A 57,671-nucleotide genomic window follows, 5' to 3' on the forward strand; every position below is an offset into this window, starting at 1 on the left:
GACGCAAAGCTTTAAACAATTAACCATTAACCGATTAAACTCTTTTTAAAATCCGTTTTATCAGTGAAATCCGTGGCAAAAAATTTAACCGCAAGGAGCGCGAAGATTTACGCAAGGGACGCAAAGTTTTAAATAATTAACTCTTTAAAATCTTGGCAATCTGTGAAATTTGTGTCTAAAATTTAATCGATTAAACAGTTAACCAAATTTTACAAACTCAACAACACCGAAACGGCATTACCCCCAAAACCAACAGCGTTGACTAAGACTTTTTTGACAACCCTTTCAGAGTTTAAAACTCTGAAAGGGTGACTATCGCTAAGAAAAGGTACCCCAATAAACTGCTGGTGTTGCAGCATCAAAATAGCCATTTCGACACTTAAAATTCCAGAGGCACCAAACGTGTGGCCTATTTTCCATTTATTGGTAGTGAGTAATGGTAACTGTTTTCCGAAAATTTTTTCTATGGCACGATATTCTGTCAAATCCCCTTTGATGGTACCTGGCGCGTGCATTACGATAGCATCTACTTCGGATAAAGGGGTGTTTTGCAAAGCCATTGCCATCGATTTTTGAAAACAAATAGCTTCTGCCGAAATTGAAATGTTATGCTCCAAAATTTCTGTGGCGTAACCAATGCCTTCTATGAAAGCCAAGGCATTCTCTTTTTGTCCTACTTCTAAACAACATACTGCTGCACCTTCACCCAAAACCAAAGTATTTAGCTTTTTATCCAAATCCAAAGCACGGTTGGGGTACTCCTCTTTATTTTGAGTATAAATCTTCAAAGCGCGCATTTGAGCTATTGTAAAATCAGTCAATGGTGCTTCGCTACCACCAACCAAAAATTGATTTGCCATTCCTGCTCGCAACCAAGCGACTCCATTGAGTAAAGCATGCAAGGCTGTTGAACAAGTAATGGAATGCGAAATTTCGGGACCAGTACTTTGCAAATCATGCGCTACCCAAGACGAAATATTTCCCAAAGTAGTAGTTGGTGAAGCTAAAGTTTGGGCTTTGCCGGTCGTTAAATATTCCTGAAAATGTTTTTCGAACAAATCGGTGGCACCTCGCGAAGAGCCAATGTTGATACCAAAACTCCCTCCTTTTTCCCAACCTGCCTGCGCTATCGCTTTTCTTGCCACCACCATAGCATACAACACCGATTTATCCAATGATTTGTACTTTATATCTGTTTGTTGTAATGCCAAAACTTCTTGTTGTGAAGCAGCATCCAAAGCAGCCACGCACGTATTTTGGTGGTCTAAAAACTGCTCCGAAAAACAAGTTTTAGGATGTTGATAGTTTTCCCAAATGGTCTTCGGGTCATTGCCCAAAGGGGAAATGGAGGACAGGGCGGTTATAGAGATAATTTGTGACAAAATAGACGATTGTAATTTAAGCGCAAAGGTCGCAAAGAATTACAGAAAGTCCACAAAATAATTAAAAATCTATACCAATTGATTTTAGCTATGCGCATAAATGTAACACTGATGACGCGGATTTTTAATATAAAACTCAGATTGCACAAATTTGCACAGATTGAAATTGAAAGACAATCGGTGTGTATTTTATCCATTGGTTTCTGTGGCTCTTAAAAAAATGGAACACGGATGACACAGATAAAGCGGATGGACGCGGATTTTTTTTGGTATTGAAGATGATAAACACATATTGCACAGATTTACCTCAAAACCCAAAACTTTGCTTGCCTTGCGTAATCCTTTACTTGCCTTGCTGTTAAAATTAATAACCTGATGGAAACTCGGATGACGCAGATTTAATTATACCAAAATAAAAATCTGTGAAAATCTGTGGAATCTATGTCTTTTTCACCTCGAAGACTCTACAGTTTTAATTTGTGTCAATTCGCGAAATTCGTGTTTAAAAACTATACTATTTCCAAAGCACTTTCGACCACTTCATACACTTTTTGCAACTGAGCATCGGTAATAACATAAGGCGGCAAAATGTAAACTATATTCCCAACAGGTCGAAGAATTACTCCATTTTCAATAAAAAAATCGTAGAGTTTATTACGCAAAGAACCATAATAACTCGCTGCGCCATCGGTTTTAATTTCCAAAGCGAAAATCACCCCAAAAACTCGGGTAGTAGTCACTTTTGGATGGATTGCTATATGCTTTTGAAAGTCCAAATGGCGTTGATGAATGCGCTGAATCTTGGACTGCATCGTTTCGGTTTGCAACAATTCGATACTCGCTAGAGCAGCAGCGCAACCCGTTGGATTTGCCGTAAACGTATGCCCGTGAAACAAGGCTTTATTGATATCATCATCATAAAAAGCATCGAAAATGGTTGTTGTGAAAGTCGTAATCGCCATAGGAATAGTGCCACCAGTCAAGGCTTTAGACAAACACATCATATCGGGCAAGGTTTTCAAATAATCGCAGGCGAAGTTTTTTCCGGTTTTACCAAAACCAGTCATCACTTCATCGGCTATGGTCAATACTTGGTTTTCTTTACAAATTTGAAGCAAGTTATCCAAAGCTTCGGGTGCATACATAACCATTCCTGCGGCACCTTGTAGTAGAGGTTCAAAAATAAAAGCTGCGCAATTATAATCGACAATTGCTTTTTGAAGCGCTGCTATACTTTCCGCTTCCTTCCCTTTCACTGGAACGGGAATCCGAACCACATCAATCATCATTCCTTGAAAAGCTTCGGTAAAAAACGAAATACCACTCGCCGCCATTGCAGCAAAGGTGTCGCCGTGAAAAGCATCTTCAAAAGCAATAATGGTTGTTTTTGAAATTCCTTGGTTAAAGTGATACTGCAAAGCGACTTTTATCGCTATCTCGACAGCGGTAGAACCATTGTCCGAAAAAAAGAGTTTTTGCTGATTGCTAGGTAAAATCTCAATCAATTTCTCGGATAAAACAACAGCAGGTTCGTGCGTAAAACCTCCAAAAAGCACGTGCTCTAAGGTGGTAAGTTGCTTATAAATGGCATCTGCAATAAACCGATTCGAGTGGCCATAAGGATTGACCCACCACGATGCAATGGCGTCAATATATTCTTTCCCGTTTTCATCCCACAATAAAGCGGCTTCGCCACGCACAATGCCGACTGGTAAAGCTGCTGTTTTATGTTGCGTATACGGATGCCAAAGGTGTTTCTGGTCTCTTGCTGTTAAATTCATAGTGTTAAAGAAGATAGAGTAAAGAATATAGAGTATAGAATATAGAATATAGAAAATAGAAAATAGAGGAAAGACTTTACCTTATATTTTTTGACAAAGATAGAAAGTCTATGCTCTTTATTCTATATGACTGTCCGTAACTCATACCAACAGTCTAAATAATAACAATATACTTTGCGTCTCTGCGCCTTTGCGTGAAATTGGGCTCGCAAAGTCGCGAAGACGCAAAGATCATATTTGTGAAAAACATTCAACAACTAATTTATTCTGTGAAATGGTACTAGTCGCGGATAGTCATATTATTCTATATTCTAATTTCTTATAAACTCAATAATTGCTCTCGAAACAAATCGGCATATTCGGCAATTACATTCGTATCAAAATAGGGCTCTTGGTCGATTCTTCCGATGCATTTTACTCCTGTTTTGCTTAAAATAATCGATTCGGTTGCTTGATTTTCATCTCCAGAAAAAACAATTCCTGCTACAGTAATGTTTCGATTTTGTAAGGCCTCAATAGTCAAGAGTGTATGATTGATACTACCCAAATAATGACGGGAAACCACAATCACTTTGTAATCGGTTTGAATCAAATCGGCAATGGTATCGTTGGCATTCAAGGGAACTAAAATTCCACCAGCGCCTTCAATTACCAAATGGTTTTCGGTAACTGGCTCTTTAATCTGAGTGGTATCAATGGTGATACCGTCTATTTCTGCAGAATAATGCGGGCTTGCAGGTGTATGCAAAGCATAACTATTGGGATGAAAAACAGTCTTTGGATTGGACACATAGGCCTTAACTTTATGACTATCGGAATTATCTAAATCGCCTGCCTGAATGGGTTTCCAATAATCGGCTTCTAAAGCTTGCGTAATGATAGCGGCTGCAACGGTTTTACCTACATCGGTACCTATTCCTGTAATAAATAATTTCATATTTTTTTGTTTCACAAAGATTCGCAGAGCAAAATAAGTAGCGTAAAGACTCACAGATATTTCTCAAGGCAACTAAGTAATTTAGGCGGCGAAACTATGTATTTATTAAGTGATTTAAAAAACAAAAGTACTCAACAATGACAATACTTGTGTCATTTCTTCTTTCGAATTGTAGCTGTGTAAACAAAAACGCAAGCGCTCTTGTCCTGCGGGAACCGTTGGGGAAAGTATAGGTCTTACATCAAATCCTTTGTCTTGAAGTTGTTGGGCTATGGCTTTTACAGTAGCATTTCCTGGAATTATAGCCGATTGAATCGCCGATTTACTTCGAACGAAAAGTGGTTTCAAACTGAGGCGGCTTTTTTCTTGATTGAAAAAAGTAATCCGCTCTTTCAATTCACCAATTGCTGCTGCTTTAGCATCCAAATTTTGATAAGCAGTAAGAATTGTTGCAACAGAATGAGGAGAAAGCCCGGTGGTGTAAATAAAACTTCTAGCAAAATTGACCAGATACGATTGCAATTCCATCGACCCCAAAACCACTGCTCCGTGACAACCTAGACCTTTACCAAAAGTCATGATTCGCGCAAAAACTTGAGTATGCAACCCTAGATGTTGTACCAAACCTTCTCCTTTTTCGCCAAAAACCCCCAACGCATGCGCTTCGTCAATAACCAAATAAGCCTTATGTTTTGTGGCTACTTGTACCAGTTCTTCAACATTTGGACAGTCTCCATCCATTGAAAAAACGGATTCGGTAACAATGTAAATTTCGTTGTGCAAATTACCACGACTGCGCTCGACATGACAACGTTCTAGCAACAACTCCAAATCCTCGAAGTCGTTATGCTTGAATTTATAGGCTTTGGCATGAGATAATTGAATTCCATCCCTTATCGAAGCATGACACAACTCGTCGTACAAAATAAAATCCCCTTTTTGGGGTACCGCACTAAAAAAACCAACATTAGCATCATAACCAGAATTAAAAAGTAAGGCGGATGCTGCGTCATGAAAAGTAGCTATAAAATCCTCCGCAATTGCATAAACAGGATGATTTCCGGATAGTAAACGTGAACCTGTTGCACCATTTTGATTGTAATGATGCTCCACTAAAAAATCGTGGGTTTGCTTAAAAATGACTTCAGACTTTGAGAAACCCAAATAATCATTAGAAGCAAAATCAATCCCATCTGATGGCGAGGGTAATTTGCGTAACGCATTATCTTTCTTGCGTTTGTTTACTTTGTCCAGCAAGTTTTGAGGTATATTCATCCGACAAAAATAGCAAAATTAATGACAGTCAAGAAATGTTACCATTGGCCAGCCAGGGCAAAAGCACCATTAATTTTTTCGCCACGAATTTCAAGAAAATGGAAAAACTTTGACGGCAGCTTGGCTAACTTTTTTTCCGCTGATTCGCTGATTTTCAAAGAATACTAAAAGTGTTAGATAGAATTACAACTTGGTGACTTGGCGAGAAATAAAATGACACCGATTACACAAATTGACACAGATTACGACTTGGCGGCTTGGCGACATTGCGAGAAAAAAAACTGCACGAATTGAAACTTCTATTGGCAGATTTGTGCTATTTATGGCACTATTTATTTTTTATGTCATGAATGGCTAGCCATTCGATAGGAACTTTAAGCTTGCAAAATTGGCAGCAATACCATGAGTAACCCTTTTTAGATTTAGCATAACAAAAAAACCGTTACAAGTGTTTACTTGTAACGGTTTTAAAAAAAACAATAAATAAAAACAAAAAAATGAATAGAATTTTTTTAAATAAATTTTTTAATTTTTGATCTCAGCTGTTTTTTTGGCATGGCTCAAATTAAATGCAACTGAAAAACGCAAGGTATTGTCTAAAGGAGTGGTGCGTCCGGAAACAGAAGACAAATAAGACAAGTCAAATTGTGCTCTTTTAACTTTGATTCCAGCACCAAAGGTTAGGAAGTTAGCCGTACCAATACGGTTAGTATCATTAAAATAACCTCCTCTGAAAGCAAAATGATCTTTGAATGAATACTCTAAACCAAATCCAGTAGTTACATGTTTTGCGTTTTCAACTAATAAACGATTGAACTCAAGAGAAGTAGCTAATTTGTTTTCATCATCAAAAATAAAATCAAAACCTCCTCCAACTTTTAAGTTCATTGGTAATGGGCTTTTGATAGCAGAATCTAAATTATAGTTTAAATTAGGTCCCATATTAGAAACATTAAATCCGGCTCTCCAAACGCCTTCAAACGAAGCGTAAATTTGTCTTTGAGATTGGTAAAAACCAGCAACATCTACGGCAAAAGTTTGTGCTGCATCAGAATCAGAATTATCTTCTTGGATTTTAAGATCAGAACGAACATAACGTCCGGTAACCGACATTGCAAAACTCTCACTTAACTTCAAAGCATAGGAACCGTCTAAGGCCAATTCGGATGGATTTACAGTTACCCCTTGATCAAATTCAGTAGCACGAAATGTTGTTTCACCAAATCCGAAATAACGTAACCCGATGGCATAAGTGCTTCGATCATTGATTTTATTAAAATAATTCAAATTCAATAAAGCAATATCATCAGATAAAGAAGTTAGATAAGGCGAATAGCTAAATGCAAAACCTAACGAGTTTTCTGAAAAAGGGTATTTGGCTGCATTCCATTGTTGAGAATACGTATCAGCTGAAGTAGCTACACCTGTATCACCCATACTTGCTCCTCTTGCATCGGCAGAGATTAACAAGAAAGGAGCTCCGGTGACCACTGGCTTCTTTTGATCTTGAGCGAATACATTCAGCACTCCGAAGAGCATTGAACATAATAGAATTATTTTTTTCATGTAGTAATTATTAATTTATTGTAATAAAATACGTTTTGCGATACAAGCTTACTGCTTATCTAATTTTGAAGTCCATAAGACTTGTATCGCGCTACGTATTGAGATTCTTTTATCGTTGATTAGTCTATTTATCTTTTAACAAATTTCACGATAGAAGAAGTACCTTCTTGACCGCTAACTTTTACAAAATAAACACCTGTAGTTAACGCACTTAAATCAAACTCGCTGTATTTCTTGTGGTGTACATCTTTCACTTCATATCTTCGAACTATAGATCCTCCGAAAGAAACGATTTCTACAACCACATCACCAATCCAACGGTTTTCCCACTTAATGTTAATGGTGTTTACCACAGGATTAGGGAAAATGTTCAATTGGATATCCTTAATTTCACTAACAATTACAGAAATCAGTTGCTCAGCCGTTGCTCCATGAATATCAGTTGCAGTAACTCTCAACACCGATTCTCCATTTTTCAAACTTTCCAGTGTGAAATCAGTCGCAGTTGAAGTAAGCGTTGCTAAAGAAACATCTTCTAAAACAGCACTATAAGTCAATGGATCTCCATCTGCATCAATGAAATAATCTTCAAATGGTAGGGTTTCAAGATCACCAATTCTACTAAATTGAATTGATTTTGCACCTTGAGCCACTGGAGCTCTGTTATTGATAACCGTTACGTTTATGGTTTGAGTTACGCTCAATCCAGCTTCGTCAGTAGCTTTTAAGGTAATCACCGTTTGGCCAACACCTTTAGATTCTACCACAAAAATGCCTAAATCAGCCCCTAAGGTTACAGATGCAATGGCATTATCAGCTACAGTAGCTTCAAAAGTCAACTGATCTTGGTCTAAATCTGCCAAATAATCAGCAAAATTAAGACGGTCAAATTGATTCAATTTAGTATACATTAAAGCATCCGATTTAATAACGATTGGTGCGCGATTCGTATTTTGAACTAGCACTTTCATTGCCATATCTTTAGATGCCCCGTATTCATCAAGAGCTGTAAAACGTAAGGTATACGTTCCTGCATGGTCATAACCTGGAGCCATAGTGATGGCTAAATCTTGGCCAGTAACTTTGAATGATGCCCAAGTAGGTAATGCAGCTGCAGTGATAGTAAACTTATTATTTTCTACATCTACCACTTTAACAGTTTGGGTAGCCGTACTGTTTTCTGCAATGCTTACTTCGTCCGGGATTCCATTGAAACTTGGTGCTTCATTAACATGCATTTTAATAGAAGTTACCCCTACTTCTTGAACAGGATCGTTAGTTCTCACATTTAATTTAGCAAATTGATCTCCACGTGAACCAAATGCCGCTGTAAAATCCAACGTTACTTTTGCACTTTCGCCTGGAGCTAAACTTCCAGATGTAGCACCATTGATGGTTACCCATTTGTTTTCAACAAATTTTTCTTCAACAGCTCTTACCATCCATCCGTATCCTGGGAAGGCATCAGCAGCTTGAATATCATACCAAGTGCCATCCACATCATACATATAGCGTCCGTAGGTATTCTCAATTCCTTTAATAGAACCTTGAGCAAAAGCCAATTCGTATGGATAAGTAATAATCACATAGAAATCTTCGTTTGGTGACAATCCTTTAGGTTCTACTAACGGAAGTGTGATCCACTCACCAGCATTAGTTCCTGCTGTAGTATAATTTACAGAACCTTGAGCAATAACCGCTGCTTTGGTAATATCTGATCCACCGGCACGAATTTCATAATTGATCACCCCTGCTGGTTTTTTACTTGCTCCAATATACGTTTGGAAGTGAGATAATGTAAATCCATCGATACCAGCATTGAAACGAGTTCCAGTAATAAATGGTTGTGAACCATTAAATCCAATAAAATTATCAGGAGCCGTTTTGCTTTCGTAAGCTAGTATTCTGTTAAAGTTATTTACTGATGCAACTGCAATACCATCTTTAGGCGCTGGAATTGATTTCAACAAAGAGGTAGCCGCAGTATTTTTAACCAAATTACCAAGTGCTTCTTTGCGAGCATTCGCTCCTAAAATACCGGTACGTAAATAATCAATGCTTAATTCATAGTCTAATACTCCTTCTCCATTCGCATTATCAAAAATTGCATACTGCGTATCTTTATCGGTTAACAAATTCAAGTTACTAGTTACCGATTCGGTTTGCATCGTTAAAGCTGGTGGTAAGGTTACTACTGCTTTAATCGGTAGTAGTAATTGTGATACTGTAGCATTACTTTCAATAACAAGATTGTCGTTTACAACATTTGCTGTCATTGGAGCATAAGTTACTCTATAGCTTGTACTTTCACCTGGAGCGATTGCTGGCAATCCACCCCATAAATAGTCAATGTTTGTCCAACTCCAAGAACCTGGGAATGGCCCCCATCCTGGCGTATATTGATACACTTCGATAGTGTAATCAAAAGATCCGCTTTGAATAGTCATTGCAGAAGGATACAATGTATCACTTCCATTATTAGAAAGTTCGAATTCTTTGGTATGGCTTACCTCTGGGTTGACCATAATTTTACCATAATCAATTTCAGATACAGAAGCAGCAATAACAGCAGCACCATTAACCATTAAGCTAACCGGTTTTTCTAGTAGCTCTTGATTTGGAACATTGGTACGAATTTTCAAATTCCCTTCATAATATCCAGCATTCAAACTAGTAGCATCGATATCAATTTGTGCAGCCAAAATGGTACCTGCTTTCACTACATGTTTTTTGGCAGGGCTAATGATGTAAGCTAAGCCGTTTCCATGTACTAAGTTGGCATTCGTTGAAATTGCTACAACATCACTTTGATCCTCATTTTGTAAACCAATTGTGGTAATGTTAGAGGTCAAATCATTAGTTCCATTTACTTTATATTGGAATTTCATTGTGCCGTTCGAGTAGAAAATTACTTGAGCAGACATTGGGTCACCAGTACCTCCAAAGAAGTTAGTAAAATACTCCCAAGAAATCACAAACTTATCAGCATCACTATAGTAATACAGTCCAGCACCATCTTCTTTTGAACTGAAAATATCTGGTGCACCAAATGTCCAATAAGGAGCAACAATTGTTTTGAAAGTGGTATTTGGTAAAGTTCTATCATGAATAGCCAACTCGGTTGGTTTGTCAAAAGTTACCATACCTGATTGTCCAATATAAACTTCACTATAGGATTTACCATAATACTCTATTGCCCAAGGCAACTGTACTTTTGTCCAAAATTTATCGATATCTAAAATATCACCCAATTCAATTGAAGTTCCTTTTTTGCGAAGGTCCATCCATTGGTAATCTGTACCATCATTTTTGGTTTCAACAGTATAAGTAAAGTTTGGCATGCTAGCATTTGTAGCTACAGGAACAGACATGGTCATCCAGTTGTTACCTGTTGCCACCAATTCTAAATCGGCAATACCATTATTTTCAAATTGAATTGTATGTTTCGATTTTTCACCATGATTTAATGACTCGTTAATTGCATCTAAATTAGTTACTACAATCCCTGGAGGATCCAGCACCACACCGCTTAACGTAATGGCATAATCTACATTGTTACTATCCTTGAAACGCAATACATCACTCAATGAAGCTACTGTATTGGTTGGCATACTTACTTCTATCATTTGCCCTAAACCTGGAGCCAATACAATCGGACTTGTTGGCATGTTCACCACTTGAAATTGATTAGTGTCTAATGCAAATGAATTCAAGCTAATAGGAGCAGTACCGGTGTTTTTAATTCCAAAAGATTTTTTTGCTATAGCTCCTTGGAATACATCACCAAATGATAATGCAGTATCGGTCAAAACTACTTTAGCAACACCACCACTCGTAATATTCAATTGAATTAATGGCAATACTTGAGTAGTAAATGGGTCAGAAGAAATAATATTCAAATACCTATTAATCATTCCTTCAGTAACTGTAGACGTATTCATGGTTACTTCTAGATCCGCTTTTTCGCCAGGCAATAATAAACCGCCAGCATTTGAAATAGAGGTAATAATGTTTGGTCCAGGATAATCAAAACCAAGTGCTAATCCAGAATAAATTGGTCTAGATTTAGTATTATTATGCACTAAAATACCATCTTGTTGATCAAAATCTTCAATTAAAACATTTGTATAATTCAAAGACCAACTATCATAAGTAATGTTGTCATAGAAGAAACGAATATTACCATCAGCATACAATACCATTTGAGCTGTTAATGCACCAGACCAACCATCTCCAATGTTTGTGAATTGTACAATTACCTTGTCTGATTCCACTTTATAATGAACAGAACCTCCCATACTTAAATCAACATAAGTTCCCAAAGGTGAAATATACCCTTTTGGAGAGTAAGGCGCTTCATTTAATCCAGGATCATTAATTGGATTAATAGAATTATCAAAAGCAGTAAATCCTTTATGACTTACATACAAAGTCTTCATTTTTTTAGTATAATAAGGGAATTCAAATCCCATTTCTACTGGAAAAAATCGATTCTTATCCGCTTTGAAATAATTGGTGATATCAGTACCAGTGCTAGAAATATCGGTGTATTCGTAAGCTACTGGAGTAGTTTCTGTAGGTTCATTAGAACGGAATTTGTACCCATACTTATGGTAATCACCTTTCCAATTCGCTGCAATTCCTGATTGATCATAATTTGGCACAAAATATTTTAATGCCGCTTGTCCTTTATTCTCAACGGTTACAGTAGCTTTTACTTGGTCTCCTAGTACGATATTATCAACTAATTGAGTCATTGGAGTCACTTCTACCTTAGCAGGAGCTGTACTCACACCAAACAATACCACACGTAAAGAAACTGGACTACTAAATGAAGTAAGTGTTAAAACTCCATTGTCATTACCAATAGTAGAAGGTTTGTATTTTACTTTCAATACTACTTCTTCTCCTGCCGCAATACGCCATGGAGCCCATCCCACTAATTCAAAATTTGGATTTGAAATTTGGACGTTTACATTATTAAAATTACCAAAACCAGTATTTTTAACAACCAACTCCATTTCTTTTGTCAATCCTGAAAATACACTTGAAAAATCCAAAGCATCTTCAGCTTTCAATACCGGTTTTTGACCACTTACCTTTAAAGTTACAGGAACTTTAAATTCTTTATTGGCTCCGTCATTGGATCTAAAAATAGCATTAGCATAATAAGTACCATTGATTAAATTGGTACCATCAGCTGAAAGTGTTGTTTTTTGAGACGTATTGCCAGACACTTCACCATTTGAAGGGTTTAATGTTAAGTATTGACCCAAGTAAGCATTTCGGCTTATCGCTGCAGTATTATATGCAAAATATTTACTTTGCAAAGCATTTTCTAGAGATCCCCAAGATTGTCCTAAGTCAAAAGAAATAAAACAATTTTCAGATCCTGAATCTACAGTTTCATATCCTACTCCTAACGGATAAAGATTTCCTGAAGGAACATGAAAAACAACATAAAATGTTTCGCCTTGAACAAAATGTATTTGTTCGTCTAATTGAATAAATGCATAATCTTCACCGGCATTCCAAGGAGAGTATTCTTGTGCATAAATCACATTCTTTTTATTCAGTTCCGTGCCTTTGATGATTTCTACAATTACAGGGCCTTTAGCAGGATCTAACTTTAAGTAGCTTTCTACATGAGTTAAATTGAAACCATTTGGGTTGGTAACCACAAATTTAGTCGCAGATGAATTGGTCAAAGAAATATCAGTATCCCCAATTAAGTTGGTTGGGTAATCCGAATACCTCATTTCCTCCGGTGTAAATGTGGCTGCAGTTGCAGTTGTACTCGTTGGCGCAACAGCGGTTGTGGTAGGTTTGGTAAAAGTTGCATTAACTTTGGCCACTTTACCTAAAGAAGCAGCTTTAGCCGTCGTTAGCTTAGGATAGTTTAAAGTTTTAGAAGAAAAAGAAAGGAAGGTTTCTTTATGACGAGTAGAGAATTCCCATCTTAAAATCCCATCAGCATTATTCAAAACTGTTAAATCATGGGTTCCTTTGAAAGCAGAACCGGCATTAACATCAATATAAATATCTTTACTGTTGTCATCCACATCAATTTTTGGACCTTGATTGGTAGTACCCATAACACTGTTAGAAATGTCTGATTGATTTTTCCAACGGTCTACGGCTACAACCGCAAAGTAATAATTGGTTAGACCTAACAGGTTATTTACTGTAAAGTTTATCGTTTCTCCTTTTAAAGCAGCACTTTTGAAGGTTTCAACTGAAGCTGCTGCCAAATTACTTTTTGAAATTGGCGAAGTATGATAGTATACTTTATATTCTGTTGGTTGAGCATCATCAGCATCTGCTGGTACTGTCCATGACAAATTAGCAAACTCTTGTGAAATTCCTTTCAAACTTAAATCAGAAATTGTTTCAGGTGCTAATCCTTGATTGTTTTGTATGGCTAAGAAAGCATCGATATGCCCCACACCTAATTTACCTTTGTAATTTGGATTGTGACTATCGATATCTACAACTCCAGTTAATAGTTTTGTTTTCAAAACTTCAGGAGTTAATTGTTTGGTTCTATTTTGAATGGCTAAGGCTGCAATACCTGAAACGTGCGGACAAGCCATAGAGGTTCCTTCAAAAAAACCATATTGGTTTTTTGGTAGCGTACTCAAAACTCCATTATTTCCTCCAAGAGTCATTTCTCCTCCTGGAGCAGCAATATCTACCCAAGTACCATAATTAGAATAAGTAGCTCTTTTCCAGTTGGGTCCAATTGCACTTACGGTTACCACATTGTCATAATATCCAGGATACCATAAATCATCAGAATCACTATTACCTGCAGCAAAAATTACAATTCCACCGCGCATTGGGCTATTTACAAAATCCCCAGCTTCAGCAATAAAATAGTCGATTGCATCTTTCATGGAAAGCTCAAATTGACCAGGAGTAGTATACCCCCAGCTGTTTTGAGAAATGATAGCGCCATTATTTGCGGCATAAATAAAAGTTTGGTCAATACTTCCACCACCTAAACTTTGTAAAGACATTACTTTTGCACCATCATTTTTACCACTACCTCCAGCTACACCTGCAACCCCAATTCCATTGTTGTTTACAGCTGCTACCGTACCTGCTACGTGAGTACCGTGTGGTTGTGCATCAATAATTGGGCTTTTCTTGTCAAAATTCCACCCATTCAAATCATCTACATAACCATTGTTGTCATCATCTACACCAACTTTTCCGTTCAATTCAGCGGTATTCACCCAAATGTTCGCTTTCAAATCAGGATGGTTCACATCAACTCCTTGATCGTGGATAGAAACCACAATATCTGGACTACCTTTTACAACATCCCAAGCCTTAAATAAATTCACACTTGATCCATTGGTATATCCCGTTTGACCGGTATTGTTATAATGCCATTGATCCCCTAATTTTGGGTCATCAAAATAAGCTGCAACTGCTGAATTGCGTGTTGTATTCATATTTACCGTTTTAAACTGGTAATTAGACAACACTTTTTGTCTTTCTACTTCAACAGATTGTAGTTCAGCAACTCCTTTAAAGTTTTGAACTACAGCTTTTGGATCCATGCTAGGATCGAATTCAACGACATACCACAAATCGAGTTTGTGTTTCTTTAATTTAGCCTCTAACCTTGGATTGGCATTTTCCGGGAAGAGACGTTGCATTTTCCTTACGCCAACTTTAGTCGCAACTTTATCAAAAGATGCAATTCCAGTGGTCGGCTTTGTTCCTTTGGCCGAGTTGATGTTTTTTAAAGTTTGAGGTGTTAACCCAGAAAACTTAACTTTAATTGCACCTTGTTTCACTCCTTGCTTAAAGGTAGAAACCTGACCAAATGAAAAAACAGTCCAAAGCGTAAAAATCAAAAACCACAAGAAAGGGTTTCGCTTTTTGTAAAAATTTTTCATTTAATTGTTTATTTAATTAGTAATCTTTTTTGTGAATTTCAAAACTCAAACAGCTTTAAATCGGTGGTTATTTAAAAACTGTTTCAATTCCAAAAGTCATTTTGAATTTATTTGTCAAACAATGATAATAAAATAAGTGTTTAACCAAATTTTAACGGCATTACATTTTATATAACACCTCAAAAATCACCATTACAATTACAATACATTATTTTGTAAATAATTTATTTACAGTAATTTAAATGAGTACAAAACCACATAAAAAATGAAAATGAAAAATAAAAAACCAACAAAAAATGAGTATTGTGAAGTAAACAACTGTTAAGTTTTTTAACAATTAAAAGGAAATCCAACTATTCTGGATCAAAAACTTTTGCTTTTAGGAACCACAAGTTAAAAGATAAAAATAAAGGGCAATAAAATGGTTGCGACTAAGAATCAACACAATAGCAAATACAAGCAAATAAAAACACATTGTAGCCCAAAAAATTCAAATAGTAGCGAGAAATAGCATGAAAATACTACAATAGTATTAAACAATAGTGATTCAAACGGTTACGAACCAGCTAAGCAATACAGAATCGGGTGCAAAAGCAGCAGGAAGTTTAAAAATAATGTCGTAGTACAACAGGAAACTAAAAAAGGCTTTACTTTTCAAGTAAAACCTTACATAATAATGCATAAAGAAAACCCTTTTAAGCAGGATTCTAAATAGATTCTAAAAAATTGATCAAACTTACTTCTTCATTTTGAATATTAAGTTTTTTACGCAAACGCGCTCGAGCAACATTTAAACTGTTATAGGATTGTCTGGTTAAAGAACAAATCTCTTTAGAGGTCATATTCAATCTTAAAAAACCACATATCCTTTTTTCATTAGTCGTCAAATCTGGATATTTCTCTTTCAAGCGTTCATAAAAATCATTATATACTAAATTAAAACGAACTTCAAATTCCTTCCAAACATCTTCATCTTGGGCATTTTTAATATCAAATATGATTTTCTTTATAAATTCTTGGTCCTCTTTCTTAACCTGCTTTTTCAAAGCCATTAAGCGATCCGAAATTTCAACAATGAGCTCGTTCTTCTTTAACAAATAAATAATATTCGTGGTAAGCTCCTTGTTTTTGAATTCTAATTCCCTTTTTAAAGTATATTCCCTTAAGGTAAATTCTTTGTTGCTCAACTCAGCTCTCTCTTTGGCTAATTGTTGAATTTTAGCTTTTGAACCCTGCAAACGGTACATAATAATAACTATGATTATACCCAAGAATAAAACGACAGCGATACTAATAAACAAAAGCTCACGCTGGTCTTGAGAGGCTTTAGCAATTTGATTTTTTTTGTCAAATTGATACTGCATCTCAGATTGAATCATTTTTTGGTGATTCTCTTTATTAAAAAGACTGTCACTTAATGCTTTATAAGCAATATGATATTGATAGGCTTGCTGATAATTTTCTTTTCTTGCCATTACTATACTTAACTCTTTCAAGACCTCTTCTCTTGCAGAGGAAGCATTGGCAATACGACAATATTTTAAACTAATTAAAAAATTCTCAAGTGCTTTATCTAATAGCTCTTTGTCTTTATAAAGCAATCCCAAATGATAATACGACTTACATAAACCATAGACGTTGTTTTCCTTTTGACGAATGCGAAGCGCCTCAACAAAGGTTGCCTCGGCTAATTCGAATCTTCTACTTTTTAAATAAATCAAACCCATATTCGAATATACAGAAGATAAATTTTGTACATCATTGACTTTTTTACTGTACGTAGAAGCTTGAGTAAAATACTCCAGGGCAGTATCTAATTGATTTTTATTATCATATATAATTCCAATATTATTGAGCAGTTTGCCTTTAAAAGCATACACTTTTAGTGTGTCTGAGCCAATTTTTTTATCTAGATACCCATTGACTTTATTAAAATGCAACAGTGCTTTATCAAAATTATCTTGATAAAAATACACTAGCCCTATAATATTGTAAACTTTTAAAACATCTAATGATACCGGATATTCTTCATAGATATTTAATGCTTTAAATTGATAATCCAAACAAATATCATGGTTTCCTTTCAATAAATAAACCGCTCCCAAACGAGAGTATACTCTTGCCAAAAGTGTATCAGAAATGTTTTCTTTAAAAAGAAGTGCTTTGTTATAATAAAATAAGGCGGAATCTAGGTTTTTTTTCTCTAATCGCTCCCCTTGTTTTAAGAGTAAACCCACCTTTACACTAGGTTCGGAATTAGACTGATATATTGTAGTAAATTTATTGCTTTTTTGTGCAAAAAGTAACTCACAAAAAAGAAATAGATAAGAAATATGTAAAAAAGGGTGCTTCAATTCAAATAATTTTAGCTAAAATATGGATATTTTTTGAGTAATCAAGGTTTCTTAGTTGGCAAAGCTTAAAATTAAACCGATAAATCATCATAAAAGAGTAGATGATGTCTTTAATCAATCAAAAAATAAGTACCAATCGGTCGACATAAAAGTTAATGCACTACCAACAACTCTTTTTCAAAAAAAATACATAGAATTGAAAATTATACAACTTTGGAGGAAAACTCCAAAAAAAAAGGTACTTTATAAAATAAAAAAGCCCAACAAATGTTGGGCTTAAAATCTAATTTATATTCTCTTAGTCTGCTAAAAGAATCAATTTATTGTCTTTCATTTCAATTGTTCCAGACTCGATATCAAGTGTGTATAATTGATTAGAAACTTTTTTAAATTTAGTTTCTCCTTCGCTTATAAAATCAAAACTATTGGCTGCAATTTTTACAGTTCCTTGTTTTAGTAACGAGACAATTGGCGCGTGATTATTCAAGATTTGAAAACTTCCGTCTACACCTGGAAGAGTAATAGAAGTAATTTCTCCATTAAATAATTTTGCTTCTGCTGATACAATTTCTAAAATCATAACTTTTTTTTAAATTCCAAATTATAAAGTTCCAAATCCCAATTTTGGAATTTGGAATTTTTATTTTTTGATGTTTGTCAAGCTATGCTTGATTAAGCTTCGGCTAACATTTTCTCTCCTGCTTCGATCGCTTGCTCGATAGTACCTTTAAGGTTGAAAGCAGATTCTGGCAAGTGATCCAATTCACCATCAATAATCATGTTAAATCCTTTGATGGTATCTTTAATATCAACCAAAACTCCAGGAATACCTGTAAATTGCTCCGCTACGTGGAAAGGTTGAGACAAGAAACGTTGTACACGACGTGCTCTTGCAACCGCCAATTTATCATCTTCTGATAACTCTTCCATACCAAGAATCGCGATGATATCTTGCAATTGTTTGTATTTTTGAAGAATTTCTTTAACTCTTTGTGCACAGTTATAGTGATCATCACCTAAGATATGAGGAGTCAAAATTCTTGATGTAGAATCCAATGGATCTACCGCAGGATAAATACCTAACTCAGCAATTTTACGAGACAATACTGTTGTAGCATCTAAGTGAGCAAAAGTTGTTGCTGGTGCAGGGTCAGTTAAGTCATCCGCAGGAACGTAAACCGCTTGTACAGATGTAATAGATCCTTTGTTTGTAGAAGTAATACGCTCTTGCATCGCACCCATCTCAGTTGCCAATGTTGGTTGGTAACCTACAGCAGATGGCATACGTCCTAAAAGTGCTGATACCTCAGAACCTGCTTGCGTAAAACGGAAGATGTTATCCACGAAGAACAATACATCTTTTCCTTGATCAGATCCAGCTCCATCACGGAAATATTCAGCGATAGATAATCCAGAAAGTGCCACACGTGCACGAGCTCCTGGAGGCTCATTCATTTGTCCAAAAACGAAAGTAGCTTTAGACTCTCTCATTCCGGGCATATCAACTTTAGATAAATCCCATCCTCCATTTTCCATAGAGTGCATGAAATCTTCACCATATTTAATAATTCCTGACTCTAACATCTCACGAAGCAAGTCATTTCCTTCACGAGTTCTTTCTCCTACTCCTGCGAATACAGAAAGACCTCCGTGACCTTTTGCAATATTGTTAATCAACTCCTGAATCAATACTGTCTTACCAACACCAGCACCACCAAACAATCCAATCTTACCTCCTTTAGCGTAAGGCTCAATCAAATCGATTACTTTGATACCTGTAAATAAAACTTCAGAAGAAGTAGATAAATCTTCGAATTTTGGAGCAGGTCTGTGAATTGGCAATCCGTTTTCACCAGTTTTAGGCAATTCACCTAAACCATCAATCGCATCTCCAACCACATTAAACAAACGTCCGTAAACGTCTGGACCAATTGGCATTTGAATTGGATTTCCTGTACCCACTACTTCATAACCTCTGCTCAAACCATCTGTAGAGTCCATCGAAATGGTACGAACGGTATTTTCACCAATGTGAGATTGCACTTCTAGTACCAATAAAGTACCATCTTTTCTTGTGACTTCTAATGAGTCATAAATTTTTGGAAGTTCAACATCCTTACCGTTGAAAACTACGTCTACTACTGGGCCAATGATTTGGGCAACTTTTCCTATTACTTTAGACATTACTTATGTATTTATTAAATAGCTATTTAGGTTTGTGAAATTCATCTTCAGAAATCAGGTCTTTCAGATGCTTTTTTCCGTGTGCAAAGATATATTTTTTAAAATACATAATCAATACCTTTTTTTTAAAAAAAATGATATTTTTTATCAAACTCACAAAAGCAGTCCTCTACTTTCATCAATTTCATTATTCACCATAAAAAAACCACCTGCATTATACAGGTGGTTCATTAGGTTATTGCTTTTTTATTTGGTTTTTATAGTGATGCTGGATATAAGATACGATACTGACCAACATTTACATCTTTAAAGTTCGAACCATATTTCGCATTAATAGCTTGTGCAAAATAATTAGATATGATTGCATAACCTCTTGGGCTAGGATGCACCCCATCTAATGAAAACATCCCCCCAAATATGAAAGCTGAAGTTGTATTGAAACCATTAAATGTTATTCCAGGTCCTGCGATTTGATCCATAATTGGTCGTAAATCTACAAAAGCTAATCCCTTTGCATCTGCTACCGCCTTGATGGTTGCATTGTAAGCATCGGTTGCAGCTTTGATTTCCAAAAACTCTGAATTAGTTAATGCCGTTCCATCACCCATCGGAAATGTAACTCCTACTGTATTAAAACCAGCAGGCGCTCCTGCTTGAGGTGTACCAATAACACCTCTTGCAGTTAATAAAATAAAGTCTTGTTTACCTGCAGCACTACTTGCGTGTCTTGCTTGACCATAAAGACCACCTAAGGCAGCAGCAGTTCCCGCTCCTAAACTAGGAGTTAAAGCAGCTGTAATTTGTGCAGATATATTAGGCAAAGATTCATCTATTATAAGTAATGGATTGCTTTCTGTAGTTTTCGGGTTTCCATCATCAGCAACTATTGTCGCAAAACGAGCTGGCAATCCTGCTCCACCCAAAGCCGCATTTATACCTCCAAATAATTGATTCAATTGACCCGCTTGTGTTGGGCTTAAACCTGGAATTGGATTAGTTGGCACCGTTGTGAAAAAAGGCAAAGCTGTTACATATGGCAAATTAGCCACAACGCCTTTTGCTCCTTTAGCTGTCATTGCATTAACGATATTAGAAAATACATTAGCAAAAACCGATGGGTCCGTAATATCATTTGCAGCATATGTAGCTGGATTTAAATTCCCTTTTTGATCTTTACCAGTCCCTCCTGAAGTTGCGTAACCCAATACATCATTGCCACCAATCCATAAAGAAAAGAACGTTGGATCTTGAGCAACAGCATCAGCAACTACAGTTGTTGAAGCAGAAGTCGCAAATCTAGCAAAGTAAGGATTAGCTTGACCAGTAGCTACTCCAGCCACATTACCATAACCTGGCGCTACCAAATGGTAACTTTTAGCCCCAGGCACCCCTAAATTATTAAAAGGACCCGTTAGTTTTGTTGTAACTTCTGTAGTAGGTTTTCCTGGAACTGCAACCGGTGCTGAACCATTAAAAAACAATCTAGTACCCGCAATTACATTACCCCCTAACAACAATCCTCCTAAATTGTCCGCCATTAACGGCGTTTTAAATTCTCCTCCACCAGCTAAAGCAAATTGCTGTGCTAATACATTGGCATAGGAACCTTCTTGACCTATTTTAAAAAGAGCATTATCACTATAGCCCGCAGCATAAGAATCTCCTAAAGCAACATATTTAGTTACTACTGCCGTACCTGCCGTTAAAGGTTTTCCATCAGATGAATTCGCATCTATCGTTACTTCATCTTCATTATTACAAGCTACAAATGCTATAGAAGCAAAAAGTAACCATTTGAAATTTTTTATCATTTTTATATAATTTAAATAATGAATATTATGGGTTGATTGTCCAAGAAGCAAAATATTGTTGCCCGATTAATCCAGCTCCTAATACTTGACCGTACTCTCTTCTACCAATATTTGAAGCACCTACCTTAATTGTAGATTTCAAAGATGGGATTAAATAGTTCAATTGAGCATCAATTACAGTAGCAGCTTCAATCATACCGTCAGCAAAAGAAGATTGCCACAAGTACTCACTATTCCATCTACCACTCACATTAAATCCGAAATTTTTGAATACTCTTTCATTACCAATAGAAGCTTTTACACGATGTTTTGGTGTGTTGAAACCTGCTTCAAAACTTGGGTCTTGAGCCTGATCAAAGCTAAATTCTGCATAGTTGTAATTTACACCTACTTCAAAATCTTGGTACACTTTTCTAGTCAATCCAATTCCAAATCCTAACGATTTGATCTCTAAAGCAGTATTGGTGTACAATTGAAATGTTCTAGTATTCCCAGTTCCTAAAGCGTGTACTGACTGCCATCCTGTATCAGCAGGATTTGGTGTGGCATTTGGTGCATCTTGAGCAGTACCATATAATGGTGCCACTACATTTAAATTACCAATAAAATTATTATAGATGTTGTAGTAACCATTAATATCAATAGAGGTCTTGTTAACAAAAGAACGGTATCCTAATTCAAATGCTTTAACTTCTTCTGGCTTTACAAAATCAACATTCGTTTTTCTTAACAAAGCGGTATTGCCTCCAGCAGCCGCAAACGCAAGTACAGATGAAGCAGTATAAGAATTATTATAAGCATTCAATCCGTTTATGGTTGCAGTAGTACCACCAGCAAAAGATTGACCTAGTGCTGTTGCAACTGGTAACGTTTCAGAATATCTAGTTAAGTTATCAGGAGCAGATCCTAATAAAATAGCACTTCCTACATTAAATCCGATATATTGATCTTGAGTGGTTGGGTTTCTAAAACCTGTTTGGAAAGACCCTCTAAAATTATGGTTTTTATTAGCTCCAGCTGAGTATACTAAAGACACTCTTGGAGAAATATTCCCTTTAAAATTTTGAGATTTATCATAACGAATAGATCCTGTAAACTTCAAACGATCCTCCATCATTTTTTTAGTAGCTTGGGTATACATACCGTATTCATTATAATAAATAGGACCATCCGCATCTGTATAAATACGGCCTCCAGAATCCAATTGGTATTGTCTGAATGAACCTCCCACTTGGATTTCAGCAAAAGAAATTAAGTCTTTAAAATTGTAATTGGCATCTGAATGATAAATTCTTGAATTATCAAATAGTTTGGAACCTGATAAAACGTTTGGGTCTGACACAACTTGATTGAAAGCATTTTTGAACGCATCAGTACCTGGAATTAGTCTGCCAGTATCGGCAGTTTTTCTAGCATTAGCATGTGCTTGCTCAGGCGTTAACCCCCCTAGAGTTCCTGAGATGTAGGCCCCAGCATATTGCCCAAACCATGTTCTGTCATCTTTCCATTTTCTATTTACATTGATACCGGTAAACAACATATCATAAGAAGAACCTCCATCTTCGGTTGTGAAATACCCTCTTACAAAGAAATTCTTGCCTTTGAACTCAATTTTATGTTGTTGCATAAAAAAGTTATTCAAGTAGTAACGATTCGCTCCTTGATAAACGGTATTCCCAAAACCAAATTTACTTTGCCAAATCACTTCTAAATTTTCATTTCCGAAAGGACGGTAATGCAATGAAAAATCAATCTTAGTGTTTGCTACTTTATTATCTGTCAAATCTACCTCGTTGTAACCTGTTCTACTCACATTGGTGTTAGGCAATAAATTTACTGCAGAAGCAGGAATCAACCCTTGTGCAGCAAGAGCCGTACCCACATTTTTAATATTAGTAGCTACCTCATCACCATACACGTTAATACCATCATAATTGATCGTATTTCTATCAATTCCAGCTCTAGTCTTGTCATCATAATTTACTGCATGCCACTCAGTTCCTCTCATTACAGAGAAATTAGCTTTGGCTGCAAATTTATCACTAAACACTCCCGCCATTCTAACTCCATAATCATAGTAATCGTTTGTCCCAGCAGCTTGTTGACTTGTTTGTCCAAATTTGGCATAAGCAGTAATTCCAGGTGAAGAAAAAGGGTTTTTACTGTTCATAAACAAAATACCATTGAACGCATTGGCACCATATAAAGCAGAAGAGGCTCCTGGTAACAACTCAACACTTTGAACATCAATCTCTGAAAGACCGATAAGGTTACCTAAGGGAAAATTTAACAATGGAGAGGAGTTATCCATCCCATCTACTAATTGCATGAATCTAGTATTTGCTACAGAAGCAAATCCACGTGTATTGATAGATTTAAACGACATACTCGAAGTATTCATTTGCACTTCTTTCATATTCTCTAATCCATCATAAAAAGAAGGAGAAGCTGTTTTTTTTACCTCAGCAATACCCATTCTTTCAATGGTCACAGGAGATTCTAAAACACGCTCTGGAGTTCTAGAAGCCGAAACTACAATCTCCTCTAATTTGGTTTCTTCATCCAAAAGCTTAATTGTGATTTTTTGGGTGTAAGAAGTAACCGTTATTACTTGCGTTTTAAAACCCAAACTAGAAAACTCAACCTTTACAGGCAAAGATTTAATAGATTTCAAAACAAAATTTCCATCAAAATCAGAAGCTGTGCTTGCGTCTTGACCGATTGCTTTAACATTGACCCCCGGAATTGGCTGTCCCGTACGATCTGAAATGAACCCTGTAATTGAATTTTGAGCGAAGGTTACTCCACAAAAAAACAAAGACAAAAAAAGTAAATAAATCCTCATTTGGTTAGAATTAATTGGTTTAGGTCGTAAATGTAAAAATATTTTTGACATTATTAAAAATGGCCCCTAAAATCTGCCAAAATAGCATTAAAAAGGGCCAAAAAAACGCTTATTCTTAATGCAAAATTTACATTATACTGTATCATTTAGAGAAAACAATTGAAAAATAAATTATGCGCGCATAATAAATTGTCAATTCCCTATTTTTTGTGGTAATTTTTTGTGTTTTTAATAAAAATGAATTTGCTAACGAAATCGATTGAAAAAAATCACAAAAACGCATAAAAAAACCCCAAATGAAGCACATTTGGGGTTTTAAAATTTGAAAATCGTAGTTATTCTACAGTAACCGATTTGGCTAAATTTCTTGGTTGATCCACATTACAACCACGAAGAACAGCTATATGATAGGATAATAATTGCAATGGAATTGTTGTAATTAAAGGAGAAAGTGCATCAGAAGTTTCAGGGATTTCAATTACAAAATCAGCCAATTCACGCACTTGTGTATCCCCTTTGGTTACCACAGCGATGATACGCCCACTTCTTGATTTTATTTCTTGAATATTACTTACAATTTTATCATAATGTCCTTGCTTTGGAGCAATAACTATCACTGGCATATGCTCATCGATGAGTGCAATCGGTCCATGCTTCATCTCAGCGGCAGGATAACCTTCAGCATGGATATATGAAATTTCTTTTAGTTTTAAAGCGCCTTCCAAAGCTACTGGAAAATTATAACCACGCCCTAAATACAAACAATTTGGAGCATCCTTAAAGGTAGCTGCAATTAATTTGGATTGTTCATTTGTTTCTAAGGCTTCTAAAACTTTAGCAGGAATAAATTCCAATTCCTGTAAGTAAGTACGATAATCTGACTGGGTTAAAGTTCCTTTTGCTTTTGCTAATCGCAACGCCATCATAGTTAAAACGGTGATTTGAGTGGTAAATGCTTTAGTAGAAGCCACCCCAATTTCTGGTCCTGCATGGGTATACGCTCCAGCATGCGTTTCTCTAGAAATAGATGAACCTACTACGTTACATACACCAAAAACAAAAGCACCATGCTCTTTTGCTAATTTAATAGCAGCCATTGTATCAGCAGTTTCTCCTGACTGAGAAATAGCAATCACAACATCTTTGCTTGTGATAATTGGATTACGGTATCTAAATTCAGAGGCATACTCCACTTCAACAGGAATTCTTGTAAATTCCTCAAAAACATATTCGGCCACTAAACCTGCATGCCATGATGTACCACAGGCTACAATAATAATTCGTTCTGCGTTTAAAAATTTTTCCAGATTATCCTCTACACCAGCCATCTGAATAATACCTTCATTGGCATGAAGTCTTCCTCTATAGGTATCTTTAATTACATTGGGTTGCTCATAAATTTCTTTCAGCATAAAATGCTCATAACCTCCTTTTTCAATTTGCTCCAAATTCATTTGTAACTCTTGAATATATGGATCAACCAAAGAATCATCTTTAATTTTACGAACCTTCATGGGTTTGTGCAAACGAATGTTGGCCATCTCACCATCTTCTAAATATACAGCATTTGAAGTATATTCGATAAAAGGAGAGGCATCAGAAGCTACAAAAAATTCTCCTTCTCCAACTCCAATTGCCAATGGACTTCCTAAACGAGCGGCTACAATTTCTTCTGGATTTTTTTTATCAAAAACAGCAATAGCATAAGCACCAATAACCTGATTTAAGGCTAATTGCACAGCTTTTCCAAGCTTTAATTTTTCCTTTTTCTGTACTTCTTCAATCAAATTAACCAAAACTTCTGTATCGGTATCAGAGTGAAAAACATAACCTCTATTAATTAACTCTTGTTTTAAAGGAGCATAATTCTCAATAATCCCATTATGAATAATGGTTAAATCCCCAGAATTAGAAACGTGTGGATGCGAATTCACATCATTTGGAACACCATGAGTAGCCCAACGAGTGTGCCCCATTCCAATAGATCCATTACTGCTTATTTCTTCAAGAGTTTTAGTTTCTAAATCAGATACCTTTCCTTTTGTTTTACAAAGTTTAATGTCTTTACCATCGTATATCATGATTCCAGCACTATCATAGCCTCTGTATTCTAAACGCTTTAACCCTTTAATCACTATCGGGTAAGCTTCTCTATAGCCTATATATCCAACAATTCCACACATACTATAATTTTTTAATTCGGTTTGGTATAAATAATTTGTAATCGTAATCTTTTCTCTTCTGGTACGCTTGGATGTCCTCCAAAAAGTATCGTTCCTAAGGGGTTCAAAACTGAGGCAGTAGGAACATATGAGAACATTGTATTTGGAGTTTTAAGTTTATTAAATGACCCAATACCTATACTCTCAGTCACCACAACTCCTAATTTTACATTGGTAGAATCAGCATTTTTTATTAGGTTTTTGATGTGGTTCGTGATTCTTACTTTGTAGGTTAAACCTCTTCCATCCGTAACTGCTTCTTTAATTAGAGTTCCTCCAAAAATAAATTTGTCAAATTTTTCAGAACCCACGGCTCTTGGTGCTGTAGTATTATCCGTCAAATAATCTAAAACAGGGGTTTTATTCGTTAAGTTATAAAGGTAAATTCTGTTAGGTTCCAGATTGTTTTTCATTGAAGCAGCATCAATATTAAAAATCAAGTTGGCCTCATTGATTAACCATCCTTTACTTCTTATCAATTCCAATTGATCTGCAACACCATTATTATCTGCATCAGGCCCAAACAATTCCAACACCGCCAAGGAACCTGTCCCACCTTTTAAATAAAGTTTAGCATCACCTTCTGTTAAATTAGGAGTAGAAACGGCATTAATATAATCAACATTTGCATTGGTTTGTTCTAAGAAATTAACGGTATTACCTTTTAAATAAAGATCCAAAGTTTTGTTCACTCTTTTTACAGTAGTTACTCCATTACTGGTTGTTGACAAATCTTCTTTGTAATACATTCTAATGGTTCCTTTTGTAAAATCAATCAAAGCCATATTTTCATTGGCTCCTGTTTTTTCAATAGAAAAATACAATCCTCTAAAATAATCTTTAAAGGCATCATTGGAAGCCAATTTACCCGAGGGAGCATTTAAAATCTTAGATGTAAAAAAGGAATTGCTCAATTTTAAGCGCATGGCAGGCGCAGATCGCTTTGTAGTTTCTTTTTTAGTTTCTTCATCTATAGTTTTTTCTGCAATTTCAGTTGGATCAAAATAAAATGCGTCATTTTCAGCAACATTGGATGCATCATTGATACGATTTCCTTTCTTCAAAGCATCAAAATCATTTTTTTGATCATTATAAAATGCTTGTTTTTCTTTAAAGTTGGTAGTGGGATCCAAATCACGCATAAAATAACCGGATTCATAGATACTTAACTTGAATGGCGCTTTGGAAGTTCCGAAAATAGAATCTAATTCGTAGGTTTTGATTCCAGTTTTAGAATCCGTATCCTTCAGTTTGTTAAAATAAGGTATGGTTATCACCACACTATCCATAACAGCATTTGCACCAATTTCAGGATTGGCTTTTTCTAAAGTTAATTGAGTAGCAAAACTCGCAGAAGTAGTTCCAAATGTTGCATTAGTATAAAATCCTAATGCATTGATAGGCAAATTATCGGTTTGAACCACTCCTGTTTTTTGATTGTACGCTTTTACTGAATAATACTCTTTTACTAAATCAAAGTTATTATTCCCAATTAAATCTTCCCCAACTACATTGAAGTCTTTATCACAAGAAAACAAAATAAAAAAACTACAAAGAAGGAATAACTTCTTTAAGAATGCCGTATTGTACATAAAATAGTGTAAGTTAAATATTAAAGCACCTGCTCTTTATAAAAATTGGTATACGCCTCTGCGAATCCCTCTTTTGGAGTGAAAGGTAAAAAAGGTTTGGTGGAAGATTCTATAAATTTTGTTAAACTTGGAGTCAAATTAGTTGAAGCAACGATGACTGCATCAGAGTTTAAAATTGCGGTTTTCAAAATGTTTTCGTAATTAGGCACTTCTAAATCCGCTATTGCTTCATGAGGAACCCCATCAAATTTCACTTTATTAATCATATCAGCATCTAAAGATTCGGAAAAAGATTCGGAATAAACAGAAGTAACGATTTTAGTTTCGGAAAACAAGGCCTCGTTTTTGTAGTAATGTTTCATATAAACAGGCAACATTGAAGCCATCCATCCATGAACATGAATAATATCGGGAACCCAGTTCAGTTTCTTAACCGTTTCCACAACTCCCTTTGCAAAAAAGATCGCTCGCTCATCGTTATCGGGATACATCACCCCATCTTCATCAGCAAAAGTAGCTTTGCGTTTGAAATATTCATCATTATCAATAAAATAAACCTGAATGCGTTCTTTTGGGATAGATGCTACCTTAATAATTAAAGGCATGTCTAAATCATTTACCACTAAATTCATCCCAGAAAGACGAATTACCTCATGCAATTGATGTCTTCTTTCATTAATATTCCCATATCGTGGCATGAATATTCGTATCTGCCCTCCTTGATCGTTGATCATTTTTGGCACATCATAGGACATCAAAGAGACCTCATTCTCAGCAAGATAAGGAACAACTTCAGATGACACATATAATATCCTCTTATCTTTCATAGTATTTTTTACTTTATGTATTGGCAATAAAAACGTGGCAAAATTACAAAATTTTATGCAGTTATGGACTAAAATATTATGTTTGCACCTAATTATAATAAAATGTGCATGCAAATCTTCAATAAAAACATCGAATTAAGAGCTTTTTTGGATTCCCAAACGGTTCACAATTCTACCATCGGTTTTGTTCCCACCATGGGCGCTTTGCATGAAGGTCATTTGGCATTAATGCAGCGATCCTTACTTGAAAACGAAGTAACAGTGGTCAGTATTTTTGTCAACCCTACCCAATTCAACAATCCTGAAGACCTTGCCAAATATCCTAGAACTCTTGAGGCTGATGTTGCAAAAATGAAGGCATTAAACAAAAATATAATCGTTTATGCACCTAGCGTTGAGGATATTTATGAAGGAAAAACTACTGCTGCATCTTTTGATTTTGATGGCCTAGAACATCAAATGGAAGGAAAATTCAGGCCAGGTCATTTTGACGGTGTTGGTACTATCGTTAAACGACTTTTCGAAATCGTATGCCCAACAAATGCTTATTTTGGTGAAAAAGATTTCCAGCAATTACAAATCGTAAAAAAATTAGTAGCCAAAAACCAACTTCCTGTAACGATTGTTGCATGCCCAATTCACAGAGAATCAAATGGTTTAGCTATGAGTTCCCGTAATTCAAGACTAACTGCATCCGAAAGAAACGAAGCCGCTATTATTTACAAAATACTAAACCAGGCCAAAGAAAAATTCCAAACTCAAGAGGTTGATTTGGTGGAAGAATGGGTCAAAAAAGAATTCGAAAAACACCCTTTATTTGAATTAGAATATTTCGTTATTGCTGAAGAATCCACACTTTTACCTATCACTTTTAAAGAAAAAGCTAGAAATTGTCGTGCATTTATTGCTGTTTTTGTTAACAACATCCGTTTGATTGACACGATACCATTTAATTAATTACCTTTGTCGCATGCAAATTCAAGTAGTAAAATCTAAGATTCATCGTGTAAAAGTAACTGGTGCCGATTTAAATTATATCGGAAGCATTACTATTGACGAAGCCCTATTAGATGCCTCCAATATCATCGAAGGAGAAAAAGTTTCCATCGTAAACATCAACAACGGCGAGCGTTTTGAAACGTATGCCATCAAAGGAGAAAAAAACTCAGGCACCATTACCCTGAATGGCCCAGCAGCTAGAAAAGTTCAAAAGGATGACATTATTATTATCATCTCTTACGCTACTTTAGAATTTGAAGAAGCCAAAACCTTCAAACCTTGGATTGTTTTTCCTAATGAAAATGACAATTCTCTTACCTAATTTCATTTTTCTTTATCAAAGTTGAAATAATAACGGATTTTCTTTACTTCATTTGTGTGAAGTAACCGCAACAATGGCAAACGCACCATTTATTTTTTCGCCTCGAATGAAACTAATATGCACTAATTTGTGATACTAAAATTTGAATGACACGATATTATCTTCATGGGCAAATTTGTGCTATTTAAGATATTATAATTTGTTTTAGTTTTTTTAATTCTATCTAACACTTTTTTTAATCTTTGAAAATCAGCGAATCAGCGGTAAACAAAGTTCGCCAAACTGCTGTCAAAGTTTTTTTCACTTTCTTGAAATTAGTGGCTATTTTTCATTTTTTTAAACTCATGCGTTTGACCAGGAACGGCAACAAATTTTTGCGAAATATCCATAAAATAAATTAAAATGGTATCTTGCTCTGTTTTTAATTCAACCCTAATTTAGAATTCCAAAATCATGAAAAAGGTCTTATTTCTTCTATTGTTTTCGATTCCATTTTTTGCTCAAAACAAAACCGAAACCTTTGATTCACAAAAGCTAGCCGAAAAACGAAAAATAACCATAAGTTTACCGCTATCCTACGAAAAAAACACTACCAAAAAATACCCATTACTTTTATTATTGGATGGTGACATTTTGTTGGATCCTTTTTATGGGGCTATTGTTTATGGAAGCTATTGGGATGACTTTCCAGAAACTCTAATTGTTGGCATACATCAAAATCAAAACAACGAGAGGGCTGAAGACAGTGAATATGAAGCAACACAAGGTCTTCCGTCAGAAAAGGGCGCTGCTTTTTACGAATTTATTGGCCAAGAATTACTACCCTATATTGAAAATAAATACCGTGTAGCCCCATTCCGAATGATTGCAGGTTTGGATACTACGGCTGGATTTTTAAACTTTTTTCTATACAAAGAAAACCCCATTTTTAACGCGTATATCTCACTAAATCCAGAGTTGCCACCATTAATGGAGACAAGAGTTGCCGAACAACTAAGCGCCAGTAAAAACCCCATTTTCTATTATCTATCAACTAGTAATGATGAGATCCAACAAATCGCTGAACCCATAAAAATGCTTGATGATAATATAAAAAAAGACCTGAATCCACTAGTCAATTACAAATTTGAGTCTTTTAAAAGCGCGGGGCATTACTCTCAAACTTTATTTGCCATTCCGAGTGCCTTACATCAAATTTTTGAAACCTACAAGCCGATAAGCTCCTCTGAGTTCACTAATACAATAGCGGTATTACCATCAGGTTATGTTGACTATTTAGAAAAAAAATATGCGAAGATTCAAGAAACCTTACACCTGAATTTACCCATAAGAATCAATGACTTCACTGCCATCGAGGCTGCCATTTTAAAAAATAAAGCATATAATGAATTGGATCAGTTGGCCATATTAGCCGATAAATATTATCCAAAATCAATGCTAGCCGAATACGAGTTAGGCTTAATGTATGAAAAACAAGAAGATTACAAAAAAGCCATGAAACGTTATCAAAATGCTTCTCAAATGCAGGAGATTGGTGCTTTAACCAAAACATTTGTGCTAGAGAAATATGATTTAATGCAAAGTAAAATTGCTCCAAAAAAATAATGGCTAAAGTAAAAACTACCTTTTTTTGTCAAAATTGTGGCGCTCAATATGCCAAATGGCAAGGACAATGCAATTCCTGCAAAGAATGGAACACCATTGCAGAAGAAATTATTCAAAAACAAGAGAAGGTAGCTTGGAAAAGCGAACCTGTTGCTTTGAGTAAAGCGCCACGCCCGTTGCGCATCAACGAAATTGATTCGACAGCTGAAATAAGACTAGACACCACCGATACTGAACTAAATCGTGTATTAGGAGGCGGAATCGTTCCTGGTTCCTTAATTTTATTGGGTGGAGAACCAGGCATAGGAAAAAGCACATTGTTACTCCAAATTTCCTTAAAACTGCCTTACAAAACCTTATATGTTTCTGGTGAAGAAAGTCAAAAGCAAATCAAGATGCGTGCAGAACGCATTACTCCCAATGGAGACAATTGCTATATTTTGACCGAAACCAAAACGCAAAACATCTTTAAGCAAATCGAGGCGATGCAGCCTGAGATTGTTATCATTGATTCGATTCAAACGCTGCATACGGATTATATTGAATCGACTGCAGGAAGTATTTCTCAAATTAGAGAAACCACTGCAGAGTTGATAAAATTTGCCAAAGAAACCAATGTACCAGTGATTCTTATTGGCCACATCACCAAAGATGGCACGATTGCCGGGCCAAAGATTCTGGAACACATGGTCGATACGGTTTTGCAATTTGAAGGCGACCGAAACCACGTGTACCGCATCCTTCGTTCACTAAAAAACCGTTTTGGATCGACTGCTGAAATAGGAATTTATGAAATGCTAGGCAGTGGCTTACGCGAAGTTTCCAATCCGTCTGAAATTTTGATTTCGCACAAAGACGAACAACTCTCTGGAACCGCAATTGCGACAACGCTAGAAGGTATGCGTCCTTTAATGATAGAAATACAAGCGCTTGTAAGCACCGCTGTTTACGGAACACCTCAACGAAGCACAACAGGTTACAATGCCAAACGATTGAATATGATTTTGGCTGTTTTAGAAAAAAGAGCTGGTTTCCGATTAGGCGCTAAAGATGTCTTTTTGAACGTAACAGGAGGCCTTTCGGTTGATGACCCAGCGATTGATTTGGCTGTGGTTGCCGCCATCTTATCTTCAAACGAAGACATTCCTATCCATAAAGATTTTTGTTTTGCTGGAGAAGTTGGACTTTCTGGTGAAATTCGTCCCGTGAATCGAGTGGACCAACGCATACAAGAAGCCGAAAAACTGGGTTTCTCAACTATATTTGTTTCTAAATACAACAAGATTGCGCTTAAAAATACCGGGATTCAAATTCGGTTAGTCACAAAAATTGAAGATGTAGCAGCCGAACTGTTTGGGTAACGTAAACCCATAGCCCTGATGGAAGTGGCATCCTTTTAAACCTGTCAGGTTTAAAAGTGGACAACAGGATAAAGCTCCTAAAAATTAGGCGTCTCCTTTATGAAAAGCTTTTTTATTGAAAACAATTAAGATGCCTACACCCGTTGAAATGGCCACATCGGCTACGTTGAAAATAGCATTGAAAAACGTAAAAGGTCTCCCTCCAAGGAACGGTACCCATTCTGGCATGGGATAGTCTTTGATAATCGGAAAATAAAACATATCGACCACTTGCCCGTGAAACCAAGTCCCGTAGGGTTCTTCAGAAAACAGAACTGCCAATTGCTGATAACTGTCGTTAAAAATAACGCCGTAAAAAACAGAATCAATAATATTTCCTAAGGCTCCGGCAAAAATCAAGGCAATAGCCACGATAAGATAATTAGAGCTTTTGTGGTTGCGCACGGCATCCCATAACCAATAACTAATTCCAGCCACAGCAAAAATGCGGAAAACCGTCAAAAACAACTTGCCATATTCGCCAGGAATTTTGGTTCCCCATGCCATTCCTTCATTTTCTATAAAATGAATTTTGAACCAATTAAAAACGGTCACTTCTTCGCCTAATATGAAATTGGTTTTGATATAGATTTTAGAAACTTGGTCTACTAATAACAGTAGAAATATAAGTAAATAGGCTTGACGTAATGACATTTTATACATTTTAGTGGGGCAAAAATAGGTAAATTCGAAATATAAATTTCAAAAAAAGAATTCCAAAAAAGAAATTCCAAATTCCAATGATAATTTTTGGAATTTGGAATTTATGCTTTGGAATTTATGTTTTTATCGTTGCAAATTCTTAGCTTCGATACTCATGGTTGCATGAGGAACGATTCTAAGCCTTTCTTTTCCAATTAACTTTCCGGTGACTCTACATACACCATACGTTTTGTTTTCTACACGGAAAAGTGCGTTTTTTAAATCTCTCAAGAATTTTTCTTGACGAATGGCCAATTGTGAATTGGCTTCTTTAGACATCGTTTCGCTACCTTCTTCAAAAGCTTTGAAAGTAGGTGAAGTGTCATCAGTGCCATTATTTAAATCATTCATATAGGCACTTTTTATCAAGTCAAGATCGGCTTGTGCTTTTTCTATCTTTTCTTTGATTATCTGTTTGAACTCTGCTAAATCAGCATCTGAGTAACGTGTCATTTCCTCGATCATAGCCTAAATAATTTAATGGGTTGGTTAATTTTTTTTTTTTGGGTTGGTTTATTTTGTTATCGCTATTTTTGTTTGGATGTCGTCAAATTCAATTGCTGTACCATTTTCTAAAGAATCTACAAATAGCAATTCTTCAGTCAATGTTTCCGACTTGATGTAACTTTCATTACTTTTTACTGCTTCTTGAAGCACAGCATGATTTTGAACGTAAACTTTCACTTTATCAGTCACTTCGAATCCAGAATCTTTACGTATATTCTGAATACGATTTACTAACTCCCTAGCAATTCCTTCTTTTCTTAACTCATCTGAAATGGTAATATCAAGTGCAACTGTAATTCCGTTAGCATTGGCCACTAACCATCCTTCGATGTCTTGTGAAGAAATTTCTACATCCTCTAAAGATAAAATTACATCTTTTCCAGCAATTTCCATATTTAGACTTCCCTCTTTGTCCAACAGATTGATCTGTTCTTGAGTAAAAGCCTGTATTTCCTTGGCTATCAAGCCCATTTCCTTGCCAAAACGTGGACCTAAGGCCTTAAAATTAGGCTTAATTTGTTTCACTAAAATACCCGATGCATCGTCTAAAAGTTCGATTTCTTTGACGTTCACTTCCGCTTTTATAAGGTCAGCAACCGCTTCGATTTCAGCCTTCTGAACCTCGTCAAGTACCGGAATCATTACCTTTTGCAGAGGTTGACGCACTTTGATCATTTCCTTTTTACGTAGTGACAACACTAGTGAAGAAATGGTTTGAGCTTTTTGCATTTTACTCTCTAACGATTTATCAACAAACTTTTCAACCGAAATAGGGAATTGTGCTAAGTGCACCGATTCAAATTTTTCGGATTTGGTAGCTTGTATAAGGTCTCTATACAGCCTGTCCATAAAGAATGGCGCAATCGGTGCGCTTAATTTAGCCACACTAATTAAACAAGTATACAGCGTTTGATAAGCCGCAATTTTATCTTGTGCATAGTCACCTTTCCAGAAACGTCGTCTACACAAACGCACGTACCAGTTGCTCAAGTTTTCTTGCACAAAGTCAGAAATAGCGCGAGCGGCTCGGGTTGGTTCATATTCAGCATAAAACACATCCACTTCTTTGATCAACGTATTCAATTCTGAAATGATCCATTGATCAATTTCTGGACGTTCTTCTAGAGGCACCTCAGCTTCTGCGTAGCTAAAGCCATCGATATTGGCATATAAAGCAAAGAAAGAATAGGTATTGTACAACGTTCCAAAGAACTTACGACGCACCTCAGCAATTCCTTCAATGTCAAACTTCAAGTTGTCCCAAGGGTTAGCATTTGAAATCATGTACCAACGTGTAGCATCAGGACCATATTCTGATAGTGTTTCAAATGGATCGACTGCATTTCCTAAACGCTTGGACATTTTTTGTCCATTTTTATCCAAAACTAAACCGTTGGATACTACGTTTTTATAAGCGATACGATCAAAAACCAAAGCACCAATGGCGTGTAAGGTGTAAAACCATCCACGAGTTTGATCGACACCTTCTGCAATAAAATCAGCTGGGAAATCGGTATTTTGATCAATTTTTTCTTTATTTTCAAACGGATAATGCCATTGCGCATAAGGCATAGCACCAGAGTCAAACCAAACGTCAATCAAATCGGATTCGCGTTTCATAGGTTTACCTGAAGCTGAAACAAGTGTAATTTCATCCACTACATTTTTGTGTAAATCAATCAAATCGTAATTAGTTTCAGACATGTTTCCAATTTCAAAACCAGCAAACGGATTGTTGGTTTGAACGCCTGCTGCAATAGCTTTCTCTATCTCGTTGTATAATTCTTCAACCGAACCAATTACAATTTCTTCTTGTTTGTCTTCGGTTCTCCAAATTGGCAAAGGAATTCCCCAATATCTAGAACGCGATAGGTTCCAGTCATTAGCATTTTTCAACCAATTTCCAAAACGACCTTCACCAGTAGCTTTTGGCTTCCAGTTGATGCTGTCGTTCAGATCGAACATACGGTCTCTCACCTCGGTAATTTTGATAAACCAAGAGTCTAAAGGATAATACAAAATAGGCTTATCAGTTCTCCAACAATGTGGGTAACTGTGTACGTATTTCTCTACTTTAAAGGCTTTGTTTTCTTCTTTTAAACGAATGGCAATTTCTACATCTACCGAACGCTCTGGTGCTTCTCCTTCGTTGTAATATTCGTTTTTAACGTATTTACCCGAAAAATCACCTAGACCTTGAATAAATCTTCCTTGTAAATCTACCAAAGGAACTGGCGTACCATTTTCATCTAAAACTAACATTGGCGGCACTTCTGGCGTAGCTTCTTTGGCTACTTTCGCGTCATCCGCACCAAATGTAGGCGCTGTATGCACGATACCCGTACCGTCTTCGGTAGTCACAAAATCACCCGCAATTACTCTAAACGCATTTTCTGGATTTTGATAGGGTAATACAAAAGGCAATAATTGTTCATAACGAATATCCACTAAATCTTGACCTTTACATTCGGCTACGATTTGATACGGTATTTTTTTATCGCCAGCTTTGAAATTTTCGAAATCAGTGGCGTCTTCAGAAGCGAAAAATCCCTTTGCAAATTGTTTTCCAACTAAGTTTTTGGCCAAAATCACATGAACTGGCTCAAAAGTATATTGATTGAAGGTTTTTACTAAAACATAGTCGATTCTTGGTCCAACCGTCAAAGCCGTGTTGGAAGGCAAAGTCCAAGGTGTTGTCGTCCAAGCCAAAATGTGAATAGGACCAAAACCTTGTAGAAATGAAGGTAATGTTTCTGGTAGTGTTTTGAACTGAGCTACAATGGTCGTATCCGTTACATCACGGTAACTTCCTGGTTGATTTACTTCGTGAGAAGACAAACCCGTACCCGCTTTTGGGGAATACGGTTGAATGGTGTAGCCTTTGTACATCAAATCCTTGTCATAGATTTGTTTGAGCAACCACCAAACCGATTCCATATACTTGGGTTTATAGGTTACATACGGATCTTCCATATCTACCCAATAGCCCATTTTTTCGGTCAAATCGTTCCAAACATCGGTATAACGCATAACGGTTTTTTTACACGCCTCGTTATACTCTTCGATAGAAATGGTTTTACCAATATCTTCTTTCGTAATTCCTAATTCTTTTTCGGTACCTAATTCTACAGGCAAACCGTGCGTATCCCAACCGGCTTTACGTTTTACTTGGAATCCTTTTTGGGTTTTGTATCGGCAAAAAATATCTTTAATGGCACGCGCCATTACATGGTGAATTCCAGGTAATCCGTTGGCAGAAGGTGGCCCTTCAAAAAACACAAAAGGCGTGTTGCCTTCGCGTGTAGTTACACTCTTTTCAAAAATATTTTCGTTCTTCCAAAAATCAAGGACTTCAGCTGCTGCTTTGGGTAAGTCAAGTCCTTTGTATTCAGTAAATTTTGTACTCATGGTATCCGTTTCTTAATCGTGGCGCGAAAGTAAGAAATTGTTATGAATTATGAGTAAATAGGAGGGAGTTTTTGAAATATCAAGAAAAAATTTCTTTCAAAATTTCTAAAGATTTTGGCTTTTTAAAACCTTCTAAATGAAAACTATAGTAATCAATTAGAATTTTGAGTAAAATCTGACGTTCTGTAACATGAAACACTTTTTGCTCTGAATCTAATCTCAAGTCAATCAATTTTTTCAGCAAATTAGATTGATGCTCGGACAAGGAACTAATCGCTTGGAACAAGGAAAAAACCCCTTCATTCATTTCAAAAAAAGGCAAATCTTGGTCGGAAGTATCTGGATAGAAACCTAAGAACTTGGTGATTTCTAACATTAAAATCAAATGAAAATTACTCGTTTCGTTGTGCGTATCGAGCCATTGTAAAGCTGCTTCGAGATACTGAAACAAATCGTCGTTTTTTTCTTCTTCATGAATCGCATGGTGCAAAATTTCAGACAGGAACAACACCATAGTACTTTTCACAATATCCAAAGGAATGGTTTGAAACGGTATGGCCGTTTTGATTTCTTTAAAATGCTCCAACGTCCCTTTATTCTTATGTACTGCTTCAATCTCAAGAATTGATAACGGCTGAAAATAGGCCATTTTTTGATGGTTCTTTTTTCCCGAAAAAGCATCGCGTACAAAATAGGATTTTAGGCCATGTGACTCTGTAAAGCACTTGACAATCAAGCTTTTTTCTTGAAATTTTAAAGTAGAAATTACGATGGCTTTGGTTTTTACCAACATAAGAATTGGGATTTGAAATTTGGAGATTGAAATTTTTATCTAATAATCATCACTTTTTTCACCTTGGTTTCGATACCATCTTCGGCGGAGATGAAAATCATATACACACCTGAAGCCACTTTATACTTACCAAAAGCGGTGGTATCCCATTCAATTGTTCCTCCTTGCGAAATCGCTTCGTGCACTAAATTACCTTCTATGTCGGTTATTTTTACATTAGCACGATCCAAAAGACCTGCTATTTTAACCGTTCCACTAAACTCTGGGCGAACTGGATTGGGATAAACATAAACATTATTCAAAGAATCACTAGCCGCTGTGGCTACTCCCTTAAACGAAATCATCCCTTTGGTCGTAGCAATATAGACCTCGCCTGTAACTGAATTGATTCCAATATCATTTATAGTATTACTTGGTAATGGCGAATTATTGGTAGTGAAATGATACATCGTTTTTTGCCCATTGGATGACAATAAAAAAACACCAGAATCTGCCGTTCCTACCCATTTATTGTTGGCGCCATCCACTACAATTGTATTTATAAATTGCTCAAAGAGCAACTCCTGAGCCACCTCATCCTCTAGAATGATAATTGGTTTGGTAGTAAGTGTTGCGGTATTTTGAAAATTATTCACATTCGACAACACTCGAAGCCCTTTGGTGGTGCCAATCCAAAGTTGGTTATTAGTATCTATAGCCAAAGCTCTAACATCTGTTGTAGGCAGGTTTCCTTTATCAGCTCCAAAAGTAATTTTCTTAAAAGTGGGCGTACCCGATTCGTTAAAAGCGATTACTCCATCGGTATTAGAGGCAATCCATTTGGTGCTGTTTTTATCAATGACCATTCTTCCCATACTCACATCAATGCTTTTTTCGGCGATGGAATTCAAGGAATAGCTTTGCCATTGTCCATTACTTCTCAAGACTTTTAAGCCATTTTCGATTCGCGAATTGGTTACCCAAAGATTCCCTGATTTGTCAAACGCTGTTCCGTTGATACGAATGTCTATATACGTTGGCCCTAGAAAAGCAATCGATTCCAAACCCGAATTGGTTTGATTGTACAAAAAATTGGGCACTTCATTTTCTATGCGTAATAATCCCGAAAAGAAAGAACTGGCGTAGACTTTCGTCTCGTCATTTGGATCAATAGTTATTCTTGAAATAGATTTAGCTCCCAAAACCTCATTTGCAGGAATAGATAACCAACCCTGAGTGTTGAGTCGGCTTATGCCATATAAATTAGGACCACTGTTGTCATAAGAATAAGGATTATAGTCACCTGTATAACCTCCATACACTGCCCAAAGTGCATTTGGAGTAACTTGAAAAGAAAAAATGGCGTTTCTGAGGGGTCCTGGAGGTGTACTATCTACGATTGGTGCGCCTACAGACAAAGTCGTTTCTAATAAACCATTTTCTTTCGTACCCAAAAACAAAGTAGTATTGACAATAGTCGCACAAGTAAAAACAGGATTTTTATCCAAAATCTGATTGCTATTTATTTGTTTTATTAAAAGCATGCCCGACCCGAAGACCGAAATTTGACTGGGAGTAGTTACTAATAAATTGGTTGCATCAGCACGTAAATCGACTATAGGGGCACCAAAACTTTGCACAACAGAGAATGAATTGAGTCCATATTTATAAATCGCACCAGCAACAGTTGAAGCGTACAATTCTGTTCCAAAAGCAGTAATTCCAGACCAATTATCCGAAAAAAGTAATGTCCATTGCTGATAATCAATTAGGTTTGGATTTGTAATAGCTGCTCTTCGAATTCCATTTTCTGTGGCAGCATAAATATTTCCTTCAAAAATAGCGGTTTGCTTCACTGAAATCTCCTTTCCTAAGTCGCCAATAAAGTAGGTATCTCCAAAAAGTTGCGTATTCAAATTGAATTGCACGATACCAAAATCACAAGAAACATAAAGAATTCCTTGATATTCCATAAAGTGATTGATTTTTTTGATAGTAGCAGGCAATTGTTTGTTGATAATATCGACCACTTTCAGCAGGGAACCATCCGTTTCATTAATGACAATTAAAAGACCGTTTTCATAGCCTACAATCGTTTTGTTAAAAGTGGCACTATGATACAAAGCGGATATCGTCAAACCTGAAAGACCATCGATAGTCGTGGTAGTTTTTAAGGTATTTGAGAGCGTATTTTTTGAGAACAACGCATTCTCAGCGGCAACAAAAAGATTGGAATTGGATTGTGCTACATCTTTGATTTCGTTATAAGAAAAATATCCTTGCCAAGACATTTGGCTTTGTGAAAAACCAATGTTTATAGCTAATAAACAACAAAAAAACACAACTATTCTTCTCATAAGTTTTTCAAATGAATTACAAATATAGTACAAACGAAAGTTTTTGATTTTTGTTCTAGTGACTAAAAAAAATGCCTTCAACCGAAACCGGAAGAAGGCATTATATAAGTAACTTAAAGTAACTAAACTACTCCTTGTGCTAACATAGCATCGGCTACTTTCACAAATCCAGCAATATTAGCTCCTTTTACATAATCTACAAATCCAGTAGCGTCGGTTCCGTATTTTACGCAAGAAGCATGAATATTCAACATGATGTTGTATAATTTTTCATCTACTTCTTCAGTAGTCCAGCTCAAACGCAAAGAGTTTTGAGACATTTCCAAACCTGAAGTAGCTACACCTCCAGCATTAGAAGCTTTTCCAGGAGCAAATAAAATTTTAGCCTCTAAGAAAGCCGTTACAGCTTCTGGAGTTGAAGGCATGTTAGCACCTTCAGCCACAGCTATACAACCATTAGCTAATAATGCTTTTGCTTCATCGCCATTCAATTCATTTTGTGTTGCACAAGGCAAAGCGATATCACATTTTACTTCCCATGGACGTTTTCCAGCCACATATTTTGCATTTGGATACTTAGAAACATACTCGCTAATTCTACCACGTAATTCATTTTTCAATTCCATTACGAAAGCTAATTTTTCAGCGTCAATTCCGTCAGCATCATAAATATAACCCGCAGAATCAGATAAAGTAACTACTTTACCACCTAATTGAGTCGCTTTTTGAGCGGCATATTGCGCAACGTTTCCAGATCCAGAAATAACCACCGTTTTTCCTTCAAAAGAATCGCCTTTTGTTTTCAACATACTTTGTGCGAAGTATACTGTTCCATAACCTGTTGCTTCTGGACGGATCAATGAACCACCAAAAGAAATTCCTTTACCAGTTAAAACTCCGGTGAATTCGTTTCTTAATCTTTTGTATTGACCAAATAAATAACCTACTTCTCTTCCTCCAACACCGATATCACCAGCAGGTACATCAGTATCAGCACCAATATGTTTGGACAATTCGGTCATAAAACTTTGACAGAATTTCATAATTTCGTTATCTGATTTTCCTTTAGGATCAAAATCAGAACCTCCTTTACCACCACCCATTGGCAAAGTAGTTAAGCTATTTTTGAAGGTTTGCTCAAAAGCTAAGAATTTTAAAATACTCAAGTTTACAGAAGGATGAAAACGCAATCCACCTTTGTATGGTCCGATAGCTGAATTCATTTGTATACGGTATCCTCTGTTTACTTGTGTTTGACCTTGATCATCAATCCAAGTCACTCTAAACATAATTACACGCTCTGGCTCAACCATGCGCTCCAAAAGCATTTTGTTTTGGTATTTTTTATTTTCTTCTATAAAAGGAATTACCGTTTCGGCAACTTCTAATACTGCTTGCAAAAACTCTGTTTCGTTCGGATTTTTTTTAGTAACCGAATCGATGAAATTAGTAATACTTTGTGACATGATTCTAATGATTATAAAAACGTCAAAAAACGTTTAGTTAATGGGGGCAAATATACATCAATTAGAGCAATTTGACCTATTTTTTTGAATAAAAAAGAAAATTTATCATTTTTATAACCATTTGTAAATAAATTCAATATATCTCTAATTCAAAAACGAAAACGATATAGTTCTGCTAACAAATCGCTAATTTAGATAACAATATCTTACAGTTCTGATTGAAGTTTAATATGATTTTAAGTGAGCGATGGAATAGCGGTTGATTTCATTTGTTATAAAAGAACTTTTTATATATTTGTTTCGCCTTAAAGTACCCTAAAATGTCACCAAAAAAGTCTACAGTTTTACTGATCTTTTTATTGTTTTCCAATCTAATTGCAGCTCAAAGCTGGTTGTCTCATGAAATTGGGTTTATAGCTGGACCGATCGCTTTTCAATCGGATTTTGGTCAAAGAAATCACTTCAGATCAAATGCTGAAAACAGAGGTTTTGCTTTGGGTATCGTTCATTATGCCAACTTTTCTTCTGGAGAGGATTATACCCATTATTTTAATGATCATTTCAAAGTTCGTACGGAACTATCTTACAGTTCAGCCGATTTAGAACATTTTGGTAAATGGATAGAAGGCACACAAAGTTTAGGCAAACAACAACTTAAGGCCATGTCAAGCACTACAAAAGTAGCTAATGTTGGGCTACAAGCCGAATATCATTTTACATCCATTCATGATTTTGAAAACACTATTGGCAAATTTGGCCCTTATTTAAGCATTGGTGTCTTGTATAGTTATTATAATGCAAAAGTCAGTTCAACAATGGGAACTTTAGGAGATCCAGCAATTACTTTTCCAAAATACTTAACGCCAACCGAGGGAAGACCCTATGGGTTTTCATCTGAAAAAAAAGGCATTTTATCTTTGGAGATTAGCTTAGGCACCCGCTATCGATTAAACAAAAAAACAGACTTATTGGTTGATGTTCGTCACCAATACTTCACAAATGATTGGGTGGATGGTTTGAATCCCAACCCAGCTATTTATAAAGAAAACCGAGCGACAGACCGGCTTGCCTGGTTAAGTTTTGGTTATATTTATTACTTAGAATATTAATTTGCCATTTATATAACTCAAAAAAGCTCCGTTTTTCAACGGAGCTTTTTTATGTTTAAGACAAGGCTTGTTCTAAATCTTCAATTAGATCTGAGGCATCTTCAATACCAACGCTCAAACGCACTAAATCATCCGTAATTCCTACTTCTTTTCGTTTGTCTTCGGGAATAGAAGCATGGGTCATCAAAGCAGGATGATTAGCCAAAGATTCTACTCCTCCTAAAGATTCAGCTAAAGTAAACACCTTTAACTTTTCTAAAAAAGCAATCGCATCTTCTTTTTTACCAGAAGTAAACGTGAAAGAAACCATGCCACCAAAACCACTCATTTGCTTTTTGGCTATCTCATGAAACGGATGCTCTGGTAATCCAGGATAATATACTTTTTTAATTTTGGGATGTGCATTTAAATAAGCTACTACTTTTTCACCATTTTCACAATGTCTTTGCACGCGTAAATGCAATGTTTTTATCCCACGTAACACCAAAAAACTATCCATGGGGCCAAGTGTTGCTCCCGTTGCAAATTGCTGAAAATGCAATTGATCGCCCAAGGCTTCATCTTTTACAATCAAAGCGCCAGCAATCACGTCAGAGTGCCCACCTAAATACTTGGTTGCCGAGTGCATTACGATATCGGCGCCTAAATCTAAAGGTTTTTGCAAGTAGGGAGTTGCAAAAGTATTGTCTACGGCAAATAGGATATTGTTTGCTTTTGTAATTTGTGCAATAGCGGCAATGTCAGCTAGTTTCATTAATGGATTCGTAGGCGTTTCCACCCAAACCAACTTTGTCTTTTCGTTTATTAACGATTGGAATTTCTCCAAGTCATTCATGTCGACAAAATGAAACTTTATTCCAGAATCCTTATATATTCTGGTAAACATTCGGTAGGTCCCACCATACAAATCATCCATAGCAATAATTTCGTCTCCTGCTTTGAAGGATCGCAAAACACAATCTGTAGCTGCTAGTCCAGAGGAAAATGCCAATCCTCTGGTTCCGTTTTCAATACTAGCTAAAGCGTTTTCTAGCGCAGTGCGAGTTGGATTTGCCGCTCGGCTGTATTCATAATCAGGATGTAAAGGTTGTCCTGGACTGGTTTGTACAAATGTGGACGTTTGATAAACTGGCGGCATTACCGCTCCGGTACTAGCGTCATGGTGCTGCCCACCGTGAATTACTTTCGTATTGAATTTCATGGATTTAAAATTTTAAAATGACTGTCATTGACAAATGCAAATTTACCGTTAAATATTGATAAAGCAACGTTTGTCTAAGTTACCTTTGTACACAATTAACATATTTGAGTTATGAAACAATACATTTTATGTCTTTTATTACTCTTTATATTAAGTAGTTGTTCAAATGAATTAAGCTTTGAAAATAAAGAGTTTGCCCAAAAAAGCACCTTGCTTTGTAAAGAAAATTGCCCCGAAATAAAAGTGGTTATTCCTTATGCCAAAAACAAAAGTATCGTAGCGGATAGCCTCAACCAAAAAGTATTTTCTGTCATAAAAGATTTGGTTTATCTTGAAGACCAACCCGTGAAAAAGGCGACCTATGAAACACTAGTTTCCTCCTTTATCAATTCCTATGAGAGCGCCAAAGAAGAAGCCCCAGATGCTACTTTCGGATGGGAAGCCAATATTGAGGGAACCATAAAATACCAGTCCGAAAACATTATTAATATCGAAATTGATCACTATACCTTTACGGGTGGCGCTCATGGATATGAAGGCCTACAATCGTTGCTCTTTGATCCAAAAACGGGAAAAACAATTCCAAACGAGGCTTTATTTCAGAACCTGTCTGAACTAAAGAAAATGGTTGAAAAGAAATTTCGCATCAAATATCAAATTCCATTACAAGGCAACATCAATCAAACGGGCTATTTATTTGAAGACGATGAATTTCAATTGCCTAAAAATATATTTTTCACCAATGATGGCCTTTTGTTTCATTACAATCAATACGAAGCAGCAGCCTATGTAGAAGGTCCTAAAACCCTTTTTATTCCATACGCATCTTTGAAAAAACACCTTATATTAAAATAAAAAACGCTTCAAAATCTATGCGATTTCAAAGCATTTTTTATTCATTTGCTTTCTAAATTTTAAACAAACTTTTTAAGGCTCATCATTATTCCAATATGCAATCCTTCGTGAAATGCATTAAATTGAATGGCTTCTGCTGCGGTATGAAGAGTAAATCCAGTTGAAGTTGGATATTCCGTAAAATTTTGAAATAAATTATTTTCATAATCAGACTTCATTTTTTCAACAGAAGAAAAAAACAAATCTTTTATATAATCTACCTCTTCTTGTGTAACTTGATGGACAGGCTTACTTCCTTTTTTATACTTTTCAACGATTTCATCAGACACAAGCATTGGCAATCCTGACAATTTATAGACTAATAATTGTTGGGTCACTAAAATATGGGCTAAATTCCAAATTAAATTGTTAGAAAATCCTTCAGGAATCTTGTTTAATTGCTCCAATGTATAATTTTCAAAAAAAGAATTGGCCATTTTTCGGCTTGTTGCTGTGAGTTCAAATAGTGCGTTCATAGTTATATTTTTGATAAAATTAATGAAATTGATTGGGAAAAGAATTTTCTTTGTGTCTATTTTAAGAAAAAAACCATGAACAAAATTTACTATTTAGCCTCGTGTGATACTTGTAGAAAAATCATAAAATCCTTGCCAGAGAACCATAATTTGGCCTTTCACGACATCAAGCAAAACCCAATTACTGCCGAAGAACTAGAAGAAATGAGAAGCTTATCAGGAAGTTACGAAGCTTTGTTTAGCAAAAAAGCCCAGTTGTACAAATCGATGGATTTAAAAAATCAATCCCTTACAGAAGCTGATTTCAAAAAATACATTTTGGAACATTACACCTTTTTGAGCCGACCGGTTTTTATCATTAATGACAAAATCTATATTGGTAATAGCCAACAAAACATGCATCAAGTTCATTTAGCATTAACTCATGTCTAAAAGAAATCTCGCCTTACTAGGTGCAACCATCGTTTCGATTATTTACGGCGTAACTTTTACCATTGCCAAAGACGTCATGCCTGCATACATTGATGCTTTCGGGTTTATCTTACTTCGAGTGGGCGGTTCAGTACTGCTTTTTTGGCTAACGTGGCTTTTTATGCCCAAAGAAAAAATAGCCTTGGGGGATTTTCCTAGAATTATTGCTGCTGCTTTTTTTGGAGTAGCCTTCAATATGCTCACTTTTTTTAAAGGATTAAGCCTAACTTCACCTATTTCTGCTGCAGTAATTATGGTTTCAACACCAATGATTGTGCTGGTTTTATCAGCAATACTAATGAAAGAGCGCCTGAAAAAAAGAAAGGTTTTTGGAATTATTTTGGGTCTATTCGGTACTGCTTTATTGATTCTTTACGGCAAATCGATTGGTAGTGCTACCAATGCTGGATTGGGTAATTTCTTAGTATTGGTCAATGCCATTTCTTATAGTTTTTATCTCATCATTGTAAAAAAATTAATGCATACCTATAATGCCTTTACTTTTGTAAAGTGGATTTATCTTTTTGGTTTCTTTATGGTGCTACCATTTGGATGGAGTGAGTTTAATGATGTCAATTGGTCTTTAGTGCCTACTTCAATCTACTGGAAAATAAGTTTTGTTGTAGTTGTTTCGACTTTCTTAACTTATTTATTAAATTTACTTTCAATGAAAGAATTAAAACCTACTACTGTGGCGGTTTTTATTTATTTACAACCTCTTTTTGCGACGATTTTTGCTATTAGTTTAGGAAAAGACGAACTGAATTGGGTCAAAATAGGAGCGGCTATTTTAATTTTTTCGGGCGTTTATTTGGTAACACAAAAGCCCCCTAACCCCCAAAGGGGGAATTGAGAAGCCTTTATTTCCTAACTTTGAGCTTAGGCTTCTTTTTACTTATCTTTACAGCTTTTTATACAAACATATGATACAATCCATGACCGGTTTTGGTAAAGCAACACTTCAATTGCCAACCAAAAAAATAACAATAGAAGTAAAATCCTTAAACAGTAAGGGATTAGATTTGAATGTAAGAATGCCCTCTTTATACCGCGAAATGGAATTGGGACTGCGCAATCTTATTGCTTCAAAATTGGAAAGAGGAAAAATTGATTTCTCTATTTACATTGAAAGTACCGCTGAGCAAACCTCTACTCGAGTGAATGTTCCAATTGTAAAAGCTTATATCAATCAATTACGTGAAGTTTATGCAGATGCTGATGAAACCGAATTGATGAAAATGGCTGTTCGTATGCCGGATACTATGAAAGTGGAGCGCGAAGAAATTGACGAAAGTGAATGGGCTACTATCCAAAATGTAATCGAAGAAGCGCTTCAAAACATTTTGAATTTCCGCAAAGACGAAGGCGAGTCTCTCGAAAAAGAATTCCAATTGCGCATCGGAAATATTCGTCAATTTATGAACGAGGCTTTGGCCTTAGACCCTGAGCGTGTTCAAGCAATTAAAGAACGCTTACAAACCGCTATTGCAGAATTACAAGTAAATGTAGATGAAAATCGTTTTGAACAAGAGCTTATTTATTATCTAGAAAAGCTAGATATCACCGAAGAAAAAGTACGTTTAACCAACCATTTGGATTATTTCCTAGACACCATCAAAGGAACGGAAGCTAATGGTAGAAAACTAGGTTTTATAACTCAAGAAATGGGTAGAGAAATCAACACTATGGGTTCTAAATCCAATCATGCTCAAATGCAAAAATTAGTCGTTCAAATGAAAGATGAATTGGAGAAAATTAAAGAGCAAGTGTTGAATGTTTTATAAGTAACTAGTGAATAGTGATTAGTAATTAGCTAATGACTATTCACTAATCACTAATTACCAAAAATATGAAAAAAGGAAAATTAATAGTTTTTTCAGCTCCTTCTGGTTCGGGAAAAACAACAATCGTTAGGCATTTATTAGGAAAAGAAGATTTGAATTTAGAGTTTTCTATTTCGGCAGCTACACGTTTACCTCGTGGCGAAGAAGTAGATGGTAAAGACTATTATTTTATGTCTTTAGAACAATTCAAAAAGCACATCAAAGCAGAAGAATTTGTAGAATGGGAAGAAGTCTATAGAGATAATTTTTATGGCACACTAAAAAGTGAAGTGGAACGCATTTGGGCTATGGGCAAAAATGTGATTTTTGATATTGATGTGGCTGGCGGATTGCGAATTAAACATAAATTTCCAGAAGAAACCTTGGCTGTTTTTGTGAAACCTCCAAGCGTTGATGAATTGAAAAGAAGACTCAAAGAGCGCTCAACCGAAAGCGATGATAAAATCAACATGCGCATTGCCAAAGCCTCAGTAGAATTGGCTACCGCTCCACAATTTGATGTGATTATCAAAAATTACGATTTGCCTGTTGCACTCGAAGAAGCGTATCAATTGGTGAAGGATTTTGTTTCTAAATAGTGATTAGTAAAAACAAATGAAACTTTGTACACAGAAATTCTAAGCCAAATAGAGGAAGAATCTAAAATGATTAATGCTTTTTCGAAAACCCTCAAAAACTAATTACTTTTTACTAATCACTAGTTACTAAGTTAAATGAAAATCGGACTATACTTCGGTACTTTTAATCCCATTCATGTGGGGCACTTAATTATTGCCAATCATATGGCAGAACATACCGATTTGGACCAAATCTGGATGGTCGTAACGCCACACAACCCTTTAAAAAAGAAAAGTACGTTGCTAGATGATTATCATCGGTTACATATGGTGCATTTGGCTACAGACACCTATACAAAAATAAAGCCTTCGGATATCGAATTTAAATTACCTCAACCCAATTATACGATTACTACACTGGTACATTTACAAGAAAAGTATCCAGAAAACGAGTTTGCTTTGATAATGGGCGAAGACAACTTAAAATCCTTGCACAAATGGAAAAACTACGAAGCCATTTTAGAGCATTATTCCATTTATGTCTATCCGAGAATCGAAGCCATAGAAAACAATCAAAAATCAATTGATACTGGAGCAGAAAACACTTCTTTTGCCAACCATCCCAAAATCAAAATCATTGATGCACCAGTAGTTGAAATATCCGCTACTTTTATTCGCAATTGCATCAAAAAAGGCAAAAACATTCGCCCTTTATTACCACATAATGTTTGGGAATATTTGGATCATAATAATTTATATAAATAAAGAATTAACGTTCCGTTTTTAATTATCATCATTTTAAAAAAAATACTATGTTAAACTTCGAATTATACAATCCTACGAATTACATCTTCGGAAAAGGACAAATAGAAAAAATAGCGAGCTTGATTCCAGCAGAAGCCAAAATTTTGATCGCTTATGGAGGTGGCAGTATCTTCAAAAACGGCATTTATGACCAAGTAAAAGCAGCACTTCCTGATAGAAATATCGTTGAATTTGGCGGTATTGAACCCAATCCTCATTACGAGACGTTGATGAAAGCAGTAGCGGTAATCAAAGAACAAAACATTGATTTCATCTTGGCTGTGGGTGGTGGAAGCGTTATTGATGGTGTAAAATTTATCTCGGCAGCTGTACATTTTGATGGCAACCCAATGGATATTCTACAGAAACGTTTACTCATCAAAGACCTTAGCAAAGTAGTTCCTTTTGGTACTGTCCTAACAATTCCTGCTACAGGATCAGAAATGAATTCAGGATCTGTTGTAACTATTGAAGCCACACAAGAAAAATTGGCTTTTGGCGGAAGTGCACTATTTCCAAAATTTTCTGTTTGCGACCCAACTGTTATTCATTCATTACCAAAAAGACAGTTACAGAACGGCGTTGTAGATGCCTACACCCACGTATTAGAGCAGTACTTGACTTATCCTCATGAAGGGTATTTACAAGACCGAATTGCTGAAAGTATTTTGCAAACCCTAATCGAAATTGGCCCAAAAGTAGTAGAGGATCCTACAAATTATGCTTTGGCTTCCAACTTTATGTGGAGCTGCACTATGGCGCTCAACGGACTGATCCAAAAAGGCGTTCCTAGCGATTGGGCTACCCATATGATTGGACATGAACTTACGGCTTTGTATGGAATTGACCACGCTAGAACATTAGCGATTATTGGTCCTAATTTATACAAAGTAATGTTTGAAACGAAAAAAGCCAAATTGTCCCAATACGGACAACGTATTTTTAATTTAACCGGAACTGAAGAAGAAATTGCTAAAGAAGCGATCAACAAAACTATTGCCTTCTTTCATACAATGGGAATGCAAACCCAATTGTCTGATTACACTAAAGATTTCGAAAAAACAGCCGATTTTATTGCAAAAAGATTTGAACAAAGAGGCTGGAAGGTCTTAGGAGAAAAACAAAATATTACTCCTGAGAAAGTTAGAGAAATAGTTGCTGCTAGTTATTAATTGATAAAAAGCATTCATAAAAAAAGGCGTTTTACCAAGAGTAGAACGCCTTTTTCAAATTCTAAAAACAAAACTAACTAAACCAAACATAATATTAAATCAATAAAAATCTAATTATTAATACCTTACAACGTATAGCCCAACCAATTATTGTGTGAAAAATATTTTTTTTTGTAATAATTTAAAAATGCCTTTAAAATCAATACTCGAAGCGCTACTACAAACTTGAGAATCGAAATTAATTTGTGCAATTACTAGTATTTTGAGTACTTTTGATGAAATTTAATAAAAAAATGGCCGATAAATTAAAATTTGCAGTAATTGGTGGAGGTAGCTGGGCAACTGCGATTGCTAAAATGTTATGTGTGAACCAAAAAGAAATTTGCTGGTACATGCGCAACGAAGTAGCAATTGATCACATTAAAACGTACAAACACAACCCGAACTACTTGAGTTCGGTTGAATTTGACACTAACAAGCTTATCCTTACTTCGGATATTAATGAAGCAGTAGCATATGCCGATTACTTAATCTTTGCCATTCCTTCGGCATTTTTAGAAGGAGAATTGTCCAAAATAACCGTTCCGCTAAAAGACAAAATCATCTTTTCTGCCATCAAAGGTATTGTTCCAGAAACCAGCCTGATTGTTGGAGAACATTTTCATATTCAATACGATATTCCTTATTACAACATAGGCGTAATTACAGGTCCTTGCCATGCAGAAGAAGTAGCTTTAGAACGTTTATCCTATCTTACAATTGCTTGCGGTGACCCAGATAAAGCAAAAAAAATAGCCGAAAATTTATCCGGAAATTATATAAAAGCCAAAATATCAGATGATATTGTTGGTACAGAATATGCGGCCATGCTCAAGAACATTTACTCCATAGCAGCTGGAATTGCTCACGGTTTGGGTTATGGCGACAACTTCCAATCGGTAATTATGAGTAATGCGATTCGTGAGATGAAAAAATTCATCAAAAAAGTTCACAAAATGAAACGTAACATCAATGATTCTGCTTATTTAGGCGATTTATTGGTAACAGGATACTCCATTTTCTCTAGAAATAGAATGTTTGGTAACATGATTGGAAAAGGCTACACAGTAAAATCAGCTATGATGGAAATGAGTATGGTAGCTGAAGGATATTATGCCGTAAAAAGTGCTTACAAACTCAATCAAGGCTATGGTGCCAAAACACCAATTATAGATGCCGTATATCAAATTTTATATGAAGGAAAAGACGCTAAATCGGTTTTCAAAAAATTAACCGACGAATTGGACTAAGTCACCTTGTATCGTTTACAACAATTAAAAAAGGCATTCTCTTCTTAGAAAATGCCTTTTTTTGATACTTTATCAGAAGCTGCTATCGAACGATTACCCCATCTACAAAAAGAATAGGCACTTCCTCCATTTCTGTTTCATTGATGCTATTGGCTTTGAAAATGAATTTTTTGTCGTACAACCTGCCATCTATAAAATAAGTCACCATAAACTCGTTATGGAGCGCAAGTACACTTTTCTCTATCATTTCTATTTTAACGACAGAAACAGCGGGTATTTCAACGAAAGCGTGACGCAAAAGCGACGTTTTCTTCATTTCGCCATCAATGGTTCCAAAAGCTTTAGAAACAACCATAACACCTTCTATATTAAAATCGCTATCGTTTACCAAATAGGCGTACCACACTTTTTCCATAAAGTCGTCGCTCCATTCTTGAACGGCAGCAATAAATACATTTTCTACAACCGGTATGATGATGTCTTTTTTCATTTTTAACAGAACCCTTTCAGAGTTTTAAACTCTGAAAGGGTTATTTTAAATTATAGATTTAAATTGCTCTAAGAAACGTACGTCGTTTTCATAAAACATACGGATATCACCAATTTGATACAACAACATTGCGATACGCTCTACTCCCATTCCGAAAGCAAAACCATTATACTCCTCTGGATTGATACCACAATTGGTCAAAACATTAGGGTCTACCATTCCGCAACCACCAATTTCTAACCAACCCGTACCTTTGGTGATACGATAATCCGTTTCGGTTTTTAAACCCCAGTAAATATCTATTTCGGCACTTGGTTCTGTAAAGGGGAAATAAGACGGTCTAAGACGAATTTTTGATTTACCGAACATTTCCTTAGTAAAATACAAAAGCGTTTGTTTTAAGTCGGCAAAAGACACGTCTTTGTCAATATACAACCCTTCTACCTGATGAAAAATACAGTGCGAACGAGACGAAATGGCTTCGTTACGAAATACGCGACCTGGAGAAATCGTACGAATAGGTGGTTTGTTGTTTTCCATATAGCGCACCTGCACTGACGACGTATGCGTACGCAACAACACATCAGGATTGGTTTGAATGAAAAAAGTATCTTGCATATCACGAGCCGGATGGTATTCTGGCAAGTTCAAAGCCGTAAAATTATGCCAATCGTCCTCGATTTCTGGTCCTTCGGAAACATTGAATCCTATGGTCGAGAAAATATCAATAATTTGATTTTTTACTAAGGATATTGGGTGACGTGAACCTATAGTGATTGGTTCGCCTGTTCTTGTTAAATCGCCATAAATACCATTGCTTTCTTGCTGATTTTCTAGACCTTCCTGAATCGATTTTACTTTATCTTCAGCAGTAGTTTTCAATAAATTAATCACTTGACCAAATTCTTTTTTCTGCTCATTGGGAACATTTTTGAACTCGGCAAACAACTCTTTCAAAAGTCCCTTACTGCCTAAAAATTTAATTCTGAAAGCTTCCAATTCAGCACCATTTTGAGTAGAAAATGCTTGTGCTTCTGCAATGTATTCTTTTATCTTGTCTATCATTTTCATTCCATAATTGAGGTGCAAATTTAAGCAAAAGTTAGAAGTAGGAAGTTAGAAGTGGGAAGTTTTTTTGAGAATCCTATAACTAGGAGCAGAAACAATGGGTTTTTTAGTGAGCATAATTCCCGCTGTACGCTATATCTGTAGCGCTGAACCCCAGCGCTACAGGATGCCGCTTCCATCAGGGCTATAGAGCAGCCAATTGCTTTTTTGTGTACATTTATTCAATGACCTCGCGTTCTACGAAATAATTCACAATGGCTTCTTTCATCAAAACGGTTTGTTCACCAGCTTTCAAAGGCGGTAATTCTTCTTTTACTTTATAATGTGGCCAACCTTCATCATCAAAAAAGTCAAACTCATAAAACCCATAAGGTTCCAGCAATCTACAAATAGCAATGTGCATCAGGTTTACCTTTTCATCTTTCTTAAACTCACGGTGCACCTGACCCAACTCTTGAACCCCAATCAGGTAAATAATAGCATCTAAATCCAAATCTTCACCTTGCGAAAATCGATCCGACAATAGGGTAACTAAGCGTTCCCAACGTTCTTTTAACTGTATATCTCTAGACATTGTTTTAAAATTTAGGAATTAGGATTTAAAATTTAGGATTGGGGTACCAATACTTTTCAATACTAACTATTTTTGGCAAAGATAAGCACTTGAAAATTGAGTTACGGTATCGCCTATTTCTTTTATATTTGCCGTTTTAATTTTTTACCCTTAAAATATGACTTTTTTTGATCTTTTAATCGGTGGTTTACTAGCTTATGCTTTATTCAAAGGCATTCAAAACGGACTTTTTGCCGAATTGGCTTCTTTAGTTTCTTTGTTGATTGGAATTTACGTAGCGGTAAAATTCTCGGCTATTATGAGTTCCATAATTTCAAGCATTGTAAAATGGAATCCGTATACAATACAAATAGTGGCTTTTATACTGACCTTCATTGTGGTGGTCGTGGCTATTTATATGCTAAGTAAATTCTTTACGGGTCTAGCCGATTTTGCTTATTTGGGTTGGATCAACAAAGTTGGCGGCGGAGTGTTTAGAGTGTTGAAATTTGTTTTAATTATCAGTGTATTTTTGACTATTTTCGAAAAAATCAATTACCATAATTTCTTAGCTAAAAAGGAAACCTTGGATAAATCACTATTCTTTAATCCGATACAAAAAACATCTGCTTTTATTTTTCCTTCACTAGAAAAGCTATACGATAAAGCTAAAAAATAAGGTTCTTTCTTTACTGTAAACAAAAGCGCCCTTGAAATCCTAAATATTCAAGGGCGCTTTTGTATATAAATCGATAGTCTATTTTACTTCTTTTATCGCACTAGCATTCAACCAACCCTCAGTACCATCGGTAAGTTGCACTTTTCGCCATTGCTCTAAATTTTCCAATACATAAACTTTGGCGCCTTCGTGAAGCATGATTGCAGTAGGTTAATTTTATAAAAACAAAGACATGAAAAGGGCTTGAAAGCACTTATGGTGCAATTCTATTATCCTATGATTTTTTTTAAATATCTTCAAATAACTAATTCAATTTTTGAGTTTCTAAAAAAAATAGACCGATATCGATTTGATATCGGTCTATTACCACTTAAAAGAAAGTATAATTTATAATTCTTACTAAGTCAAGATTTAAAGCAATGACTTATGGTCTTTTATCCCAAAATACTCTTACACTCATATCTTTCTTTTGATTAGCATTTTCAGGATTTAAATCAATCTCTGATTGAGGATAAAACAAAGATCTTGGAAAATATGGTACAATTGCATTTGACGGTAAAGTTAAAGTAGGATAACCAGTTCTTCTAAAATCAGTCCAAGGCTCCATAACAACCCCATAATTAGCAACAAATTTCTCGTTAATAATCTGCTCTAATTGTTGTGCAGTAGTACCTGTTAATGTTCCATTTGCTGCTAAGTAAGTTGTAATATCAGCTGCTGCTACTCCAGCGCTTTCCATAGAAGCTCTTATACCTGCTTGGAAAAATGTTTGTGCGCTACCCGGAGAAGAGAACCTCAAAGCTGCTTCTGCTCTAATAAAGTTATACTCAGCAAACGTCAACATTCTAATAGGAGCCGCTCCAGTATATACTGAACCAGTAGCAGCACCTCTTAAATAAGTATGCAATTTAGAATAGTTATTAGGACCAGCTGGGGCACCAGCAACGGCACCAACATATAAACCTGAACCTGCTGGTAATTGTGTAAAATAAAATTGTCTTCTAGGATCTGTTTTAGAATTCATCATAGTAACTAATTTAGCATTTGCTACTAAGTTATTAATTCTAGTTGTCTCAAATTGATCAATTGGATTTCTTGCATTAGCAGCATCAATAAAATTCATTTGGAAACTATCGGCATTACTAGTCATTAAAGCAGCCCCAGAATTTACTAATGCATCAATTTTACTCTTAGCAAAACTAGCGTCTTTTTCACTATAATGTAAAAATATACGCAACTTTAAAGTGTTTGCAAATTTTATCCAATTGTTTTTGGTAGTAGAAAATGTCCCAGGAAAAATTGTACTATTTGTACCCGGAGAAATTGAAGAAATTGGAGCATTAACCTCAGCTATCCCTTGATCTAATAAATTAATTAAATCAGCATAAATAGCTTCATCGGAATCATACTTTGGCTTAACATTGGCTGCTAACTTTTGGGTATCAGAGTAAGGAATACTACCCCAAGTATCTACTGCAAGTTGATAAGTATAAGCCTTCAATATTTTGGCAACCCCTGAATAGTGTGGGCTATTAGAAGCCGTTGCACCTACAATTACATTCTCTGCATCATTTAATATTGTAGCATAAATACTAGACCAAACATTGTTTAAATCCGAACCCACAATTTGAAACTGTTCGAAAAATTGAGTCTGTGTAGTAGCTCCAACAGTTTGTCCTGAATATTGCTGCATTATCAAGGATGAATATCTATTTAAATCACTACCCGCTAAAAAACCAACATTAACGGTCAATGAAGTTAATTGCTGATTAATTGGAGCAGCAATAACACTGCTTGGATCTTCATTGGTATCACCAAATTCACAGCCGCTAACTACGAGAGCAACTAAGAATAGAGCAGCTACTATTTTATTTTTTATGTTTTTCATATGTAAAATTATTACTAAAGTACTACTTTAAGATTAAAACCAATTGTTCTAGTATTTGGTAAAGAATTAAATTCTAAACCTTGGGCATTACTAATACCTAAAGCATTTTGTTCTGGGTCAAAATGTGGGTAATTAGGTGCGCTTAAGAATAAATTTCTTCCAAAAGCTCCAATTTCAAATTGTTTAAAAGGAGTGTTCTTTAATAAACTAGGATTTAGTCTATATGACAAAGACACTTCTCTAATTCTAAACCAAGAAGTATCATATATAAATCCTTCAGCAGCTATATATTTTCCTTGATTACCATAATACGATTGCGCATTAACCTTAGTGGTATTTGGCTGACCAGCTAGTGGTCCAGAAGCATAAACCCCTTCAAACAGATATGGTGTATTTGGTGTTATATTATCAGCTGCAAATCTAGGAAACTCTGCAGTCTCTGCAGCAACTCCATTTCTTTGAACATCCGCAATATTTCTTGAATACTGATCACCACCTTCACGAATATCTAGTAAAACATACAAACTAATTCCTTTATAAGTAAACGTATTAGTAATACCCATAGTAAAATCTGGGTTTGGATTTCCAATTTTCTCAACACCTGTTGTCTGTAATGGCAAACCTGTTGCTGGATTAATTAACATATTTCCATTAGCATCACGTTGGTATTTAGAACCATAAATTTGACCATATTCATCACCAGCAACCAAACGAATATTTGGAGTAGTAAAACCTCCTAAAAATATATTAGAAACCCCTGGAGCTAATTCATCAACAATAGATTCAAATTGCGTATAATTAGCACCTAGTTCCCATGAAAAATCTTGAGTTCTGATTGGCATTCCTGATAAAGCTATTTCAAGTCCTTTTGTCGAAAGCTTTCCAGCATTTTTCAAGACATTTGTAACTCCAGATGCAGCAGAAACTGGAACACTTAAAATTACATTACGTG

43 protein-coding genes (1 of these 43 running past the window's edge) are annotated in these 57,671 nt (G+C 35.8%); 15 read left to right on the forward strand and 28 right to left on the reverse strand.

From position 1 onward, the window contains the following. Positions 1–59 precede the first annotated feature (59 nt). The gene (locus tag ACSVH5_RS12590) at positions 60–140 is read left to right on the forward strand and encodes a DUF3945 domain-containing protein (protein WP_438061891.1); all 81 of its coding nucleotides are present in this window, start codon (positions 60–62) and stop codon (positions 138–140) included. Positions 141–209: 69 nt separating this feature from the next. On the opposite strand, the gene ACSVH5_RS12595 is transcribed toward ACSVH5_RS12590, so the two are convergent. The 14 genes from ACSVH5_RS12595 to ACSVH5_RS12660 all read right to left on the reverse strand — a co-directional run bounded on the left by ACSVH5_RS12595 (position 210) and on the right by ACSVH5_RS12660 (position 28,686). Next, complete coding sequence (locus ACSVH5_RS12595) at positions 210–1,382, reverse strand: beta-ketoacyl synthase N-terminal-like domain-containing protein (protein ID WP_438061765.1); 1,173 nt, start codon at positions 1,380–1,382, stop codon at positions 210–212. A 509-nt stretch (positions 1,383–1,891) separates the two neighbouring features. Continuing rightward, positions 1,892–3,163: an adenosylmethionine--8-amino-7-oxononanoate transaminase gene (gene bioA, locus ACSVH5_RS12600; protein WP_438061766.1), complete on the reverse strand. Its 1,272-nt coding sequence runs from the start codon at positions 3,161–3,163 to the stop codon at positions 1,892–1,894. Positions 3,164–3,482: 319 nt separating this feature from the next. Then, on the reverse strand, positions 3,483–4,100 hold the full coding sequence (bioD, locus tag ACSVH5_RS12605) for a dethiobiotin synthase (RefSeq protein WP_438061767.1): 618 nt from the start codon (positions 4,098–4,100) through the stop codon (positions 3,483–3,485). A 114-nt stretch (positions 4,101–4,214) separates the two neighbouring features. Next, a complete protein-coding gene (locus tag ACSVH5_RS12610) occupies positions 4,215–5,375 on the reverse strand; it encodes an aminotransferase class I/II-fold pyridoxal phosphate-dependent enzyme (protein WP_438061768.1) in 1,161 nt (386 codons plus the stop codon). A 525-nt stretch (positions 5,376–5,900) separates the two neighbouring features. Next, positions 5,901–6,941: a type IX secretion system outer membrane channel protein PorV gene (gene porV, locus ACSVH5_RS12615; RefSeq protein ID WP_438061769.1), complete on the reverse strand. Its 1,041-nt coding sequence runs from the start codon at positions 6,939–6,941 to the stop codon at positions 5,901–5,903. 128 nt (positions 6,942–7,069) lie between these two features. Then, a complete protein-coding gene (locus tag ACSVH5_RS12620) occupies positions 7,070–14,851 on the reverse strand; it encodes a S8 family serine peptidase (protein ID WP_438061770.1) in 7,782 nt (2,593 codons plus the stop codon). 707 nt (positions 14,852–15,558) lie between these two features. After that, positions 15,559–17,088: a tetratricopeptide repeat protein gene (locus tag ACSVH5_RS12625; RefSeq protein ID WP_438061771.1), complete on the reverse strand. Its 1,530-nt coding sequence runs from the start codon at positions 17,086–17,088 to the stop codon at positions 15,559–15,561. 415 nt (positions 17,089–17,503) lie between these two features. Further along, a complete protein-coding gene (locus tag ACSVH5_RS12630; protein WP_024979835.1) occupies positions 17,504–17,785 on the reverse strand; it encodes a F0F1 ATP synthase subunit epsilon in 282 nt (93 codons plus the stop codon). A 92-nt stretch (positions 17,786–17,877) separates the two neighbouring features. Beyond that, positions 17,878–19,389 carry a F0F1 ATP synthase subunit beta gene (gene atpD, locus ACSVH5_RS12635; RefSeq protein ID WP_438061772.1) on the reverse strand — a complete coding sequence of 504 codons (1,512 nt, stop codon included), beginning with the start codon at positions 19,387–19,389 and terminating at the stop codon, positions 17,878–17,880. 257 nt (positions 19,390–19,646) lie between these two features. Then, positions 19,647–21,200: a G-D-S-L family lipolytic protein gene (locus tag ACSVH5_RS12640; protein ID WP_438061773.1), complete on the reverse strand. Its 1,554-nt coding sequence runs from the start codon at positions 21,198–21,200 to the stop codon at positions 19,647–19,649. 25 nt (positions 21,201–21,225) lie between these two features. After that, complete coding sequence (locus ACSVH5_RS12645) at positions 21,226–24,045, reverse strand: TonB-dependent receptor domain-containing protein (protein ID WP_438061774.1); 2,820 nt, start codon at positions 24,043–24,045, stop codon at positions 21,226–21,228. 335 nt (positions 24,046–24,380) lie between these two features. Further along, complete coding sequence (gene glmS / locus ACSVH5_RS12650; RefSeq protein WP_438061775.1) at positions 24,381–26,228, reverse strand: glutamine--fructose-6-phosphate transaminase (isomerizing); 1,848 nt, start codon at positions 26,226–26,228, stop codon at positions 24,381–24,383. An 11-nt stretch (positions 26,229–26,239) separates the two neighbouring features. After that, entirely contained in the window at positions 26,240–27,859 is a 1,620-nt protein-coding gene (locus ACSVH5_RS12655; protein WP_438061776.1) for a DUF4270 domain-containing protein, read from the reverse strand. Between the two features lie 20 nt (positions 27,860–27,879). Then, positions 27,880–28,686: a glycogen/starch synthase gene (locus ACSVH5_RS12660; RefSeq protein WP_438061777.1), complete on the reverse strand. Its 807-nt coding sequence runs from the start codon at positions 28,684–28,686 to the stop codon at positions 27,880–27,882. Between the two features lie 78 nt (positions 28,687–28,764). On the opposite strand from ACSVH5_RS12660, the gene panC reads away from it, so the two are divergent. The 4 genes from panC to radA all read left to right on the forward strand — a co-directional run bounded on the left by panC (position 28,765) and on the right by radA (position 32,973). Then, entirely contained in the window at positions 28,765–29,643 is an 879-nt protein-coding gene (gene panC, locus ACSVH5_RS12665) for a pantoate--beta-alanine ligase (RefSeq protein WP_438061778.1), read from the forward strand. 13 nt (positions 29,644–29,656) lie between these two features. Continuing rightward, the gene (gene panD / locus ACSVH5_RS12670; RefSeq protein WP_438061779.1) at positions 29,657–30,007 is read left to right on the forward strand and encodes an aspartate 1-decarboxylase; all 351 of its coding nucleotides are present in this window, start codon (positions 29,657–29,659) and stop codon (positions 30,005–30,007) included. 453 nt (positions 30,008–30,460) lie between these two features. Then, positions 30,461–31,612 (forward strand): alpha/beta hydrolase, encoded by a 1,152-nt coding sequence (locus ACSVH5_RS12675; protein ID WP_438061780.1) that lies wholly within the window; start codon positions 30,461–30,463, stop codon positions 31,610–31,612. Continuing rightward, positions 31,612–32,973 (forward strand): DNA repair protein RadA, encoded by a 1,362-nt coding sequence (gene radA / locus ACSVH5_RS12680; RefSeq protein ID WP_438061781.1) that lies wholly within the window; start codon positions 31,612–31,614, stop codon positions 32,971–32,973. Before ACSVH5_RS12675 ends, radA begins: the two co-directional genes overlap by 1 nt. 84 nt (positions 32,974–33,057) lie before the next feature. On the opposite strand, the gene ACSVH5_RS12685 is transcribed toward radA, so the two are convergent. The 6 genes from ACSVH5_RS12685 to gdhA all read right to left on the reverse strand — a co-directional run bounded on the left by ACSVH5_RS12685 (position 33,058) and on the right by gdhA (position 42,224). Then, positions 33,058–33,666, reverse strand: a complete 609-nt coding sequence (locus ACSVH5_RS12685; protein ID WP_438061782.1) for a lipoprotein signal peptidase — start codon at positions 33,664–33,666, stop codon at positions 33,058–33,060. A gap of 132 nt (positions 33,667–33,798) precedes the next feature. Further along, the gene (locus ACSVH5_RS12690) at positions 33,799–34,179 is read right to left on the reverse strand and encodes a TraR/DksA family transcriptional regulator (RefSeq protein ID WP_438061783.1); all 381 of its coding nucleotides are present in this window, start codon (positions 34,177–34,179) and stop codon (positions 33,799–33,801) included. Positions 34,180–34,227: 48 nt separating this feature from the next. Next, a complete protein-coding gene (gene ileS, locus ACSVH5_RS12695; RefSeq protein WP_438061784.1) occupies positions 34,228–37,629 on the reverse strand; it encodes an isoleucine--tRNA ligase in 3,402 nt (1,133 codons plus the stop codon). A 79-nt stretch (positions 37,630–37,708) separates the two neighbouring features. After that, on the reverse strand, positions 37,709–38,422 hold the full coding sequence (recO, locus tag ACSVH5_RS12700) for a DNA repair protein RecO (protein ID WP_438061785.1): 714 nt from the start codon (positions 38,420–38,422) through the stop codon (positions 37,709–37,711). A 35-nt stretch (positions 38,423–38,457) separates the two neighbouring features. Beyond that, positions 38,458–40,758 (reverse strand): two-component regulator propeller domain-containing protein, encoded by a 2,301-nt coding sequence (locus tag ACSVH5_RS12705; RefSeq protein ID WP_438061786.1) that lies wholly within the window; start codon positions 40,756–40,758, stop codon positions 38,458–38,460. A 122-nt stretch (positions 40,759–40,880) separates the two neighbouring features. Further along, complete coding sequence (gdhA, locus tag ACSVH5_RS12710) at positions 40,881–42,224, reverse strand: NADP-specific glutamate dehydrogenase (protein WP_438061787.1); 1,344 nt, start codon at positions 42,222–42,224, stop codon at positions 40,881–40,883. 320 nt (positions 42,225–42,544) lie between these two features. Here gdhA and ACSVH5_RS12715 point away from each other — a divergent pair, with 320 nt between their 5' ends. After that, on the forward strand, positions 42,545–43,333 hold the full coding sequence (locus ACSVH5_RS12715; protein WP_438061788.1) for a THC0290_0291 family protein: 789 nt from the start codon (positions 42,545–42,547) through the stop codon (positions 43,331–43,333). Positions 43,334–43,388: 55 nt separating this feature from the next. Here the strand turns inward: ACSVH5_RS12715 and ACSVH5_RS12720 are convergent, their stop codons facing one another. Continuing rightward, complete coding sequence (locus tag ACSVH5_RS12720) at positions 43,389–44,534, reverse strand: cystathionine gamma-synthase (RefSeq protein ID WP_438061789.1); 1,146 nt, start codon at positions 44,532–44,534, stop codon at positions 43,389–43,391. 111 nt (positions 44,535–44,645) lie between these two features. On the opposite strand from ACSVH5_RS12720, the gene ACSVH5_RS12725 reads away from it, so the two are divergent. Beyond that, on the forward strand, positions 44,646–45,389 hold the full coding sequence (locus ACSVH5_RS12725; RefSeq protein ID WP_438061790.1) for a DUF3298 domain-containing protein: 744 nt from the start codon (positions 44,646–44,648) through the stop codon (positions 45,387–45,389). Between the two features lie 59 nt (positions 45,390–45,448). Here the strand turns inward: ACSVH5_RS12725 and ACSVH5_RS12730 are convergent, their stop codons facing one another. Then, positions 45,449–45,904 carry a DinB family protein gene (locus ACSVH5_RS12730; RefSeq protein ID WP_438061791.1) on the reverse strand — a complete coding sequence of 152 codons (456 nt, stop codon included), beginning with the start codon at positions 45,902–45,904 and terminating at the stop codon, positions 45,449–45,451. Positions 45,905–45,979: 75 nt separating this feature from the next. On the opposite strand from ACSVH5_RS12730, the gene ACSVH5_RS12735 reads away from it, so the two are divergent. From ACSVH5_RS12735 to ACSVH5_RS12765, 7 genes are all read left to right on the forward strand, one after another. After that, positions 45,980–46,336, forward strand: coding sequence for an arsenate reductase family protein (locus ACSVH5_RS12735; RefSeq protein WP_438061792.1), 357 nt, complete (start codon positions 45,980–45,982; stop codon positions 46,334–46,336). Next, positions 46,329–47,228: a DMT family transporter gene (locus tag ACSVH5_RS12740; RefSeq protein ID WP_438061793.1), complete on the forward strand. Its 900-nt coding sequence runs from the start codon at positions 46,329–46,331 to the stop codon at positions 47,226–47,228. Before ACSVH5_RS12735 ends, ACSVH5_RS12740 begins: the two co-directional genes overlap by 8 nt. A gap of 70 nt (positions 47,229–47,298) precedes the next feature. Beyond that, positions 47,299–48,159 (forward strand): YicC/YloC family endoribonuclease, encoded by an 861-nt coding sequence (locus tag ACSVH5_RS12745; RefSeq protein WP_438061794.1) that lies wholly within the window; start codon positions 47,299–47,301, stop codon positions 48,157–48,159. A gap of 65 nt (positions 48,160–48,224) precedes the next feature. Continuing rightward, on the forward strand, positions 48,225–48,797 hold the full coding sequence (gene gmk / locus ACSVH5_RS12750) for a guanylate kinase (protein WP_438061795.1): 573 nt from the start codon (positions 48,225–48,227) through the stop codon (positions 48,795–48,797). Between the two features lie 135 nt (positions 48,798–48,932). Then, positions 48,933–49,541, forward strand: coding sequence for a nicotinate (nicotinamide) nucleotide adenylyltransferase (nadD, locus tag ACSVH5_RS12755; protein WP_438061796.1), 609 nt, complete (start codon positions 48,933–48,935; stop codon positions 49,539–49,541). Between the two features lie 47 nt (positions 49,542–49,588). Continuing rightward, on the forward strand, positions 49,589–50,752 hold the full coding sequence (locus tag ACSVH5_RS12760; protein ID WP_438061797.1) for an iron-containing alcohol dehydrogenase: 1,164 nt from the start codon (positions 49,589–49,591) through the stop codon (positions 50,750–50,752). Between the two features lie 293 nt (positions 50,753–51,045). Continuing rightward, positions 51,046–52,041: an NAD(P)H-dependent glycerol-3-phosphate dehydrogenase gene (locus ACSVH5_RS12765; protein WP_438061798.1), complete on the forward strand. Its 996-nt coding sequence runs from the start codon at positions 51,046–51,048 to the stop codon at positions 52,039–52,041. 82 nt (positions 52,042–52,123) lie between these two features. On the opposite strand, the gene ACSVH5_RS12770 is transcribed toward ACSVH5_RS12765, so the two are convergent. The 3 genes from ACSVH5_RS12770 to ACSVH5_RS12780 form a co-directional block, all read right to left on the reverse strand. Continuing rightward, positions 52,124–52,531 (reverse strand): hypothetical protein, encoded by a 408-nt coding sequence (locus ACSVH5_RS12770; RefSeq protein ID WP_438061799.1) that lies wholly within the window; start codon positions 52,529–52,531, stop codon positions 52,124–52,126. A gap of 45 nt (positions 52,532–52,576) precedes the next feature. Next, entirely contained in the window at positions 52,577–53,596 is a 1,020-nt protein-coding gene (gene pheS / locus ACSVH5_RS12775) for a phenylalanine--tRNA ligase subunit alpha (RefSeq protein ID WP_438061800.1), read from the reverse strand. A gap of 220 nt (positions 53,597–53,816) precedes the next feature. Then, complete coding sequence (locus ACSVH5_RS12780) at positions 53,817–54,173, reverse strand: hypothetical protein (protein WP_438061801.1); 357 nt, start codon at positions 54,171–54,173, stop codon at positions 53,817–53,819. Positions 54,174–54,330: 157 nt separating this feature from the next. On the opposite strand from ACSVH5_RS12780, the gene ACSVH5_RS12785 reads away from it, so the two are divergent. Beyond that, entirely contained in the window at positions 54,331–54,831 is a 501-nt protein-coding gene (locus ACSVH5_RS12785; RefSeq protein ID WP_438061802.1) for a CvpA family protein, read from the forward strand. A 78-nt stretch (positions 54,832–54,909) separates the two neighbouring features. On the opposite strand, the gene ACSVH5_RS12790 is transcribed toward ACSVH5_RS12785, so the two are convergent. From ACSVH5_RS12790 to ACSVH5_RS12800, 3 genes are all read right to left on the reverse strand, one after another. Further along, positions 54,910–55,029 carry an SH3 domain-containing protein gene (locus ACSVH5_RS12790; RefSeq protein WP_438061803.1) on the reverse strand — a complete coding sequence of 40 codons (120 nt, stop codon included), beginning with the start codon at positions 55,027–55,029 and terminating at the stop codon, positions 54,910–54,912. 226 nt (positions 55,030–55,255) lie between these two features. Beyond that, entirely contained in the window at positions 55,256–56,719 is a 1,464-nt protein-coding gene (locus ACSVH5_RS12795) for a SusD/RagB family nutrient-binding outer membrane lipoprotein (protein WP_438061804.1), read from the reverse strand. Between the two features lie 14 nt (positions 56,720–56,733). Beyond that, on the reverse strand, positions 56,734–57,671 hold the 3' end of the coding sequence (locus tag ACSVH5_RS12800) for a SusC/RagA family TonB-linked outer membrane protein (protein ID WP_438061805.1). Its footprint extends 2,224 nt past the window's final position; the window shows 938 of its 3,162 coding nt (coding positions 2,225–3,162); the start codon falls outside the window, past its right edge; it ends in the stop codon at positions 56,734–56,736.

Source organism: Flavobacterium sp. RSSA_27 (assembly GCF_051547125.1).
Classification (GTDB): domain Bacteria; phylum Bacteroidota; class Bacteroidia; order Flavobacteriales; family Flavobacteriaceae; genus Flavobacterium.

Bases quoted from the DNA above. Each gene is read 5' to 3' on its own strand.
- bioA (WP_438061766.1), bottom strand. From the start codon at position 3,163: ATGAATTTAACAGCAAGAGACCAGAAACACCTTTGGCATCCGTATACG.
- bioD (WP_438061767.1), bottom strand. From the start codon at position 4,100: ATGAAATTATTTATTACAGGAATAGGTACCGATGTAGGTAAAACCGTT.
- ACSVH5_RS12610 (WP_438061768.1), bottom strand. From the start codon at position 5,375: ATGAATATACCTCAAAACTTGCTGGACAAAGTAAACAAACGCAAGAAA.
- porV (WP_438061769.1), bottom strand. From the start codon at position 6,941: ATGAAAAAAATAATTCTATTATGTTCAATGCTCTTCGGAGTGCTGAAT.
- ACSVH5_RS12620 (WP_438061770.1), bottom strand. From the start codon at position 14,851: ATGAAAAATTTTTACAAAAAGCGAAACCCTTTCTTGTGGTTTTTGATT.
- ACSVH5_RS12630 (WP_024979835.1), bottom strand. From the start codon at position 17,785: ATGATTTTAGAAATTGTATCAGCAGAAGCAAAATTATTTAATGGAGAA.
- atpD (WP_438061772.1), bottom strand. From the start codon at position 19,389: ATGTCTAAAGTAATAGGAAAAGTTGCCCAAATCATTGGCCCAGTAGTA.
- ACSVH5_RS12640 (WP_438061773.1), bottom strand. From the start codon at position 21,200: ATGATAAAAAATTTCAAATGGTTACTTTTTGCTTCTATAGCATTTGTA.
- ACSVH5_RS12645 (WP_438061774.1), bottom strand. From the start codon at position 24,045: ATGAGGATTTATTTACTTTTTTTGTCTTTGTTTTTTTGTGGAGTAACC.
- glmS (WP_438061775.1), bottom strand. From the start codon at position 26,228: ATGTGTGGAATTGTTGGATATATAGGCTATAGAGAAGCTTACCCGATA.
- ACSVH5_RS12655 (WP_438061776.1), bottom strand. From the start codon at position 27,859: ATGTACAATACGGCATTCTTAAAGAAGTTATTCCTTCTTTGTAGTTTT.
- ACSVH5_RS12660 (WP_438061777.1), bottom strand. From the start codon at position 28,686: ATGAAAGATAAGAGGATATTATATGTGTCATCTGAAGTTGTTCCTTAT.
- panC (WP_438061778.1), top strand. From the start codon at position 28,765: ATGTTTGCACCTAATTATAATAAAATGTGCATGCAAATCTTCAATAAA.
- panD (WP_438061779.1), top strand. From the start codon at position 29,657: ATGCAAATTCAAGTAGTAAAATCTAAGATTCATCGTGTAAAAGTAACT.
- ACSVH5_RS12675 (WP_438061780.1), top strand. From the start codon at position 30,461: ATGAAAAAGGTCTTATTTCTTCTATTGTTTTCGATTCCATTTTTTGCT.
- radA (WP_438061781.1), top strand. From the start codon at position 31,612: ATGGCTAAAGTAAAAACTACCTTTTTTTGTCAAAATTGTGGCGCTCAA.
- ACSVH5_RS12685 (WP_438061782.1), bottom strand. From the start codon at position 33,666: ATGTCATTACGTCAAGCCTATTTACTTATATTTCTACTGTTATTAGTA.
- ACSVH5_RS12690 (WP_438061783.1), bottom strand. From the start codon at position 34,179: ATGATCGAGGAAATGACACGTTACTCAGATGCTGATTTAGCAGAGTTC.
- ileS (WP_438061784.1), bottom strand. From the start codon at position 37,629: ATGAGTACAAAATTTACTGAATACAAAGGACTTGACTTACCCAAAGCA.
- recO (WP_438061785.1), bottom strand. From the start codon at position 38,422: ATGTTGGTAAAAACCAAAGCCATCGTAATTTCTACTTTAAAATTTCAA.
- ACSVH5_RS12705 (WP_438061786.1), bottom strand. From the start codon at position 40,758: ATGAGAAGAATAGTTGTGTTTTTTTGTTGTTTATTAGCTATAAACATT.
- gdhA (WP_438061787.1), bottom strand. From the start codon at position 42,224: ATGTCACAAAGTATTACTAATTTCATCGATTCGGTTACTAAAAAAAAT.
- ACSVH5_RS12715 (WP_438061788.1), top strand. From the start codon at position 42,545: ATGTCACCAAAAAAGTCTACAGTTTTACTGATCTTTTTATTGTTTTCC.
- ACSVH5_RS12720 (WP_438061789.1), bottom strand. From the start codon at position 44,534: ATGAAATTCAATACGAAAGTAATTCACGGTGGGCAGCACCATGACGCT.
- ACSVH5_RS12725 (WP_438061790.1), top strand. From the start codon at position 44,646: ATGAAACAATACATTTTATGTCTTTTATTACTCTTTATATTAAGTAGT.
- ACSVH5_RS12730 (WP_438061791.1), bottom strand. From the start codon at position 45,904: ATGAACGCACTATTTGAACTCACAGCAACAAGCCGAAAAATGGCCAAT.
- ACSVH5_RS12735 (WP_438061792.1), top strand. From the start codon at position 45,980: ATGAACAAAATTTACTATTTAGCCTCGTGTGATACTTGTAGAAAAATC.
- ACSVH5_RS12740 (WP_438061793.1), top strand. From the start codon at position 46,329: ATGTCTAAAAGAAATCTCGCCTTACTAGGTGCAACCATCGTTTCGATT.
- ACSVH5_RS12745 (WP_438061794.1), top strand. From the start codon at position 47,299: ATGATACAATCCATGACCGGTTTTGGTAAAGCAACACTTCAATTGCCA.
- gmk (WP_438061795.1), top strand. From the start codon at position 48,225: ATGAAAAAAGGAAAATTAATAGTTTTTTCAGCTCCTTCTGGTTCGGGA.
- nadD (WP_438061796.1), top strand. From the start codon at position 48,933: ATGAAAATCGGACTATACTTCGGTACTTTTAATCCCATTCATGTGGGG.
- ACSVH5_RS12760 (WP_438061797.1), top strand. From the start codon at position 49,589: ATGTTAAACTTCGAATTATACAATCCTACGAATTACATCTTCGGAAAA.
- ACSVH5_RS12765 (WP_438061798.1), top strand. From the start codon at position 51,046: ATGGCCGATAAATTAAAATTTGCAGTAATTGGTGGAGGTAGCTGGGCA.
- ACSVH5_RS12770 (WP_438061799.1), bottom strand. From the start codon at position 52,531: ATGAAAAAAGACATCATCATACCGGTTGTAGAAAATGTATTTATTGCT.
- pheS (WP_438061800.1), bottom strand. From the start codon at position 53,596: ATGATAGACAAGATAAAAGAATACATTGCAGAAGCACAAGCATTTTCT.
- ACSVH5_RS12780 (WP_438061801.1), bottom strand. From the start codon at position 54,173: ATGTCTAGAGATATACAGTTAAAAGAACGTTGGGAACGCTTAGTTACC.
- ACSVH5_RS12785 (WP_438061802.1), top strand. From the start codon at position 54,331: ATGACTTTTTTTGATCTTTTAATCGGTGGTTTACTAGCTTATGCTTTA.
- ACSVH5_RS12790 (WP_438061803.1), bottom strand. From the start codon at position 55,029: ATGCTTCACGAAGGCGCCAAAGTTTATGTATTGGAAAATTTAGAGCAA.
- ACSVH5_RS12795 (WP_438061804.1), bottom strand. From the start codon at position 56,719: ATGAAAAACATAAAAAATAAAATAGTAGCTGCTCTATTCTTAGTTGCT.